The 57,671-nt window shown below is 57.6% G+C and carries 36 protein-coding genes (2 of these 36 cut by a window edge); 9 read left to right on the forward strand and 27 right to left on the reverse strand.

Annotated elements, in window-relative coordinates:
* From ACFQY0_RS16090 to ACFQY0_RS16140, 11 genes are all read right to left on the reverse strand, one after another.
* A protein-coding gene (locus ACFQY0_RS16090) for a hypothetical protein (protein ID WP_379714414.1) crosses the window boundary here: on the reverse strand, window positions 1–251 show its 5' portion. 400 nt of this gene lie to the left of the window's left edge; the window shows 251 of its 651 coding nt (coding positions 1–251); the start codon lies at window positions 249–251; the stop codon falls past the left edge of the window.
* Between the two features lie 68 nt (window positions 252–319).
* Entirely contained in the window at window positions 320–3,730 is a 3,411-nt protein-coding gene (locus tag ACFQY0_RS16095; RefSeq protein ID WP_379714416.1) for a hypothetical protein, read from the reverse strand.
* A gap of 654 nt (window positions 3,731–4,384) precedes the next feature.
* Window positions 4,385–6,874: a glycoside hydrolase family 95 protein gene (locus tag ACFQY0_RS16100; RefSeq protein WP_379714419.1), complete on the reverse strand. Its 2,490-nt coding sequence runs from the start codon at window positions 6,872–6,874 to the stop codon at window positions 4,385–4,387.
* Between the two features lie 61 nt (window positions 6,875–6,935).
* The gene (locus tag ACFQY0_RS16105; protein WP_379714422.1) at window positions 6,936–8,486 is read right to left on the reverse strand and encodes a sulfatase family protein; all 1,551 of its coding nucleotides are present in this window, start codon (window positions 8,484–8,486) and stop codon (window positions 6,936–6,938) included.
* A 28-nt stretch (window positions 8,487–8,514) separates the two neighbouring features.
* Window positions 8,515–9,963 (reverse strand): sulfatase-like hydrolase/transferase, encoded by a 1,449-nt coding sequence (locus tag ACFQY0_RS16110; protein WP_379714425.1) that lies wholly within the window; start codon window positions 9,961–9,963, stop codon window positions 8,515–8,517.
* Between the two features lie 73 nt (window positions 9,964–10,036).
* Window positions 10,037–11,500, reverse strand: a complete 1,464-nt coding sequence (locus tag ACFQY0_RS16115) for a sulfatase family protein (RefSeq protein WP_379714428.1) — start codon at window positions 11,498–11,500, stop codon at window positions 10,037–10,039.
* 31 nt (window positions 11,501–11,531) lie between these two features.
* Window positions 11,532–13,304 carry an arylsulfatase gene (locus ACFQY0_RS16120; protein ID WP_379714431.1) on the reverse strand — a complete coding sequence of 591 codons (1,773 nt, stop codon included), beginning with the start codon at window positions 13,302–13,304 and terminating at the stop codon, window positions 11,532–11,534.
* A 22-nt stretch (window positions 13,305–13,326) separates the two neighbouring features.
* The gene (locus tag ACFQY0_RS16125; RefSeq protein WP_379714434.1) at window positions 13,327–14,904 is read right to left on the reverse strand and encodes a hypothetical protein; all 1,578 of its coding nucleotides are present in this window, start codon (window positions 14,902–14,904) and stop codon (window positions 13,327–13,329) included.
* 156 nt (window positions 14,905–15,060) lie between these two features.
* On the reverse strand, window positions 15,061–16,662 hold the full coding sequence (locus ACFQY0_RS16130) for an alpha-L-fucosidase (RefSeq protein WP_379714437.1): 1,602 nt from the start codon (window positions 16,660–16,662) through the stop codon (window positions 15,061–15,063).
* Between the two features lie 116 nt (window positions 16,663–16,778).
* Window positions 16,779–17,501, reverse strand: coding sequence for a PEP-CTERM sorting domain-containing protein (locus ACFQY0_RS16135; RefSeq protein WP_379714440.1), 723 nt, complete (start codon window positions 17,499–17,501; stop codon window positions 16,779–16,781).
* Between the two features lie 122 nt (window positions 17,502–17,623).
* On the reverse strand, window positions 17,624–20,386 hold the full coding sequence (locus tag ACFQY0_RS16140; RefSeq protein WP_379714443.1) for a beta strand repeat-containing protein: 2,763 nt from the start codon (window positions 20,384–20,386) through the stop codon (window positions 17,624–17,626).
* A gap of 105 nt (window positions 20,387–20,491) precedes the next feature.
* On the opposite strand from ACFQY0_RS16140, the gene ACFQY0_RS16145 reads away from it, so the two are divergent.
* Together ACFQY0_RS16145 and ACFQY0_RS16150 are read left to right on the forward strand one after the other, a co-directional pair.
* Window positions 20,492–22,600 (forward strand): sensor histidine kinase, encoded by a 2,109-nt coding sequence (locus ACFQY0_RS16145; protein ID WP_379714446.1) that lies wholly within the window; start codon window positions 20,492–20,494, stop codon window positions 22,598–22,600.
* Window positions 22,597–23,262, forward strand: coding sequence for a response regulator (locus tag ACFQY0_RS16150; RefSeq protein WP_379714449.1), 666 nt, complete (start codon window positions 22,597–22,599; stop codon window positions 23,260–23,262). Before ACFQY0_RS16145 ends, ACFQY0_RS16150 begins: the two co-directional genes overlap by 4 nt.
* Before the next feature lie 133 nt (window positions 23,263–23,395).
* On the opposite strand, the gene ACFQY0_RS16155 is transcribed toward ACFQY0_RS16150, so the two are convergent.
* The 8 genes from ACFQY0_RS16155 to ACFQY0_RS16190 all read right to left on the reverse strand — a co-directional run bounded on the left by ACFQY0_RS16155 (window position 23,396) and on the right by ACFQY0_RS16190 (window position 35,918).
* A complete protein-coding gene (locus ACFQY0_RS16155; protein WP_379714452.1) occupies window positions 23,396–25,027 on the reverse strand; it encodes a hypothetical protein in 1,632 nt (543 codons plus the stop codon).
* Between the two features lie 149 nt (window positions 25,028–25,176).
* Window positions 25,177–25,944, reverse strand: coding sequence for a PEP-CTERM sorting domain-containing protein (locus ACFQY0_RS16160; RefSeq protein ID WP_379714455.1), 768 nt, complete (start codon window positions 25,942–25,944; stop codon window positions 25,177–25,179).
* Between the two features lie 250 nt (window positions 25,945–26,194).
* Complete coding sequence (locus ACFQY0_RS16165; RefSeq protein ID WP_379714458.1) at window positions 26,195–28,339, reverse strand: sulfatase-like hydrolase/transferase; 2,145 nt, start codon at window positions 28,337–28,339, stop codon at window positions 26,195–26,197.
* A 24-nt stretch (window positions 28,340–28,363) separates the two neighbouring features.
* Window positions 28,364–30,742, reverse strand: a complete 2,379-nt coding sequence (locus tag ACFQY0_RS16170) for a right-handed parallel beta-helix repeat-containing protein (RefSeq protein WP_379714461.1) — start codon at window positions 30,740–30,742, stop codon at window positions 28,364–28,366.
* A 99-nt stretch (window positions 30,743–30,841) separates the two neighbouring features.
* Window positions 30,842–32,332, reverse strand: coding sequence for an arylsulfatase (locus ACFQY0_RS16175; RefSeq protein WP_379714464.1), 1,491 nt, complete (start codon window positions 32,330–32,332; stop codon window positions 30,842–30,844).
* A gap of 11 nt (window positions 32,333–32,343) precedes the next feature.
* A complete protein-coding gene (locus ACFQY0_RS16180; RefSeq protein ID WP_379714467.1) occupies window positions 32,344–33,864 on the reverse strand; it encodes a sulfatase family protein in 1,521 nt (506 codons plus the stop codon).
* 3 nt (window positions 33,865–33,867) lie between these two features.
* Window positions 33,868–34,023 carry a hypothetical protein gene (locus ACFQY0_RS16185; RefSeq protein ID WP_379714470.1) on the reverse strand — a complete coding sequence of 52 codons (156 nt, stop codon included), beginning with the start codon at window positions 34,021–34,023 and terminating at the stop codon, window positions 33,868–33,870.
* Window positions 34,023–35,918 carry a right-handed parallel beta-helix repeat-containing protein gene (locus ACFQY0_RS16190; protein WP_379714473.1) on the reverse strand — a complete coding sequence of 632 codons (1,896 nt, stop codon included), beginning with the start codon at window positions 35,916–35,918 and terminating at the stop codon, window positions 34,023–34,025. Before ACFQY0_RS16190 ends, ACFQY0_RS16185 begins: the two co-directional genes overlap by 1 nt.
* A gap of 113 nt (window positions 35,919–36,031) precedes the next feature.
* On the opposite strand from ACFQY0_RS16190, the gene ACFQY0_RS16195 reads away from it, so the two are divergent.
* Window positions 36,032–37,432, forward strand: coding sequence for a hypothetical protein (locus tag ACFQY0_RS16195; protein WP_379714476.1), 1,401 nt, complete (start codon window positions 36,032–36,034; stop codon window positions 37,430–37,432).
* Here ACFQY0_RS16195 and ACFQY0_RS16200 read toward each other — a convergent pair.
* Window positions 37,394–38,263: an alpha/beta hydrolase gene (locus tag ACFQY0_RS16200; protein ID WP_379714479.1), complete on the reverse strand. Its 870-nt coding sequence runs from the start codon at window positions 38,261–38,263 to the stop codon at window positions 37,394–37,396. The genes ACFQY0_RS16195 and ACFQY0_RS16200 overlap by 39 nt on opposite strands.
* 242 nt (window positions 38,264–38,505) lie before the next feature.
* Here ACFQY0_RS16200 and ACFQY0_RS16205 point away from each other — a divergent pair, with 242 nt between their 5' ends.
* A complete protein-coding gene (locus ACFQY0_RS16205) occupies window positions 38,506–39,180 on the forward strand; it encodes a PEP-CTERM sorting domain-containing protein (protein ID WP_379714481.1) in 675 nt (224 codons plus the stop codon).
* A gap of 78 nt (window positions 39,181–39,258) precedes the next feature.
* Here ACFQY0_RS16205 and ACFQY0_RS16210 read toward each other — a convergent pair whose 3' ends face one another.
* The 7 genes from ACFQY0_RS16210 to ACFQY0_RS16240 form a co-directional block, all read right to left on the reverse strand.
* Window positions 39,259–39,486: a hypothetical protein gene (locus ACFQY0_RS16210; RefSeq protein ID WP_379714484.1), complete on the reverse strand. Its 228-nt coding sequence runs from the start codon at window positions 39,484–39,486 to the stop codon at window positions 39,259–39,261.
* 151 nt (window positions 39,487–39,637) lie between these two features.
* Entirely contained in the window at window positions 39,638–41,125 is a 1,488-nt protein-coding gene (locus ACFQY0_RS16215) for a sulfatase (RefSeq protein WP_379714486.1), read from the reverse strand.
* A 125-nt stretch (window positions 41,126–41,250) separates the two neighbouring features.
* Window positions 41,251–42,756 carry a sulfatase family protein gene (locus ACFQY0_RS16220; RefSeq protein ID WP_379714489.1) on the reverse strand — a complete coding sequence of 502 codons (1,506 nt, stop codon included), beginning with the start codon at window positions 42,754–42,756 and terminating at the stop codon, window positions 41,251–41,253.
* A 99-nt stretch (window positions 42,757–42,855) separates the two neighbouring features.
* A complete protein-coding gene (locus ACFQY0_RS16225; RefSeq protein ID WP_379714491.1) occupies window positions 42,856–44,361 on the reverse strand; it encodes a sulfatase family protein in 1,506 nt (501 codons plus the stop codon).
* Between the two features lie 9 nt (window positions 44,362–44,370).
* Complete coding sequence (locus tag ACFQY0_RS16230; protein WP_379714494.1) at window positions 44,371–45,816, reverse strand: alpha-L-fucosidase; 1,446 nt, start codon at window positions 45,814–45,816, stop codon at window positions 44,371–44,373.
* A gap of 34 nt (window positions 45,817–45,850) precedes the next feature.
* Window positions 45,851–47,359 carry a sulfatase gene (locus ACFQY0_RS16235; protein ID WP_379714497.1) on the reverse strand — a complete coding sequence of 503 codons (1,509 nt, stop codon included), beginning with the start codon at window positions 47,357–47,359 and terminating at the stop codon, window positions 45,851–45,853.
* Window positions 47,360–47,371: 12 nt separating this feature from the next.
* Window positions 47,372–48,748 carry a sulfatase-like hydrolase/transferase gene (locus tag ACFQY0_RS16240; protein WP_379714500.1) on the reverse strand — a complete coding sequence of 459 codons (1,377 nt, stop codon included), beginning with the start codon at window positions 48,746–48,748 and terminating at the stop codon, window positions 47,372–47,374.
* A gap of 531 nt (window positions 48,749–49,279) precedes the next feature.
* Between ACFQY0_RS16240 and ACFQY0_RS16245 the strand changes: the two genes are divergently transcribed.
* From ACFQY0_RS16245 to ACFQY0_RS16265, 5 genes are all read left to right on the forward strand, one after another.
* Complete coding sequence (locus ACFQY0_RS16245) at window positions 49,280–52,921, forward strand: beta strand repeat-containing protein (protein WP_379714502.1); 3,642 nt, start codon at window positions 49,280–49,282, stop codon at window positions 52,919–52,921.
* Window positions 52,922–52,964: 43 nt separating this feature from the next.
* A complete protein-coding gene (locus ACFQY0_RS16250) occupies window positions 52,965–53,768 on the forward strand; it encodes a PEP-CTERM sorting domain-containing protein (protein WP_379714504.1) in 804 nt (267 codons plus the stop codon).
* Between the two features lie 153 nt (window positions 53,769–53,921).
* Window positions 53,922–54,464 (forward strand): sigma-70 family RNA polymerase sigma factor, encoded by a 543-nt coding sequence (locus ACFQY0_RS16255; RefSeq protein WP_379714506.1) that lies wholly within the window; start codon window positions 53,922–53,924, stop codon window positions 54,462–54,464.
* Complete coding sequence (locus ACFQY0_RS16260; RefSeq protein WP_379714508.1) at window positions 54,461–56,023, forward strand: LamG-like jellyroll fold domain-containing protein; 1,563 nt, start codon at window positions 54,461–54,463, stop codon at window positions 56,021–56,023. Before ACFQY0_RS16255 ends, ACFQY0_RS16260 begins: the two co-directional genes overlap by 4 nt.
* Before the next feature lie 334 nt (window positions 56,024–56,357).
* A protein-coding gene (locus ACFQY0_RS16265) for a GH116 family glycosyl-hydrolase (protein WP_379714510.1) crosses the window boundary here: on the forward strand, window positions 56,358–57,671 show its 5' portion. 1,239 nt of this gene lie beyond the right edge of the window; the window shows 1,314 of its 2,553 coding nt (coding positions 1–1,314); the start codon lies at window positions 56,358–56,360; its stop codon lies beyond the right edge, outside the window.

Raw genomic sequence — 57,671 nt, forward strand, 5'->3', positions numbered from 1 at the left:
GCGACTGATGGGGCGTTCTTCGGTGGTTTGGCTCCTTCTTCCAGGGCACTTGGGAGAAAGCTCAGATTGAGGTTTCCGTCCGGAATTTCGAAGCTTTCCGAGAAGTTGTCCCGTGGCAGCTCCGTTTCAGCGAGCATCTTGCCGGCTCCGTAGACGGAAGCTTTCTTGGGAGCGTTCACCGGTGCATGGAAGTAGAGAATGCGAACGGGACGCTCGGCATGCAGTATTCCTGTAAGCAGGCTGATCATCATGGCGATGATCCAAGGGCGAGAAATGTGATGGATAGACATATGGGGTGAGTCGTGGTGGCGGAGGGCGTTCAGACTTCGTCGGGATGGAGCCAGCGGAAGCTGACGATTTCGAAGACCCTGCCGAAGCGTTGATTCGCGGAAGAGTTGAGGGTGCTTTCCGAAGGAAGGGTGTACTTGTCATCTCCTCCATTGGACGAGCTGTCGACGTATTCGGCCTTCCGCTGCACGACGGCTTCGCACCAGGCTCTGCTGATAATTTTATTCGAGCCCGGCTCGCGGGCATCCCCGTAGGCGCGGATGGTAAAGGTGTCATCCCGTGCGGAAAGAACTCCACTGATCGAGCGCAGGACATCGGCCTGACGGGTCCAGCCGGGAAATCCATAGGCCATGTTTCCCTTTGCCGCCTCAGGGAAAGGGTAGTCGAGAGAAGAGCCGATCACGTCGGTGGATGAGGCCTGGCTCGAGAAATTTGCCTGAAGTTCGCTATAGGGGTTCTCGCTGGATGAACCTTCCGAGAGACGAAGGAGCGCGGATTCGACCGCTCCAGCGCGGGCGAGTTCGATATCGTTCGATAGCTGGCGATTGAAGAATTCGGATAGCGAGAGGAAGGGGCCACGCTCCTTGATTTCGACGACGATTTCCCGGGCGAGAGCCTCGATTTCCTTGTCGGTGAAGTCGTGGGGCTGGGACAACAGGCTGCCACCACCCAGACCGCCGGCACTGGGGTCGGAACTGAGGGTGGTGCGCGGGAAGGGGCTGCCGCCGTAGGAATTCAAGCTGGCGCGCGCGGCGGAATTGCCGGGAGTCGAATCATCCAGCGTGAGCACGTTCGCATTGCCGGAACCAAAATGCCTTTTGAGGAGCATTTGCCAGGCAAGCTCGGAGGTGGAGTTGATGTTGAACATGCCCTCAACTTCCAGTTCCGCGGCGACTTTCTCCCAGGCGTCGGACTGTCGTATGAAATCAGAGGCCGCCGAGGATGCTTCGGATGAATCCAAGGGAGTCGCAGGTTTGTAGTAGTGATTGGGGAGGGGTTCCTGGCCGCTCAGGTGATCGGCGTAGACGTCCTCCATGCTGCGGTCTTCCCTGGCGGACCATTCCCGGGTCTCCGGGGCGACCGAGGAGACGAACCAGTCGTCCAACAGCACATGATTGATCGCATAACTATGGTCATGGCCGATCTCGGTGCCACCGCTGCCCGAGACGCGGATCCTGTCGCTTTCGATGAAGGGGCTGGGGCGGCTGTTTCCAAAGGCGTTGAGGGTGTAGGGGCCCGAGTCATCACAGGCGTTGACGTTGAAATGCTGCAAATCTCCAAGCGTGCGGAGGGGTCGGGTCGGCAGCTCCAACAAGACCAGATTGGAGAGTCCGTCACTGGAATTGAATCCGCTACCGAGATAGCCTTCCAGATCGTTGATGATTCCGCTGGGCATGCCCGGATCGCTTGGATCGTTCACGGCGAACAGCTGGATGTTATAGGGAAACACATCAAAGCGTCCCTTGAGGTCGGTGGCGCTGGTTCGGTCGGTCCCGTTGACCATGAAACCCACGGTGGGGTTCATGTTGTGAATTCCGTTGACCTCGATGTCGTTGCGATCCGGATTGCTGTCGCGTCCGAAGCGCAGGCCGCTGATGGCGCAGACAATCGGCTGGGGCGTGCTTGCCAGACTCGAGAGTGACGAGGAGGTCGTGGCGGTCAGTCTGATTTCTTCTCCCAGCATGTGCTTGGAGTCTTCCTTATCGAGCATGCACTGGACGTTGGTCGTGCTGTTGTTTGAACCTCCCCCCATTTTATGAGTGAAGTACAGGCCGACTCCCTCGACGTTCGGGCCTTCGAAGGTGGCGTCCAGAGTTGCCCGACCGACGGAGAACTGGGTGCTCGAGGGCTGGGATGCCAGGACCGGACGGATCTTGTTTTTCCCGCTGCCTTGCCAGGTGGTGGTGTCCCTGAGCCGATAGCGACGACCACTGTCGGGACGGTAGCCAGCTTTGAATGCGATGGGTCTTCCGACATCCAGGGTTTGCGCCCCGCCGCCCTCCGGCGAGTAGACCCTGACCTCGCCGGGCAGCCATAAGGGCGGGTCATTGACTGGAATATTTGCCTGCACGTTGTACTGGTTCCTCTCTCCGGACCCTGCCGCCAACATGGCAAGATCCTGAGTATAGGACTTCCCGCCGAGCCTGAATTCGAAATTGATCGGACAAGCAGCGTCGCTGAGCCTGAGGGGCATGTTGTCGCGATTACTCATGTCGAGGGCGACATTGTAAGGATTCCAGAGGGTGATGACGGGATTCACCTGGACACTGGGGAAGGACTTGCCTGCGGCGGTGGAATCGGGTTCGGCGGTGAGGGCAATGACCAGGTGGACCCGAGCGAGCACCGGGATCCTGCGGACCTGATCCGCCCAGTTTGGGTGGACGGCTTCCGTGGCATTCATGATCCGCGCAACCTCGCGGCCGGAGGTCGTGAGTTGCTTGTACTGGGTGGCGTAATCGACGAGGGCCGCCCAACTCACACAGTCGGGAAATGCCATCGATGGCGTCCAGTCATTAACCCAGGGATAGATCAGCGGGAGTTGTGAGCTGCGGGCGGTTGTATTGGACTTGCCGGCTTGGACGACCTTCCCGGGGCTCAGTGTGAAGGAGGAAAAGCCTTGGGGAACGCGGTTCCAATTCTCGGCGAGCAGGGAGAGGTCACGACGCCATCCGCCATTGGCGGTATTCGTCAGCAAGCCTCGGGAGAAGGTGCTGACATCGTGAAAATACTGGGAGGGCTTCTCGGACGGTTGTTTTGAGAAAAAATCCAAAGAGCTTCGGGAGATCGCTTTGTCGATTTCCGTAAGATCGTCGATGCTAAAGGCCGAGCCGTCCGGGCCGGGAGAGACGAGCATTTGCTCGCTGGTTTCAAAACTTCCGTTCGGTTCTACAATCGGCTTGAGACGGGCCTTGGTGTTGTCGCCTGAGATCCACCAGGCATAGGCCCCACCGCTTTCCATCTCCGTCGGCGTGACGTGGACTTCCAGATTCGGCTCGGTTCCGACGCTTCCTTCAGAGAGGAGTGCCACGGTATTCGCAACCTCCTTGAGATCGGCAGGAGAATCCGCTCCGGCTTCGCCCGCTTCTCCCGAAACAAGCCAGCCGAGAAACCTGCCACCACTGGTCGATGAGAGATCGCCCTCCTGGAGCTTCGCATCATAATCCGGGCTGATCGGCCGACCGGTTCTTTGATCATGATCGAGACCCTCCCAGGAGCGCCAGACGCCATGAAGTTGCCGGGGACCATTGACGCTGGCCACAGCCGAGGCAGGCGCCGTAACCCGGGCGTCGGGACCGGTCATGAGCTGCAATTGCGACAAGGCCATCTGAAGTGAGAGCCGCGCGTTCGCCTGGGCAATGGCTTGACTGTTCGACTTCGTGCCGCGGAGCGAGATGGAGCTGAGGCTCAGCAGGCCCAAGGCTAGCAGCACGAGGACTGTCATTAAGGAAATGGTGACAAGAAGCGCGAATCCGCGTGGTTGGCGGGCAGAGGACGAAGGCCGTCTCCTGGAGATGGTGGGTTTGTTTTGCATACTCACGTCGTGGCAAAGCCGTTGGTGATTTTCGTTGTTTGGGTTTGGAAAAATCCCTGACTGACGGGACCGGCGAAAACACCGGAACCCCCAGAAAAAGACTCATCATATGTAAATACGTCCGATTGATACGAAACGTTAACGAAAAACACGTTGCATGCCGGAGGAAGTCTCCAGGTCTTCCGAGCTATGAGCCCGCCGGGGGCAAGAACCGGGTGAGGCGGAGCGGGAAATCCGTTGAAACGAGGGGGCAGCAGGTCCCAGAGCGATCAAGCTCGGGAGAAAGCCGGTTCCATCTGAATCTTTTCGGACCAAGATGGATAGGATCCCCCGTCGCCAAGGCTATGGCGGGACAGGTGGGTAGGATTTTGAAATCATGGTCCTCGGTTCAGGCTAGAATTGAGGTTTAACCATGAGGATCATCAAGGTCGTCGAATCTCGTTGCCTTCATCCTAACGATCCCATCCCTCCTTGGACCCATTCCTTTCGTGGCTTGATCGCCCTGCAGCAGGTCCCCATCGCTCAGGAAAGGGCGGGGCTGATGCGGGTCAATTGCCACAGATCCTAGCGCTTCGCAGGCCAGGGGAGCGAGGCGCCCTTTTCGAGCTGAATCTCGTCGCTCAGCTCGCCCTCATGGTAGACGCGGAATTTGCTGTCGCGAGTCGCGCGGAAGAGCGCTTGGGTGAGCTTGCCCTCGTCCCAGGAAATATCAACTTCGAGACCGCCTCGAGCACGCAGGCCCATGACCTTGCCCTTCGCCCATTCCGAGGGCAAAGCGGGCAGTAGGTGAAGGATATAGGGCGCATCGACCAGCCTTTCATCCGGCACGACCGGAACGAAATGTTTCGGGTTCTGCGGGCTTTGCTTGTAAGCGACAAAGGCTGCCTTTCCGATCGTCTCGGCGGCGGGATCGACGCTCCGAAGATGGCTTTGGAGGAGCATCTCGCAGACCCCAGCGCCGCCGCCAAAGTTGCCATCGATCTGGAATGGTGGATGGAAATCGAAGAGGTTGGCGTAGGCCCGCTTCGAGGTGAGAAATTGGTAGATCTTGTGGGCCCGGTCGCCGTTGTGAAGCCGTGCCCAGAAATTGGTCTTCCAGCCCGTGCTCCAACCGGTCGATTCGTCGCCGCGGTGTGCCATCGTGATGAGTGCCGCGTCGTTGAGCGCCGGCGTCGTGAGCGGCGAGATGTCGCGCCCCGGGTGCAGGGCGATCAGATGGGAAATGTGGCGATGTTTGTTTTTCGGATCATCGCGGTCGTCGGGCCATTCCTGAAGCTGGCCGTGCTTGCCGATCTTTTGCGGGCTGAGTTTCGGGATCATTTCCTGAAGCTCCTTCCGGAATTCCTCATCCACGCCGAGGAGGTATGAGGCCTCAATGCAATCGGTGAAGAGTCCGAGGATCAACTGCTGGTCCCAGGCCGCACCCCAGGCTTGCTTGTTCAGCTTGCCCTTTCCGTAGTTGTTCTCCGGTGACCAGGTGGGAAACACAACCAGCGTGCCGTCTTTCCACGGTGCCAGATGGGCCACGAAGAATTCGGCCGCGCCCTTCATGATCGGGTAGGCTTCTTCAAGAAACTTCCGGTCACCACCAAAAGCGTAGTGCTCGAACAGGTGCTGGCTCAGCCAGTGTCCCGCCTGCTGCGCGCGACGGCCATGCTCGTTCTGCGCGGTGAAACCGAACACGTTTCCGTTGAGCCCCATGCTCCATCCCTGATCGATTCCGAAAGTCGTGCGGGCGGTGTGTCTTCCCGATTCCGAAATCACCTTCATGTAGTCGAAATACGGGCTGAAGGATTCCGGCAAGTTGGCCGTTTCCACCATCCAGTAGTTCATCGTCAGGTTGATGTCGGTGTGGTAGTCGCAGTTCCATGCCGGCTGGAGGCTGGCGTTCCAGAGCCCCTGCAGGTTCGAGGGAACCGGCGCGCCGCGCGAGCAGCTGATCTGAAGGTATCGGGAGAAGTTGAAATAAAGGTTCTCGAGCTCACGACTCGCTTTCTTGACGAGTTTGTCGGTCGTGACACCGGAGGGCTTGAAGTCGAGCTCGAGGCGGCAGCGTTCCATCAGCTCGGTGACGTCGGCGACATGCGCCTTTCTAACAGCATCATAGCCCAGGGTGGTGGCGGCGTTGATTGCCTTGTCGCAGTCGCCGCGATAGTCACGACCCTTGAAGGTCGGATAGTTGGGCAGATAGTCGGTATGGCCTGCGAGAAAGATCCGCACATCGCTGGCACCGGAGACCTTCACCGAACCATCGGGCTGGGCGCTCACTTCGCCATCCGCAGCCTCGATCTGGACGAGCTGCATGAACTCCATGTTGTCCTCGACCATGGAAGCCTCGCCCAGCAGGGAAATACGGCCGTTCTCGGCCGTCACTTTGCTGTCCTTGTGAAAGGTATTAGCGCTGATCGTCAGATCGAGCCGAGCTCCATCCGCGGTGTAGCGCATCGCCACGACATCGTGGGGGAAGCTGCAGAAATACTCGCGGGTGAAGTCGCCGCCATCCAGTGAGTAGCTGACGTTTCCCACGCCATTCCGGGCATCGAGTGAGCGCTTGTAGTTCTTTGCCTTGCTGGCGTCGTGCCCGGTCGAAATGACCAGGTTGGCAAAGGGCGCGTAGTTGCCCAGCGGCTCCTTCGAGCTGAGATATTTGGTGGAAATGCCCTCCATGCTCTCCGGGCCTGATCCCATTTTTTCCTGACGGTATGTCTCCCGCACTTTCTCGAAGTCTTCGGGACTTACCTTGCGCGCCGATGACTGGGCCGCCTCATCCTGACCCCGCTTGGTGTTCATCCAGAGCGTGATGTCGTTGAGCATCAGCTGCTCTTCCGCGATGCCGCCGGAAAACATCGCGCCGAGTCGACCATTTCCCAAGGGAAGGGCCGTCTTGATGAAATTGGGCTCCTTGTTCTTGCCGTCGGACTTGATCAAGTCATTGGCGGCCGGGCTGTCGTAGTGAAGCACGAAACGTTCGTCGGCTGCCACCGGTGCAATGGCATGCAGGGCAAACACCCCGAAGATGGAGATCACTAATGGCTTTTTCAGGAGCTGATTCATGGCAAGAAAAGAGGGATGAGGGCGGACGACGAAGTAGGACTCGATCCGACAAACAATAGCTTCAGTTTCCGCTCTTCCAGAGTTTGATGTTGTCGACGTCGTTTTTGGAGTCCTTGCCTTTGACGGAGGATCCGGCTTCGACGTATTCGGTCAGCTGGGCAAGCAATCGCTCGGCCGTTTCAGCGTTTGATGTGTAGAGGTTGTTCTGTTCGCCCGGGTCGGCGTCGAGGTCGTAAAGCTGAGCTTTCGGCAAGCCCTGTTTCTTTGCTTGAGCTTCCTTCGGTGCCATCCAGCCACCTGATCCGTAGGCCAGGATGAATTTATGCTTTCCTTCACGATAGGAAAAGTGGCCGCTGACGCTGTGGCTGACGATGCCCTTTCTTGAGAAGTCCGTCTCTTCTCCCTTGAAGATCGGCAGGATGCTCTCGCTATCCTCAGCGGCATTTTTCGGCAGCTCCTTGTCGAGGAGGTCGGCACAGGTTGCCATCAGGTCGACCTGGCAGACAAGGTCGTCGGACACGCTGCCCGGCTTGATCACTTTCGGCCATTTCACGAGGAAGGGCACGCGGTGACCACCCTCCCAGATGTCAGCCTTGGCACCGCGAAATTGGGCGCTGGCGAAGTGACCGTGGCTTTCCAGGTTCTTGAAGTTCCCGCGCGGCGAGCAGCCGTTGTCGCTGGTGACGATAACGATCGTGTTTTCGGAAATTCCCTTGCCATCGAGCGCCTTGACGACTTGGCCGACCACATCGTCGGTCTGCATCACGAAGTCCGCGTAATCACCCATGCCGCTTTTTCCCTGCCACTTCTTCGTCGGAACGATTGGCGTGTGCGGGGAGGGCAGGGGCATGTAGATGAAGAATGGCTTGTCGCTTTCGTATTCACCGATGAACTCAACGGTTTCTTCCGTAAGCTTGACGAGCACCTCGATGGCTTCAAAGTCCTCGCTTGCCGGGCCATCACGGTGGAATGCCTTCACGTGGGTGCCTTCCCCGATCCAGTTGCGTTTGCGGATCCAGACGTATGGAGGGAAGTCGAGTGAAGCGGTGATACCAAACCAGGATTCGAATCCCAGGTCAACCGGGCCACCCTTGATCTCGCCCTTCCAATCGATGTTGGAGAGTTCAGCCGGGGGAAAGGCGCCTTTGCCCTTCTTTGCTTTCAAGCCTGCGCCTGCCTTTGCCTTCTTCCCGTCGGTGGTCGCAATGCCAAGCCCCAGATGCCACTTTCCGATCATCGCGGTGGTGTAACCGTTGTCCTTGAGGAAGCTGGGGACGGTCATGCGGTCTGTCGGGATCAGCGGTTCCCCGTAACCGTCGAGCACGCTGCTTTGAAGCTTCGTTCGCCAGTTGTAGCGACCTGTTAGGATGCTGTAACGAGTAGGGGTGCACACGGAAGAGGTCGTATGGGCGTCGGTGAAGGTCATGCCTTGCGCGGCGACCTTGTCCATGTTTGGAGTCGCGATCTTGCCGCGCTCCGGGTTGAGGCACTGAACGTCGCCATAGCCGAGGTCGTCGGCGAGAATGAAGACGATGTTGGGCAAGGATTCCGCGCTGGCCTGCGCGAGGCTTCCAAGGACGAGGCTGAGGATGACATGTGAAAGTTTCTTCATGGGTTTTTGTCTATCTGAGTTTCGACTTTTAGGGAGTGGCCTCCGAGTGGAGCTCGGCGGTTTTTGCACGGAGCTTTCCTAACAATTCCGCGTATTCCGGATTTGAAACAAGGTTGTTCTGTTCGAGGGGATCCGCTTCCAAGTCATAGAGCTCCTCGATCACCGGATGGTGCTCGAAGTATTTGAAATACTTGTAGCGATCCGTGCGCACACCGCGGGAACGATACGAGCGATTGTTTGCAATGATCTCATCGTTCAGGGCCTTGGCCTTCTTCGGATTGTTCTGGACCTTGAAAATCTCCTGAATGAAGAAATTTTCCATAAGCACCGAGTCCCGCCACTTGCCGGTGTCCTGAGTGCCGTCCAACAGGCCCTTCAAATCCTGCCCCTTCATCGCTTTCGGCACCTCCACCCCGGCCAAAGAGAGCATGGTGGGGGCGAGGTCGGCGGACGAAACCATCGCATCGACGCGCCGGCCGCGGTCCTCCTTGCCGGATCTGCCGTCGAAGATGATCAGCGGTTCCTTCATGGCTTCATCGTAAAGAATCGCCTTGTCGTAGATCCCATGCGAGCCATGGAAGCGTCCGTTGTCGCTGGTGTAGATGATGATGGTGTTGTCCATCACGCCCATCTCTTCGAGCTTTTCGACCAGCCGGCCGACCTGCTGGTCGACGGTGTAAGCTTGCACGGCAAATCGACGCGCCAGCTTCTGATAGAGTTCGGGCGTCGAAGTCCGGTCCATGTGCAGGTAGGTGCCTCGGCAATGGTCCAGCACCTTGGGGAGCTGCGTGTTCTTCCCTTCAACCCAATTCCCGGGAACCCACATCTGCTTGTCCTCGAAAAGCTTCACGTGCGGGCCATACATGTCGCTGTCGCGATCGTTTTTCACCGCATCAAAGCTGACAGAAAGGCAGAATGGCTGAGTTTTCGGCTGGGTTTCGAGAAAGCGGATCATGGCATCGCCCTTGATCAGGGTGCGTTCCTTGGGATCGCGGTCTTTTCGATAAATCTTCTGAAGCTCCTCGTCGTCTTTCGGGAAGTGCGGTCCATGCTTGCTGGTGGTGGAGATGCCCGCAAAGAAATCGAAGTGCTCGGCGACGGTCTTCGACATGCTTTCCAATCGAATCCCGAACTTTCCGATGAAGCCGGTTCGATATCCCGCGTCTCTCAATCGGGCAGGGTAGCTGTCGGCAAACTCTTCCTTGGGGAGGGTGCGATTGTAGGGGTAGGTGAATCCCACCTTGTGGTCCGAAAAGTAGCGACCGGTAAACATCGTCGTGCGACTCGGCATGCAGATCGCCACGGCGTAATAAGCATTGTCGAACACCACCGCTTGCTCGGCGAGCTTGTCGATGTTCGGAGTCAGCACGTCGGTCCTCCCATAACATCCCAGCGTGTCCCATCGCTGGTCGTCGGTCATCAGGAACACGATGTTCGGCTTTTCCGGATCCGCATGGACGCCGGTGGCCGAAATCATCAAGAAGGCTATCGTCAGGATTTGTCTGATCGGCATCGGTAAGGTTGTTCGGGAGGTCGCTCGATTTGGCGTGTTACTTCTGCCCACTCTTCCAGAGCGTGATGTCTGTCACGTCGTTCTTTGCGGCGGGGCCTTCGGTGCTTCGTCCGCGTGTCACATCCTCTTCGAGTTGTGCGAGCAAGCGGGCGGACACTTCCGGTTGGGACTCGTAGAGGTTGGTGGTTTCTCCCGGGTCCGCTTCCATGTCGTAGAGTTGGGCGACCGGCGCACCCTGCTTCGTGGCCTCGTTTTCCTTCGGACTGGTCCAGCCACCGGAACCCCGAGCGAGCAGCAATTTCCATTTTCCCTGGCGGTAGCCGAAATGGCCGCTGATCGAATGATGAATCACGCCTTCGCGCGTGGAGACGATGGGTTGACCCGCCAATGCAGGCAGGAAACTCACACTGTCTTCCGCGGCCTTTTCCGGCAGCGTTTGCTCGAGGATGTCCGCACAGCTTGCAAAGAGGTCGGTGTGGCAGATCAGCTGCTTCGATGTCGATCCCGCCTTGATCTTCCCGGGCCATCTCACCAGGAAGGGGACGCGGTGACCGCCGTCCCACAGGTCGGCCTTGGAACCTCGTAGGTGGGCGCTGGGGTAGTGGCCCATTTTTTCGAGCTTTGGAATGTCAGCCACCTTCGAGCAACCATTGTCCGCCGTAAAAACCACCAGAGTATTTTCGGCAAAGCCATTGCGATCCAGGGCTTCGAGGATTTGGCGCACTCCGTCGTCGGTTTGCATCACGAAATCGGCGTAATCATTGAGGCCGCTGCGGCCCTTCCACTCCTGCGTCGGAACAATCGGTGAATGCGGGGATCCATAGGGGACGTAGAGAAAGAAGGGCTGGTCCTTCGCTTCGGCACGCCCATCGATGTACTCGACCGCCTTGCGGGTCAGCCGCGGCAACATGTGGATTTCGTCCTCATGGGCGATCACCTTGTCGTTCTCGATCACCCCCTTCATGTCGCCGGCGTGATGGAAGCCGTGAAAATAGTCGAAGCCACGGTTTACCGGGCCATCGGGAATCCTGCTCCCGACCGGTGCAAGCCCACCTTTCTTGCCTTTTCGCTTCAGGATCTCGCCACTCTCAGGGTCGGCATATTGAAAGTTCAGATGCCATTTGCCGATAATCGCGGTGTGGTAGCCCTGCTGCTTCAAAAAGCTGGCGACCGTCGGGCGGTCCTCAGCAATCAAACAGGGAGCAAAGCCCTGCACCACTCCCTTCTGCAGCTTCGTGCGCCAACTGTATCGGCCTGTTAGAAGGCCGTAGCGCGTGGGAGTGCAGACTGCCGACCCCGAATGCGCATCGGTGAACGACATGCCTTCGCGCCCAATGCGATCGATGCCTGGTGTGGGGATTTTTCCCCGATCCGGATTGAGGGACTGCACGTCGCCGTAACCCTGATCATCGGTCATGATGTAAACGATGTTAGGTTTCGCGGATGCAAAACCAAGGCTGGCCATGCCAGCGACCAGGATAGCGAGACTGAGACGATTCATAAACTTGTGAGGAAAAGGGGAGTCGTGGGTTTCAAGGTTGTGGGGCATCCTCCTGTTGCGCCGTGAGCAATTTTACGTCGGTGAAGTAAGCGCCGCCTGCCTTGCCTTGCTTGTCGAAAAGGTAGGTCACCAGTTCGGTCGATCCGGCGGGCAGATCCAACTCGAAGGACACGCCTTTGCTTCCCGGTTCGACCGATGTTTCCCTTTCCTGTCCGGCAATCTCAACTTTCGCGCGCACCGCGACGACGGGTTTGTCCGCCTCTTCCGGCCACTGGCGCAGGGTGATTCGGTAGCGCCCGGCTCTCTTCACATTCACCAACCACGGTCCCGTCACTTTCGGTAGCTTCCTGATGGCACCGAAATTCCATGGCGGGTTGCCCTTTTCCATTTGCCAGTCCTGAGAGCAGAGCACGGTGGGGTTCTGATCCGGGTTGCCGAGGTCGATGCGCACTGGCGTCAGACGTGGAGAAACCCGCTCCCAGAACGGATCGTAGAGCGCTCGCAAACGCTCAACTACTTCAGGGTGCTCGGACGCGACATCGTTTCGCTGGGCCGGATCGGCCTCGATATCGAAAAGATATTGTCCGTCCGAATTCACCAGCCGCCAGCGCTCAGTCATCACTGTCGAAAAGGCGAGGGGACCCGGTGGCATGGCCTTGCCATGAGCACCGCCGTGGTACTGCACCACATGATGCTTTCGCTCCAGCGGCTGTCCCTTGAGCAATGGCTTCAGGGAAACTCCGTCCAGATCATATCCCTCGGAAACCGGAACATCGCAGAGGTCTGCTAGAGTCGGCAGCACATCGATGTGCGCCGCAATGGTCCCGATGTCCTTGCCGCCACTCAAGCCGCCCTTTGGCCAGTGGATGAAAAACGGCACGCGATGACCACCGTCGTAGACCGAGGATTTCTTACCGCGCATCCCGGCGTTGTAACCGACCAGAGCCTCGGAATCCAATCCCTTGAACTTCCCGCCCGCAGAAGTGCCGTTGTCGGTCATGAAGATCAGGATCGTGTTCTCGGCCAGGTCGAGCTCGTCCAGTCGCCGACGCAGGATCCCCATGTTGTGATCGATGTTGGCGATCATTCCGTAAAAGTTCGGATTCGGAACCTGCTTGTTGCCTTGGTAGGGCTTCGCCCACTTCAGAGGAACGTGATAGGGGCCGTGCGGGGCGTTCAGCGCAAGGTAGAGGAAAAAGGGCCGATCCTTGTACGTTTCGACAAATCGAATGCTTTCGCGAAACCAGACATCGGTGCAGCAACCCTCGAATTTCTCGAAGACGCCCTGCTTGTTGTCAGACGTCGCCCGCTCGTAAGTGTCGTCGAAGTAGTCGTTTCCCCAGTAATCCGACGCCTGACCGATCCCGCCGCAACGGTGCCAAAGGACACTTTGGAAGCCGCGGTCCTGAGGTCGGTGCGGCGCGTTGTCGCCAAGGTGCCACTTGCCGACCATGCCAGTCACGTAGCCGGCGTCGGCAAACAGGTTGGCGATCGTTTTCTCATCGGGGTGCATCATCGTGCGCCCCGAGCTGGTGCGGTAGGCGCCCGTCACCCCCGGATGATTTCCCGTCATCAAGGCCGCCCGCGTCGGCGTGCAAAACGGGCTCACATGGAAGTCGGTGAAACGCACCGACTCGGCGTGAAGCTTGTCGAGCTCCGGCGTCTTCAAGATGGGATTCCCATGACAAGCGAGATCGCCATAACCCTGGTCGTCGGTCATCACCAGGATGATATTGGGTTTCTCCTGCCCGACGGCCATGACCGCCAAAGCACCGCTGAGAAGCAGGGTGATCGCTCTGTTCATCGTATTGGGTTCGTGAAGGCTCTTACTCGAAAATCATTTTGATTCCATCCAGTATCGGCTTGGACTCGTTCTCAGTGGTATCGGTGAGTTTGACCTCGAACCGAAACCCATAACCCTCAGGGAGTTCGCTGAGATCCATCGAAGCGGGAGTTTTCGCGACTTGTTTGGCGAAGCCCGGAATGTAGTCGTAGCTTTCCTTCACCTCCTGCCAGTCGCTCCACTGATCGACGGAGCCATCCTTGTCGGTATCCACGCCAACGCGCACTTCCACGCCATCGACCCATGGTCCGGAGCTCACGTAGTCGGTTTTCATTTGGGTCGCCAGATAGAACTGGCCTTCGGCAAACATGATGTCGGGGTCCGGGTGTCCCGAGCCGAGCTTGCCACAAAACTTGAAGGGCTCGTCGATACTGGGCGAAGTGAACCAAGCCACGCTCATCGCCTTCTTGTCTCCGTGGGCGGTGGAGGGATCGAAGTCACAGAAAAGGTAATGCTGGCCACCGATCGAGATCGCCGCCCAATCACCGAAGGCATCCTGAGCCGGCTCATGGATCTCATACTTGGCAAAGGCAGCCATCTTGCCCGGTTGGATGCCATGATAGGTCTTCTTGCCTTCGTAGACCTTGCCGGGGAAATTCTCCGGATCCTCCTTGTGCCAGTGCGGGTGAAGATACTCGGCAAACTTTCCGGTCGGTTCGGTGCGCTCGTCCACTGCGGGATCCACGATCTTGAAATCGCCCGTGCCGTCATCGCTCACCGCATGACCCGCCAGCGGCGAGTCCCAGGCATGACGACTCGCGTCGATCGGGCTCCAGTCTTCGTAGATCAGATGAAATTTTCCGTCGAGATCGCGAATGATCGCGCAATCCGATCCATCCGAGGGGTCCTTGAAGGCCATGCCCATCTTCTTCCCGACCTTTCCATCCGTTAGATCCTCATCGATGATCAGATGCGGGTCCTGGTCGTTCGGGAAGTCATAGTAGAAGTAGGCTTTCCCGTCCGCGACCTCGGCGGTGGTCAGCCATTTGCCCTGCGCATCGGAGACCGGCCCGTGGTGCACCCAGTTCTCCATGTCCCGGCTCTGCCAGGCGTGATAACCGCCCAGTGATTTTTCCAGACCTCCGGGGGCATCGAACTGCTTGGGATCCGAAGTCGTTTTCAGCGGGACATCAAAGCCCTCAAGCTCCGCCACCGCACCGACACCTTCTCCCTTCTTTACCGTGTTTCCATAGCGCCCGAACATCCAGTAGTTGTCCGGTCCCATTTGGAGAAAGACCGGGGCGTCTTTAAGGTTCGATGGCCCGATGTTTTTCACCGGCTGCCAGTTTAACCAAACGGGGGACTGACGGATCGTCACGGCCTTCGCGCGACGCTTCTCAGGAAAGGCTTTCAGACCACTCTTCAATGTCGCCGTCTTGCCGGTCGGCGAAGCCATTCCGTTCTCGATCTTCAGATCATCCTGATTCCCGACCTCCTCGGCCCACTGCTTCTGGGTATCGATGGTCCAAGCATCCGCTGCGATGGAGACTCCTTGCACAGCAAGAAGCAGAGTGGCGGATGCCGCGACAGTTGCTGAATGTCTGACTGATGGGGTGCTCATGAAATGTTCCTCTAAAGATGGTCGGGCGATCGTTTCGAATCGAGCGCGAGTGGTTCCGGAGTTCCCGGAGCGAAGCCTCGTGACTGGGTCCACCCACGCAGGGAAAGTCCTACGGAGCCCCACTGCAGAACTTTCGGAAATGGGCGTCAGCTTCCGCTATTTCCTCTTTCGCCTGGTGTCGCCGTCGTCGTTTCCGTCCAGATCCACCGCTTTGGTTCCGCTCAGCACCTGATCGACATTCTTTTCAACCACATTCGGATGATGCTGCTCTTCGTCGGTGATGATCTCAAACGACCAGGCATACTCGCTCTTTCCAAGATCCGATGGTGGGGAAATCTGAAGACCTTGAGGCGTCATCTCGGACGACACTGCCGCCGCAGACCCCAGCAGGCGTACGGACTTCACCGCTTCCGCCTTCCAGCCGGCTGTTCCGCTGATAAGGAACGCTGCGGTGGGTTTCCGAAGCTTGATGGCGTAGAGCTTGGTCCCCTTGGTGGTGAAGGCGAGATGCTCATCCGCCTGCCCGCTCTCTTTCCAGTATCGCGAGCCATAGATTGCCTCGCCATTGATCGTGAGCCAAGCACCCATCGCCTTCAGTCGCTCGAGCTGCGGTTCGGGAATCGTGCCGTCCGCCTTCGGGCCAATGTTGATCAGAAAGTTCCCATTGCGGCTGATCACCTCGATCATTTCACGAATGATGCTCTCGACGGACTTATACTTGTCGCCCTCCAGATAGCCAAAGGAGGTGCCGAACGTCGTGCAGCTCTGCCATTTTGGTCCGATCACCTTCAGCTTGAGGTTATCTTTTTCGAGGCAGCCGACACCATCCGGCCAGTTGCGGTTGGCACCCTTGTTATTGACGTAGACCTCCGCACCGCGGGCGGCCCCATCGTTCATGAAATCGGTCATCATCAGTCGAACCTGATCATCGAAATACTGAACCTCTGGCTTGGCTTTTCCTCCGCGCACCTTGTTCCCATCCCGCGTATAGATCGGAAAATCATCCATCCACAGGAAGTCCGGCTGATACTTCGTCTGGATCTCTTTCCAGCGCGCCACGTAGTCGTCGACGAACTCCTTGCTGGTGCCGAAGGGACCGTAGAGCGAGGCCGCCTCCGGGACCCGCTTGATTTCCTCGACAATGTCATCCTGGGGAACGGCATCGACGACATATTGCTTCTTCGCGAAAAACGACTGATGGCGCTCGCGATGGTAGGAAGGCGCGTATTTGAGCCCGCGTTTCTTCAACGCCTTGCCGAGATCCCCAACGAGGTCGCGTTTCGGTCCCATGTCTTTCGCGTTCCACGGTGTTAGATCCGAGTCCCAGTTCGCCCAACCGTCGTGGTGTTCCGCGGTCATCACCACATACTTCGCACCGACCTGCTCGAAGAGTTCCGCCCAGCCGTCCGGATCCCACTTCTCTGCCTGGAACTCCGGAATGATGTCCTTGTAACCGAACTCCGGCGGATTCGCGCCCCAGCGCTCCTTCATGTATGGGTAGTAGTGTTTGGGATCGGTGTAGAACATCTTCGGCACGTGCTCCGAATATCCGCGCCCCCCCTTGCGATAGCCAATCACGCTGTAAGGGCCCCAGTGGATGAAAATGCCGACCTTGCCGTCATCAAACCAGGCCGGCACCGGCATCTTCTGCAGCGACTCCCACGAGCCGTCATAGGGTTTCTGGTCCGTCTGCGCGGGAACCAGGGACGTCGAGGAGATGGCGAAGGTGGCAAGCCACGGAAGTAGGTTTCGCTTCATTTGATAGGTTTTGGGAAAGTCGGATTATCGCAACGCGACATAGCAATGTCCCCCCTGAAGTTCTTCACGGCGGGGTTTCGTGAAGAACCAAGGGGATGACCGCCCTAATGACTTGATTACTTACGACGGCGGATCATCAGAGCCACCGCACCAAGTCCGAACAGTGCTGTGCTGGAAGGTTCAGGAACGACGTCGCCAGTGATCACCAAATCGTCGAATCGCATCCGGTCGTTATTGTTATTCTGAGCGGTAAAGGTCAGGGTCCACACGACAGACTTGTCTGTGGAAAAGTCCGCGAAATCAAAGGCTGATCCCGAGTCATCAAGCGGGACACCCTGGACAGGGTCAAAGGTCCCAGCCGCAACCGCCGCCGCCCCGTCGATACTATAGGAGAGATCAATCCTGATATTACCGGAATTCTCCGAAAACTGTCCTGAAAAACTTTCGTAGCTGATCGTTTGGCCGGATGTCCCCGAGGTCGTGAATGACGAACTGTCCGCTATTGTCGTCGAAGTCCTGATGGGAGAGACGTGGTGCGCGCCCAGACTTCCGTTGTAATAGTTGCCTCCAGTAACGGAATTGTTATGGTAGATGAATCCGGTCAGACCGGTCACCTGAAAGCCGGTCAAGGTATCCGGGACGAAAGTGTCAGCGGTTGCGCCGGCTGTTCCTCCCTCAAAATCGAACGAGGCGAGAGTTGCCGCTTGGACGGCGACCGGGAACAGCGTGAGGGCGATGCCTGATAGCAGAGCGCATTTGGTGTGTTGTGGTATCATGGGTTTGTTGGGTTTATTGCCGGTGTTTTCCCGTGGATGGCTCGGCTCGAGCCATTTCAGCATGAGAAGCCTGACAGGTCGGAAGGGATTCCGCCATCCCCTGTTTGGTGGATGGTGGCAAGAGCCGGATGACTCCGGGGCGCATTCGCTGGATCCCGAAACGATTGGAGGCGGTATCGCGGCCATCAGGGAAGCGTCACGCTAACCCGCACAAAGAGTTTCGCGGGCACGGGCCCTGAGGTGACCGATGCGGTGACTTCCACCGATTCATACTCAGGGGTATGGCCATTCGCTGGAGTTCCGGTGTCGCCAGTTGCGAAGCTCACGGTGCTGGTGCCGTCGCTTTCACCGCTGTTGTAAAACGTGACCAGATCGGTGGACCATTGATAGGTGACCGTAAGCTCACTGATATCAACCGGCCGGTCATGGGAGAACACAAGGTCACCTGTGACGGCCCCGCTTGCGTCAACACCGCGTAGCTCGGAACCGAAGGCCTCGGCCACCAGAGGGTCGGAGTTCCAGAAGAAGTATTCGTAAAGGTTGCTTCCGTCTCCATCAGGGTCATCCGAGGGGCCGCTTTCCTTGCCGGGGCTGCCGTCGAGACCATTGGCCGCTGCCCACGAATCAAACGGGGATGTCACGACGATGGGGCCCACCGGCTGCCATCCGGCCGCATTCAGTGCGGCGACCAGGGATGAACCGGAATGACCGAAATCAGCAGAATTATTGTCAACGAAGGCCTGGTCGTAGAACGCACCGATCGCAGTGGGCCCGTCGAAACCACCTAGATTGGTGATTAGCAGGTTACCCACATCACTGCCCAATGCCACGGTTCCGCTAAAGTTGAAGTCAGCCCCTGTGAAATCGACCGCATTCGCAGCATTGGCTGCATCGCTTGCTCCGGAACCGTCATTGAAAAAGGCTAGGTTGGCAGCACCGGCAACAAGTGAGGTTCCAGTGAGGTTAATATTCCAGACTGAGTCCGCGAAAGTGGCTCCGGTGTAGGCAGTGCCTGTCACTGGATCATGGCGGAACATGTTGATTCGATGATCGCCGTCCCCATTTGAAGACGGAATCCAGTTGAAGGTCACTCCGGAAAAGTCGGCATCCACAATCGTGGCAAAGAGGAAGGGCTGATTGCCACCGCCACCGGTTCCTACGTTGATCGTACTGCCGCTAAAGTCCGCGCCAGTAAAGTCATCCCCCCGGAATGCGTTGTTCTGGTTCCCCAAGTCCAAAGTCAGTCCGCTGAAGTTGCTTCCAGAGAAGTTCCCGATCCCAGCACCCGTGAGCGATGAAGCTGAGAAATCAATCGCAGTGAGCTCGTTGAGTGAGGTGAAATCGATGCCGCTGAAGTCACTAGCGTCAATATTTGGATTGTAGCCGGTGGCAAAGTTCCAGGTGGCGAGGTTACCGGTATTTGAGAGTGAGTTCGCCGACTGATCAAATGGGGAGGTGGTAGGAGTTCCGATATCGTAAGTGATGAAGGATAGGACCAGAGTGCCGGTGGACTCTGAGAAGGTCCAGATCTCGTTTCCATTGCTTAGGGTCCATACATTCGGGTCTTCCAGGCTTTCCGCGAAGGCTCCGAGTGAGCTGTTCACGCTGAAGGTTGAACCATAGAGTTCGTTCAAGGTGCTGACATCGATCGGTGTCCAACGGTTTCCAGCGGAAATGTCGGCCCCACTCAAATCGAAGAAGATCTCACCATTGAGATCCACGAATCCGGCATCGGGATCACCATGGATTCGGTTGGTGGTTCCGTTTGCTGTCGGAGCGAAACTGACTCGTCCGCCGTCCTCAAGTGTCAGGTAGCCATCCACGACATTGGTATCGCCCGTGTGGGCGTGGGTGCCCGTGAAATTGGTGATACCTCCGCCCGTGAATGAGATGAGCGTGGCGGTCTTGATCCCATTGGCATCCGAGCTGTTCACCGTGTAGGTGACCTCGTCATTCGTGAATTCAATGGTATCGACGTCGACACCTCCAGCGGCGACGGTGATGTTACTGACCGTTACAGGTTTGGAACCGGAATCAAAATATTCGTCGGCGAACACTGCTTTTCCAGAGGTGGCAGTCGCGGAATCGAAATCAGTAACCGCAAGGGGGGAGGCCTCGAAATTCGTGCTGAAGTTTGCCGTGGTGCTCTGGTCCCAGGTGGCTCCGCCGGTGCCGGTCCAGTAGATCGTCGCGGGAAGTGGAACTCCGGGACCCACCAATTGCCACCCTGCAGCACTCAAGTCGATTTGCAGGCCCGCCGCAGTCGCGTAGTCAAACTCCGCAAAGTTGTTGTTGACGAATTCCGCATCAAAGAAGGCCCCAATGGGCGTCTCACCGTCGAATCCGCCGAGATTGGTCACGAAAATGGTCGCAATTTCGTTGGCCAGCGTGGCGGCGCCTACTCCGGTGAAATTGAAATCCGCCCCCGTGAAATCGACCGCACTCGTAGCGGTCGCCGCATCGGTCGCCCCGGATCCGTCATTGAAGAGCGCCACAGAGGAAGCGGCATCAAAACTTGTGCTATTGAGGGTGATGTTCCAAACCGAGTCTGCGAAGGTGGCGCCTGAGTATTGGGTTCCGGAGGGTTCTTGCTGACGGAATATGTTGACCCTCAGTCCATTTGACTGGTGAACGTAAGGTGCCCAGTCGAAGGTCACTCCGGAAAAGTCGGCATTCGCAACCTTGGCGTCGAGGAAGGGCTGATTCGCATTATTTGAACCGCTACCTATGCCAATGGTCAGGCCACTGAAGTTGGCGCCGGAAAAGTCGTCTGCGCGCGCCCAGTTGTTGGTGGTAGTGGTGAAGGGCTGAGGCCCGGTGAAAGTCTGACCGGAGAAATCCACCACCGCGACGTCGGCGTCGATAGCCGATAGTTCTGCGGCAAGCGATAGCCCTGATAGGGTAAAGGGGGCGCAAAGGGAGAAGAGAAGGGGTTTTGATGCTTTCATGGCGGGTTTTTCGAATTCGGGGCTCTTTAAGAGGCGGTTCGCCTCGATGGGTTTCGAGATCGAATATCGCAGAATTGGCGAACTATACCATCCACCATTCGGTGGATGTCCCGCTGTCCTACCTTTCTCCGACCGCTCCTACGCCTTGTGGAAGATGGGGATCCCGTTACTCTGGGCACCGTCGTGCGACGCATCTCAGCCATCGTCATTCTTCTGCTTCTGGCAGGCCTGCTTCCTGCGACCGGCGGTGTCGGGCACGCGCCCCCCAAGCTGGATCAACTCTCCTTGTCGGAATTGGAGGATTTGCAAACCGATATCGATTCCGAACTCGGACAACTCGCCAGCTACGCTCTGCGTGGCGGCACCGGATCGGTGGGATTTCACTCGAAGCCCCATCCCAAGGCCGAGACCCAGGAGGCATTTCGCATCGAACTGGGCGACGAGTTTTTCATCGATCAAGTCGTGCTCGTCCCGACGCTCTGGCGCGAACCGCACGCCGGCTTGGTGGCGGAAGGGTTTCCGATCGAATTCCGGATTCTGGCAGGGACGGACGATACGATTACGGAAGTGGCATCGTTCTCCGCCGATGACAAGCTGATGCCACGGATCGCCCCGCTGGCCGTGCCGATCGAGCCGGTCAGGGCATCCTGGGTCACGGTCGAAGCGACGGTTCTCTCGTCGAGGATTTTCGAGGACAGCTACCTCCTTCAACTGGCCGAGATCATGGTGTTCAGCGGATCTGCGAATGTGGCTGCTCAAAACAAGGTCGGCTCACGGGATTTCGTTGAAGCCAATTTTCATCCGAGCTTCCTCACCGATGGCTTCACCCCCTACCTGATGGATGCCCGAGATGAGGAAGGGAGCCAGGCAATGCTCATCAGAGTCAGCAGTTCGAATCCGCTGCCGACCCTGACGATCGACCTGAAGACACCTCAATCGGTCAATCAGGTCAATCTGCATACCTTCGACACACCGCCATCCATTCCGATGAAAAACTTCATCGGCTACGCCACACCACGGCACGTCGAGGTCACGGGAGCCACGCGTCCCGATTTTTCGGACGAAACCTTGCTGTGCGAGTACCAGTTGAATTCGATTGCCGATGACGGTCCCATCATCACGCGTAGCTTTCCGGAAACACGCTGCCGCTATGTCCGGGTCAACATTCTGGACCATCGCCCGGTCATTTCACGGAACCCGAACCGGAACGTCATCGCATTCTCGGAGATCGAAGTCCTTTCCGGTGACCGCAACGCCGCAGCAGGCGCGACGGTCTCCGCCAACCGCTCCCTCTCGGTTTCAAAAGAAGCCCTGTTCCGGATGACCGACGCCCACAATTACTACGGAGAAATTCTGTCGATACGGGAGTGGATGAACCAACTCTCGCGGCGTCATGACCTTGAGGCCTTGCGTCCCCTCGTTGCTGAGGAACTGGGGGTCCGCTACCTGCGCCAGAAGGCCAGGTTGCGCTGGACCGCCTCGCTGGTGGCTCTGCTCGTCGCCGGCATTGTATTCGTCATCGTGTTTGATCGTTTTCGGCACCTGCGAGAGATCACCCGGATCAAGGAGCGTTTTGCCGCCGACCTTCATGATCAATTGGGAGCCAACCTGCACACCATCGGGTTGCTGAGCGATCTGGCCGAGGAGTCACGTCAGGATGACGTTGAGTTTTCGGGCATCATGCGGCGAATTCGCGACGTTACCCGGCGTTCCGGCCTCTCAGTTCGCAACATGGCAGATCTTCTCGAGTCCCAGGAACTGTTCTCCGGACTGGAACCCGACATGCAACGGATCGCGGAAAGAATTTCGCCCCAACTGGATCACGAGCTCGTCATCGAAGGAAGGGAACACCTCCAACAACTCAGGCAGCGCACCAGCGTCGATCTTTTCCTGTTTTATAAGGAGTGCCTGGTTAATATCTGTCGACACTCCGGTGCAAGCCAACTTCGCACCCATCTCAAAGTGGATCCTCGTGAGATCCTCCTGACGATCAGCGATAACGGGGAAGGGCTCCCGGAATCCCTGAAGGATCAGATTCCTCACTCTCTCGAGCGCCGGGCGCGCCTGCTGAAGGCCAGGCTGAAGGTGGAGAGCTCGCCAGGAGAGGGCACCTGCATTACCCTGAGACTGCGCAGACGCTGGAGAATGCTACCATTTTCTCCCATCGGGTCGGGGCCATCCTGCGCTCCCACCACCCCTCAGAAAACCTCATGATACAACCCATTCGAGTCCTGCTTGTGGAAGACAGTCCCGACTACCGTCAGGTCGTCGAACTCGCTCTCGAAAGGGAGTCCGATATCGACTTGGTCGGCGTCTACGGTGCGGCCGAGGTCGCTTTGCGCGGTCTCCGTGATGCAAAGAGTCGCCCCGAACCGGATATCGTTCTTCTCGACCTTAATCTTCCGGGGATGTCAGGTCTGGAAGCGATTCCCTACCTGAGAAAGGAGGCGCCCGAGGCCAGAATTCTGATCCTCAGTCAATCTGATCGTGAGGCCGATGTGCTTCGTGCGATCTCTGAGGGAGCAGCTGGCTATCTGCTCAAGTCATCGACCGTCAAGCAGATCAAAAATGGAATTCGAACGGTGATGGAGGGCAAGTCGCTCCTTGATCAAGGCGTGGCAAACTTCATGGTGAATGCCATCAGGAACAAGTCCTCCGAACTGATTTTGGAGAAGCCGCTCACCGAACGGGAGATGGAGATTCTCACACTTCTGGGGGAAGGGCTCGTCAAAAAGGAGATCGGGAACCGACTCGGAATCGGATTCGCCACCGTCGCAACTCACATCCGTCACATCTACGACAAGCTTCGAGTGGAGAATGCCCCGGCTGCCATCAGCAAGGCGTATCGCAGCGGAATTCTCCCCCCAAAGGACTAGAGCCCATCCATGTGCAGGTCGGTGCAGGGGCAGTGGTCGGGCACCTATCGCCGCTTGGAGCGGTCTAACATCAGAGCTGAGCGCCAGCGCACCCCGCCGCCATTCCACCTGGGAAGCCAAGCGCTGAGTGAGCCTACCTGGAAACCCTGAAGAAAGCCGAGTCGGCCGGCAAATCTCCTTCTGCGACGGTAATGAGAGCTCCCTCGGTGGTCGCTTCAATGGGGCTGAATGAATCCGAACTCAGATCCGTGGAGACGGAGACCGTGCTGCCAGTGGCGTCCGAATCCAGCAGAATGAAGAAATCACCAGAAGGCGTGAAGCCTACATCAATGATCACAAGCTCTTCTGGTAGGCTCACGAGATTGTGAACAAAGACTCCCTCAGTGGTCGAGTTGTTGAGGGTGTCAGGAGAAATGTCGAAGCTCGTCAAATCACCAATGCCTCCAAAGTTGGTGGTGACGAGAATGCTCTCATTTCCGATTACTATTGGGGGCTCCGCGTCAGGGTCTCCAGGATGGAAATCGCCAAAGGAGTCGTAGGCAATGATCAGGGTGGGATCACCATTGGCATCTTCGCCGACCTCAACGAGACCCAAATTGAGGAATTCCCCCCCAACATTGAACAGGGTCGCAGTAATGCTGACGGTTCCGGTCCGGGGTGTCCCATTGTCGTCGATGGTGATGGGGCCCGAGGTGAAGGTGTAGTTCTGGTCAATCGCTGCGAATCCGGTCCTCACAAAGCCCGAGAAAGGTGCGATGCTGCCGCCATCCGGAACAAAGCCGGGGTCACCATTGAAAATGAAGCCGTTTTGATCGGCAGGTGTTGGTGGGACTGGAGGTTCCGCATCAGGATCACCCGGATCGAATGGCACTGACATGGATGGGCGGAGGAGGTCGATGGTGTATTCCCCATTGCTCTCTTGGTTAAGGGAATCTCCCCCGGAGATGGTCTGCCCACTGGAATCATAAAGAAGACCATCCTCGATGGGGCTTACCGTTCCTGATCCATCGACTGGACTGCTCGCCTTGAAGTCCTGGGAGTAGACAATGGATGAAAGGGTGGGGATTTCCGGAAACGCCTCGACAAGGGTGAACGTCAACACCTCGGCAAAACCATTGTTGGCTCCGATGCTGTTGGCTGCTTCGGCAGCGTCGAAAAAGTTATAAGCCGTCAGGTCTCCGCTGACTCCGAAATTCGTGGTGATGGTGGGGTTCTCGTTCCCGTCGAAATCTCCAAAGGCGTCATAGTCAATGATCAGCACCACCTCTCCGGTAGCATCATCCTCTTCGATCCTGATCAGGTTGAGACTCAAGTATTCGCCACCAACATTGAAGGCGTTCGCGTTGATTGAAACCGTGCCGGTGCGGGGAGTCCCTTGATCGTCGATGGTGATGATGCCAGAGGTGAAGACATAGTTCTGATCAATGCCTGCGAATCCTGCGCTTGGGAAAAAATCCTCGGTGCCGTTCTGTCCAACGGGCACATAGCTTGGGTCAGCATTGAAAATGTAACCGTCATCGGCGCCAGAAATTCGCCCCAAAGCGATGGCATAATCGCCATTGGTGGCCTGGGCTCCTGAATCCCCGCCGGTGATGCTCTGGCTCGAACTAGCATATAGGATGCCATCTTCGATCGTTGCGGGGATTCCTGAGCCATCAACAGGACTGCTGGCAGAGAAGTCCTGGGAATAGATGATGGTTTGCGCCTGGGAGAAATTTCCTCCTGCGAGGAGCGCTGCGAATGTCAGGACTGAATGGAGTTTCATGCGTCTCTATGGGAGCAAATGTTGGTGGAACTCAGCTGGGAAGCATCCTTCGATTTCTTGATGTGAACAGACGGCGCTCATCATCAAGGTGAGCACTCCCGAAAGGGTGCTCATCTGGAGGATCCCAGGCTGTGTCGATATGCGCAGTTTTACCGACGGCGGCGGCCCAGAAGAACGAGACCGGTAAGTCCGAGGAAGGCAACCGATGATGGCTCCGGCACTCCTTCGACCAGGGTGAAGCTCAACACCTCAGCAAAACCATTATTCGCTCCAATGCTGTTGGCGGCTTCAGCAGCATCGAAAAAGTTGTAGGCCGTCAGGTCGCCGCTGACTCCGAAATTCGTGGTGATGGTGGGGTTTTCATTCCCGTCAAAATCACCAAAGGCGTCATAGTCAATGATGAGGGTAACTTTTCCCGTCGCATCGTCCTCTTCGATCTGGATCAGGTTGAGGCTCAAAAATTCGCCACCAACATTGAAGGCGTTCGCGTTAATTGAGACCGTGCCGGTGCGAGAAGTCCCTTGATCGTCGATGGTGATGCTCCCCGTCGTGATCACATAGTTCTGATCAATCCCGGCGAATCCTGTGCCTGGAGCAAAGGTGCCACTCGCACCGCCATTCTGGCCTGCTGGCACATAGCTTGGGTCAGCATTGAAAATATAACCGTCATCAACGGCGGAATTTCGTCCCAGAGCGATGGTGTAATCTCCATTGGTAGCCTGGGCTTCAGAACTACCTCCGGTGATAGTTTGGCCCGAGCTGACGTAAAGGGTGTTATTCAGGATTTCTTCAGGGGTTCCCGAACCATCAATCGGGTTGCTGGCGGTGAAATCCTGAGAATAGATTGTGGCGCTGTGAGCCGCTGAAACACACAGCGATGCGGCCAGAGAGGAGAATAATTTGCGGCGGAGATTCATTGTTGGGCTTTTCTTAAACTTGCCGCGAACCTATGAGAGATCGATCCATCGGATAATCCCAAAAAATGAGGATAGTCGATCCGAACTCCTCAATTCACCGATTTCAAATTCATCGAATTGTAATGAATTTGTGTCTTCCAGCGTCATGCGCCAAAGTGATTGCCGCCAAACTGCAAACTCATATGGGTCTCCACCTGCTTCCCAGGTCTCAATTATCATGAGCTGGGTAGATCCGCCGAGCCGCCCGGCGCTATTGATCCGTCTCGACAGCAAACTCCTGGAAGGCGGTGTTCTCGCCACCACCGCTGGGAGTGACCGGCGAAACCGCCCAGACGATCCATCGGAAGGTTCCAAGGGATTTTCCTTCGATGGCACGCAGGGACGCGGCGGTGAATTCCGACTTGGCTCGGTCGGTCGTATCGATTGTGCCGAGGGCGGTGAACTTGCTCAGATCCCAGCCCGGATCGTTCGTTGCATTGCTTCCGTAGATGGCCAGCTTCTGTGCGCCCCGAGCGCCCTTGTAGTTGTGCGACCAGCTGGTGACAGCTCGCACGGCTTTCGCCGAGCCAAGGTCGATTCGGTAGGCACCGTTCCGCACGCCGTTTGGAAAGACCGGGCCGATGCCCTTGGTAAGTCGACCGTCGCCAAGCGACTTGAGCGGGTCGTTTGAGGTCTTCGGGTTGGCCGTGAAATCACCAGCGCTCTCCGTCGGCTTCAACTCGCGAAAGCCATCGGCCGTCTCAGCCGACTCAACAAGCAACGTAGCGCCTTTCATGACGAAGGGCTTCCAAGTCGGCACCTTCATGGCTGCTGGAGTCCGGTTCTGCGTGCCGCCTTTCGCTGAGGCCGGGGCAGGCGTCTCCGCAGTCGCCTCGGCGTGGTCGATGATGATCTCCTGATAGATCTCTTTCGTCCGCCCGCGCAATTTTTCCAGCACTTCCGCGTGTTCCGGGCTGTCGACGAGGTTGTTCATCTCGGAAGGATCCTTCTCCAGATCGTAGAGTTCCTCGATGACAGGACTATGTTCGTAGTAGATCAGATACTTGTATCGCGCATCGGTCACACCCCGCGATCGGTAGGACTGGTTCTCAGCAATCATTCGCTCGTTCACCTCCGCGACCTTCGGATTCCTGCGCTGTCCATGGAGCTTCGAGAGGAACAGGCTTTCGTTGTAAACTTCGCTCCTCCAATCCGCCATGTCCTCGGTCTGGTTGAGCACCCCGGAGTAGTCCCGGCCCTGCATGCGCTCGGGCACTTTGACACCGGCGAGCGAAAGAATCGTGGGGGCCGTATCGACCATCGAAATCAGAGCGGTTTCACGGCGGCCTCGCTTTTCCTGTGCCAAACGACCGTCGAAAACCACCAGCGGCGCCTTCATCGACTCGTCGTAGTGGATCGCCTTGTCGTAGAGTCCATGCGAGCCATGGAAACGGCCGTTGTCGGAGGTGTAGATGATCACGGTGTTGTCGAGTTGCCCCATCTCCTCGAGTTTCGCGACAAGGCGCCCGACCTGCTGGTCGACGCTGTAGCCCTGCGTCGCGAAGCGTCTCACCAATTTCTGATAGAGTGCCGGCGTGGAGGTCCGGGCCTTGTGCAGGCCGACGCCGCGCCAGTGATCGAGCACCTCAGGCAGCTTGGTGTTCTTTCCCTCCACCCAGTTTTCCGGCACGCTGAAGTCGACATCGGCGAACTCTTTGACGTGCGGAGGATACATGTCCTGGTCGCTGTCGTTCTTCACCGCGTAAAAGCTGACTGAAAGGCAGAACGGCTGGTCCTTCGGCTGGGTCTCGAGGAAACGGATCATCGCGTCGCCGGTCTTGAGCGTCCGCTCATTCTTCGGGCGCTTCGGGTCGAAGATTTCCTTCAACTTGTCGTCCTCCGGCCAGGTCGCGAAGTCACCTCTGAAGTGAACTCCGTTTCCCGCGAAGAAATCGAAGTAGGGGGACAGGTGCTCCTCGAGGTCGTAGCCTGTCACCTGATCTCTCGTGTGATAGGCCTCCTCGGTCACGGGAAAACCGAATTTCCCGACAAAGCCGGTGCGGTAGCCGGCACCCTTGAGCTTCGCCGGATAGGTGTCGTTGAAATCCTTCTTGGGAAAGGTCAGGTTGTTAGGATAGGTGAAGCCGACCCGGTGGTTTGAAAAGTAGCGCCCGGAGAAGATCGTGGCGCGACTCGGCATGCAGATGGCAACCGTGTGGTAAGCCTTGTCGAAGATCACCCCCTGATCGGCGAGCCGGTCGATGTTCGCCGTGCGGAACTCCGGCCTGCCATAGCAGCCGAAGCAGTCCCAGCGCTGGTCGTCCGTCATCAGGAAAACGATGTTTGGTCGGGACGAGTCCGCCGCCTGAACCGGCAGGCTCAGGCAGGCGAGGAATGCCATCAGGAAGGCTCTCATAAGATCAAGGGGTGGGGGAGAAACTCAGAGGGTGACTTCCACTTCGATCGCGGTCTGATCGCGAACGACCTTGAGCTTGACCGTTCCTTTCGCCCCTCGGATCACCCGGCCAAACTGCCGGACGTTCGGGGTTTTGCGGCCATCGACCGCTTGGATCAGATCGCCATCCTTCAGGCCGGCCTTGGCCGCCGCGGCATTCCCGGCAAGCTCCGAAAGAGCCACGCCGGCTTCCTCCTTGCTGACGCCGTAGGCGGAGAAATCCTCGCCCGACAAGTCGGTGAGAGTGGCGCCCAGCCACTTCATGCTCCTCGACGCCTTACCCTCGCCTCCGGAGGCCTTCAATGCGGGAATCTCAGGAGTGCGCGCAATCGCTTTCAGCGACGGCTTCTTCACACCGAACTGGTCCATTGGGAAATTCTTGAAGCCGATTTTCAGGGCAGGTGAGCCATCCTTGACTCGGAAATCACCCTTGGCGGGATCGACGAACATGGGGTCGCCGAAGACGGAGTTCGCATCCCAGCCCAACTTCTTGGAAATCTTCATCACGCTGGCTTCGTCCGCCGCGTAGAGGTTGCGGTCCACCATCGTGCCATCCTTGGTGAAAGGCGTGCTCATGCGTGCCGGCTTGTGCGGAGTCATGAAGATGTTGGAATAGACCTTGTCCTTGCTGCTGACATACCAGACGTGCGGGTGGAAGCCGTTGTTGACGGTGATGTTGTTCCATGCGTGGCGGCGGAAGCCTTCGCGCAGCTTCAGGCCGTTGTTCAGCATCAAGTTATTATAGATGTCGTAGTTCGACGAGCCGTCATCGAGGTCGATGTCCCAGCCGTGGTCGCAGCGCCAGCGGCTGTCGCGGATCACGGTGGTCTTCATGGCATCGAGGAAAGGAAGCTCCGGATCCTTGTCGATTTCCTTTTGGGAATAGCCACGGTCCTTGTGCCAGAAGCGGTCACGGCCCCAGGAGTTGAATGATCCGTGATCGTGGGTCTCCAGCACCGTGTCGAAGACATCGCAGCGCTCGATCAAGTGACCGCCCCAGGTGCCCTCGCTGATATTGATGCCTGCGCGGGCACAGTCGTAGATCGAGACGTCGCGCACCGTGATGCCCTGAGCCATCGAGATCTGCACACCGGCCGGCTGGCGCTCGACGCGTCCGATGCCGTGAATCAGGCAGTCCTCGACCGCGGATCCCGAAGGATAGTTGTTGGTCTTCGGGCCGACCGTGCGGTCGATCTTCGAAAGGTCGTTGGTTTCATGATACTCGAACAAGGGGTCGCGCACCGCATCCGGCTCGCCGACGAAGCACACGCCGCTGGCGCCCGCGTCGTGGATGTGACAGCCCTTCACCAAGGTGTTGCGATTGTAATTGTTGACGAAGACTGCGTTGCCGCCGACCTGGTCAAACTCGGTATCGAGAATTTGAATATCCTCGGTGCCTGTTAGGAAAATGGCGCCGCCCCGATAGATTGCCCAGTCCGAGCGCAGCAGCTGCTCCTTGGTATCCATGAACGTGCGGGCCGCGTGACGCACGACGAAGCCCTGCAGGGCGATGTGCTCGACTGGCTTTTCCTCCGAGCCCTTGAACTCGATCAGGTGACGCAGGCGCACCACCTCGACCTTGGCCGAATTCAGGTCGGTGCCAGCCACCGGCTTGTAGTAGAGCGTGTTCGTCTTGGCGTCGTGGAACCATTCGCCCTCGGCATCGAGCTCCTCGAAGATGTTCTCCACCATCCGGTAGTCCTTGTGCATCCCCATCTGACGGTTGTTCTGCCAACCGCCCTCGTAGGTGACTTCACCCTTCGCGTCCTTGCCGGTGATCCGGTAGTGGTAGCCACCCCAGCGCGACTTGTGCAGGGAATGGATGTAGCCGCCGGTCGGATCCGCCCAGTTCTTCGCGCGTTCCTTTGAGAAAGCATCCGCCGCAAAGCCCTGATACGGCTCAGCCTTCTTCTTCGGATCGTAGTTCGGATAGCGCGCCATTCGTTGGTTTCTGCCATCGATGAAGACCTGATCGATCACGAGACCCTCGGGAGTCGCGGCCTTGAAAATGCCACTCTTGTGAGCCTCCCACGTCAGCTTGAGCTCGGATCCACCACTCAGCACGGGGCCACCTTCGTTCACGGCCTTGTAAGTCACCGGGTGCGCCTCGCTGCCCGAGTCGTCGGGCGTGAAGACCAGGGTCTCCGGAAGATAGTAGATGCCATCGGCGAGGTGCACGGTGACGGACTCCTTGCCGGCGAATGTTCGGGCCTTCGTCTGGGCCGCGGCGAGCGAGGCCAGCGGTTGGGCTTTGTCGCCGGAATTCGAATCAGCCCCGGAAGGAGCCACGTAAATGTCCGCCGCCTGGGCGACGGAAAAGAGGCCGAACAGGATACTGGAAATCGGTGATGTTAGGGTTTTCATGAATTGATTGGTGGAATGGGTTATTGCCATTCGGATGGGGAGGGGGGCGTCAGGCCAGCTCGAATGAAAGCCCTCTACTCTCGGAAACACCCGAATTTTTCATTTTTTCCACAGAGGGATGCCGATGGTCTCCTTCTGCTTGTTGTAGTCCACGTGGAAGGGTTTCTCTTTCGCCAGAGGAACATCCTCGTTGATCATCAGCGGACGGGCGTCATCCCAGAATTTCTCGTAGGCCTTCTTCATTTCAGAGGCGACTTCGGGAAACTTGTCTGACACATCGACATTTTGACTCGGATCATTCTGCATGTCGAAGAGCGCGTCCTCGACCAGCCGGAAGCGCTGATTGCGCACTGAGTAATTCTTCCATTTCCATTTGTCTGGATCGTCGCGGAGGTCCCAGCGGGTGACGTGTTGGAAAAGAAAACGGTCCGTCCACGACGGGTCCTTCTCCAGCAAAAGGGGCTTCAAACTCCTGCCCTCGAAGTCCTGCTTGCCCTTGAGTTCAGCTCCGGCCAGGTCCGCCAGCGTCGGCAGGATGTCCAAGTAGCTCACCACCGTATCTACCGTGCGTCCTTCCTTGATCATCCCGTCCCAGCGGACGAAAAAGGGCACGCGCACGCCGCCTTCATCGACGGTACTCTTGAGCCCCTTCATGTCCGCGTTGTAGCTCATCATCGCGTCGCCGTTTTCATCCTCACCGAGCTTCACCTGGGGGCGTCCCTGTTTCTTCCTCATGCCGCATCCACCAGTCGTCATGCCGTTGTCGGAGGTGAAGATGACGATGGTGTTGTCCATCAAGTCCCACTTCTCGAGTTGCTCGAGCATCAGTCCGATATTGTCGTCGATGTTCTCGATCATCCCGTAGAAGGCGGCCACCTTCGGATTGAAACCCCGATCCTCGAAACGCTTCGAATACTTGGGAGGCGCGACAAAGGGGCTGTGCGGCGCATTGGTGCAGAGGTAGGCGAAGAACGGCCGGTCCTTCACTTTCTCGATCCAGGAAAGCGTCGCCTGAAACAGGATGTCGGTGCAGAAACCCTTGGTCTTCACAAAAGTGCCGTTGTGTTTGAAAACGGGGTCGAAGTAGCTGTTCCGCGGCACATCCGCGCAGGAACCCTTGTAGGCCTGACCGATCCCGCCGGCACCATGGATGAAGACTTCGTCGAAGCCTCGGTTCTCCGGCTGGTAAGGGGCTTCATCACCCAGATGCCATTTGCCGAAGACTCCCGAGACGTAGCCAGCCGGCTTCAGGACCTCGGGAATCGTCGTCGCTTCCAGATTGAGTCTCTCCCGCTCATAGATCGTGTGGGTCACTCCATTCCGGATCGAATGCACGCCCGCCATGATCCCCGCGCGGCTCGGTGCGCAGGTCGAGCCCATCATGAAGCGGTCGAAGCGAATGCCCTGATCATGCATCTCGTCCATGTGGGGCGTCTTGATCCACGGATGCCCGTGCGCCCCGACTACCGGGTAACCCTGGTCGTCGGTCATGATGAAGATGATGTTAGGCTTCTCGGTGGCCGCCATGGCCACACCGATCAGGCTCATGCCACCAGCCAGGATGGCTCTGAAAATAGAGGGTTTTCTCATGATTCGGGTCTTTAGTTTCTCTCGGGAGCGCAGCGTTCTCCCTCCGTGTAGCGCTTCAGGAGCTGACGCATGGCCGCGACCTTCTCAGGATGTTCCTGATAGAGATTCTTGGTCTGCCGCGGATCCTCCTTCAGGTTGAAGAGCAGGCCGGGATTGTCCTTCGGATAGCTTTCCAAACCGAAGTGCTCGAGGTAGGCCGCCGGCTCGCCGGAGTGGGAGCCCGAGGACGCATCGATCAGCACCCAATCGCCTTGGCGCAGCGCATACTTGCCCTTGTTCGTGTTCTGAACCGTGGCCACGCGCAGCGGACGCTTGTATTTCTCACCTTTGAGCACGGGCAGGATGTTGTAGCTGTCGATCGCCACTTTGTTATCGAGTTCGTATCCGATGATCTCGGCAAAGGTCGCCGCGAAGTCGACTTGGCTCACCACCTCATCCGAGCGCGACCCGGCGGCAATCTTGCCAGGCCAGCTGACGACGAAGGGCACCCGGTGGCCACCCTCGTAGAGGTCGCGTTTCAGTCCCCGCAGCTCTCCCGAACTCCATTGATCGAATTCTTCCAACCTCTGGAAGGCGTGCTTCTCCGTGCCGTTGTCGGCGGTGAAGATGACGATGGTATTCTCGGCAAAGCCTTTCTCCTCCAGAGCCGCCAGCACCTTGCCGACCATCGCATCGGTCTCGATGACGAAGTCGCCGTAGTAGCCGGCCTTGGACTTCCCTTGAAATGGCTTGTTAGGGACGATCGGATAATGCGGCGAGTTGAAGGCAAGATAGGCAAAGAAGGGTTTGTCTGCTTTCTGCTTCTTGATCCACTCGACGGTTTTCTCCGTGACCGTCGGCAGGATCTCGTAGGGGTTCCAGCCCTCGGCCATCGGACCGGGGCGGAAGCCGCCGCCCCCGGCAAGTGGCTTCGACTTGATCACCGGCCTGGTCGGAATGGTTGCGAAACGGTCATCTTCGATCCAGCAGTAGGGTGGGAAGTTGATCGTCCCGTCGCCGAAGTAGTGATCGAAGCCCTGGTCCACCGGTCCACCCGGGAAGCGCTTCGTCCAATCGTAGGACTCGGCCTTCGGCCATTCCTTCTTGGTCACTCCCGGCTTGCGAATCGCATCCCAGTCCCAGCCGAGATGCCATTTCCCGAAGCACGCAGTCGTGTAGCCCTGCTTGTGGAACATCCGTGCGATGGTGAACTCACCCGGTTTGAAGACTGACGGCTCGAAGGCATTGACGATGTCGTGGAAACTCCGCCAATGGTGCTGACCAGTGAGCAGCGCGTAGCGGCTCGGCGTGCAGATCCCCGAGGAACTGTGACCGTCGGAGAAAGTCATTCCCTGACTGGCCAGGCGATCAATGTTCGGAGTCTGGATCTTCGCCTCGCTGTCGCCGTAGGAAACATCGCCCACACCCATGTCGTCGGCGTAAAGGATCACCACATTCGGTCGCTCGGCAGCCAAGGAGCCAGCACTGATAATGGGTGCGGTCGCCAGCAAGACGAAGGCACGAACAAGTTTCTGCATCATGGAATTTTTCATGGATCAAAGCCGACGCCGAATCGCGTCTACGGGGTTTCTACCGACATTTGAGGGATAGCCAATGCCTTCTTTGGCGACACGGGTGACTTCACCGATCTCGTCCTCGAGTTGGGAGAGTTTGAGCTCATCGATGGAGGGTGGGGGATGCGTGTGGCTCATCACCTCGAACTTGCATTGCGGCCTCTTTCGGAAATCCAGCCCTTCTTCTCGTCCGGGAAATCCGGCACCTCCAGCTCGGCGCCAGCCTTCCATGCGGGCTTGCCGAACTCATAGGCACCCAGGTCCGGCGCATCCGCCCCATCCTCGCTGATGCCTGCCACCGGCGCTCCGGCATCAATGGCCGCAGCTCCCGGCTTCAACTGGTAATTCCGGCCGGCGGGATCGACGAACTCCTGCGGATCCGCGACTTGGTTGTGCGACTTGTCGATCCCGTAAAGAAAGGCATCGCTGCTGACCAGATTGTTCCGGGTGACAATCACCGCCCCGGGCTTCTCGTTTCCGCGAACCTCGATCGCTTTCGCGACGTCCATGATGGTGTTGTTTACGAAATAGTTCTGCGTTGCCGAGCGGGTGCGAAGCCCGTCGTGGGCTTTCCAGATCACGTTGTGGTGCACCTTGTAACCACTGCTCGAGTTGTCCAGATAGATTCCCACCGCCCCCTTGTGATCGCTCATGAAGTCATGAAGCACATTATAGGATATCTCGGTATTCGCCAAAGGAGAGGTCCCCTGGTTATTGGCATACAAGAGCCCGGAGTCGGGGACGAGATAACCGTGATGGTGGATGTGGTTGAACTGAACCAGCGCACGATGCGCCACCTTGATCCCGAGTCTTCCATTCCCCAACTCGACCCCATCGCGGCCGCCATACCTGCTGGTGTTCCGCAGAATCCTATTGTCGTCTCCGGGCGCCCAGATCGGCGAACACCGCTCTCCCTGCCAGTTGCATTGCTCGGCGATGGAGTTCTCGAGCAGGTTGTGATTGCCCCACAGGGATATGCCGTGGGTCCAGGTTCTTCCGACATAGCAGTCTCTAACAATATTGTGGTCGCCACCCACGAAAATGCAGGACGCTCCGTTCTCAAAGTCCGCCCAGGCTTCCCGTTGGCTCGTGCCACCCGCGAAGAAGGTCTCAAAGGGGCCGCCGTAGCGCACCGTACATTTGCGAATGGTGCAATGATCCGATTCGGGCAAATGAATGTCGGCCGCCTTGAAATGCAGTCCCTCCAGCGTGATGTGCTTCTTGTTCGTGAGATTGAATCCATGAGTGCGCGTCCTTCCCTCGATCAGGCTCGTTTCTCCTTCCGATGATTCGGGAGGATACAAATACAGGGTCTTCTCCTCCCAATGCCATTCTCCCGCCGTGTCCAAGGCGTTCAGGTGCCCGATGATGTATCCGGCGCCCTCGCCGGTGAACTGGAAGTTGGGATTCCTCCACATGGCACTCAACTCCGTGCACAAAATGGTCTTACCGCTTGAGGACTCGATTTTTCCCCGGTGGGCCGTCCACCAGTTCCGAGTCGTCGGCAGACCCATGAAATACGCGCCCTTCCAGTAGCCGTCGGGCTTGGACTCCATTCGGGAAAAAGTCACCAGCCCCGTGGGCTTCTCCGTCTGGATGTCCACGGGGGCCAGCTCGTCGGTGCTCAGCATATCTCCGTCCTCGTTCGGGTAACGGGCCCAGTGCATCCGTTGCCCGTCGACAAAGACCTGGCTGATCTTTCTTTCCGACCTCGCCTTCAGAATTTCTCCCTCGTAGGGCTCCCATCCCTCGATCACGTCCAATCCCGTGATCAGCACATACTCGTCAGCGTAGTTTTTGAAAGTCACCCCATCGACCGTCGGAACCACCGTCTCCCGGTAGACTCCGCTCCGAATATGGCAGATGTCGCCCTCGGCCATCGCCTCCGCCGCCTGCTGAATCCGCTTGAAGGGTTTCTCCAGAGTCCCGGGATTGGCCTCGTCGCCAAGCGCCGCGTCGACATAAACATCCTTTGCCGAAAGCAGGGAGAAGGGGGCCAGGAAAAAGGCGAGGAAAGTCAGTTTGGATTTCATGGTTTTTGTAGGGTTCCAATCCCTCCCCTACGAGGCCAGCAGCAGGATCGATTGGGACAGGGCGAGAGAATATTCCTGCCCATTCTCATGATACTGCCAGCCGACAGCGCTTCTTGCCACCAAAGTCTGCTTCATCCCCATTCTTCGCGCTCTTCGCGATTTTCTGTGGAGTTTTCCTTCCGCGGAGAACCGAAAGACAGATTTTACAGAAGGACGCGAAGGTCGCGAAGATCAGGAAGTGCCATTTCAATCCATCCTTCTTCGTTATCTTCGTTTCCTTCTGTGGAGCTCATCTTCAGAGTAAGACCGAAAGACAGTTTTTACAGAAGGGAACGAAGGCAACAAAGACCGGGAAGAGCCATTCCAGATCATCTTCCTTCGCGGTCTTCGCGATCTTCTGTGGGATTTTCCTTCCGCGGAGAACCGAAAGACAGATTTTACAGAAGGACGCAATGGACGCGAAGATTAGGAAGTGCCATTTCAATCCATCCTTCTTCGTTATCTTCGTTCCACTTCTGTGGAATTCATCTTCAGCGAAAAACCGAAAGGCGTTTTTTACAGAAGGGAACGAAGGCAACAAAGACCGGGAAGAGCCATTCCAGATCATCTTCCTTCGCGGTCTTCGCGATCTTCTGTGGAGTTTTCCTTCAGCGGAGAACCGAAAGCCAGATTTACAGAAGGACGCGAAGGTCGCGAAGATTAGGAAGTGCCATTTCAATCCATCCTTCTTCGTTATCTTCGTTTCCTTCTGTGGAGCTCATCTTCAGAGGAAAACCGAAAGGCAGTTTTTACAGAAGGGAACGAAGGCAACAAAGATCGGGAAGTGCCATTCCAAAACAGCCCCCTTCGCGTTCTTCGCGATCTTCTGTGGAGTTTTCCTTCCGCGGAGAATCGAAAGGGAGTTTTTACAGAAGGTCGCGAAGGACGCGAAGATTAGGAAGTGCCATTTCAATCCATCCTTCTTCGTTATCTTCGTTTCCTTCTGTGGAATTCATCTTCAGCGGAAAACCGAAAGGCAGTTTTTACAGAAGGGAACGAACGCAACAAAGACCGGGAAGAGCCATTCCAGATCATCTTCCTTCGCGGTCTTCGCGATCTTCTGTGGAGTTTTCCTTCCGCGGAGAATCGAAAGGGAGTTTTTACAGAAGGTCGCGAAGGACGCGAAGATTAGGAAGTGCCATTTCAATCCATCCTTCTTCGTTATCTTCGTTTCCTTCTGTGGAATTCATCTTCAGCGGAAAACCGAAAGGCAGTTTTTACAGAAGGACGCGAAGGACGCGAAGATTAGGAAGTGCCATTTCAAACCCTCCTCCTTCGTTATCTTCGTTTCCTTCTGTGGAATTTTCCTTCCGCGGAGAATTGAAAGGGAGTTTTTACAGAAGGTCGCGAAGGTCGCGAAGATTAGGAAATGCTATTTCAAACGGCTCGACTCTATTGAAGGCGAGTGGAAAGGACGGAGGCCTGAGAGGATGGTGTTACTTGTCTTCAGGGACCTCAAGGCCAACTTCTTTTAGCCACTTCCGGCATTTGGGGAACCAGTTCACTCCCTTCATCCCGTGCCCACCATGATCATAACTCATCATCCGAACTGAGACGTCCGCCGCTTTGAGGGATCTTGCATAAGCAAGTCCGCCCGGGTAGTGGTTGTGATCGTCTTTCGCGTAGACCAGCAAGGTGGGGGCGACAGGGTGCTTGTGATGAAACTCCTCAGCGAGTTCGGTTCCCGGGCTTTCGGTCGCGTAGTACGCGCCGGAGACGACGATGACGAACTGAGGCTGGCTGCTTTCCTGATCCGCCTCATCCAGTGCGGGGTAGGCGGATGTGGTGTAGTTCTGGCTGAGCCGGGATACCAGATGCCCGCCTGCCGAATTGCCAATGAGGCCGATTTGCTTGGGATCGATGTTCCACTTTGAAGCCTGATGACGCACCAGGCGGATCGCCCGCTGCCCATCCTTGAAAGCGGCCTCACGATCGTTCGGTACGGTGTAGTTCAGCGCAAAGACCGTGATGCCCATGCCATTCAGCCACTCGATGTAACTCTGCAGAACGGACACCTGTTTGTAAGCGCCTCCCGGGCAATAAATCACCGCCGGGGTCGGGCGATCGCTTTCGACCTGATAGACCGTCAGGTTGGGGTCTTTGATATTCCGGTAAGTTATCTTGCCGCCACCGCGGTCTTCGGAATCCTGCTTGAGGCGGTTTGCTTCGCCGCCGACCTGATCAATCGGCCACAGGCGAATCCGCTTCTTCCCGGATGCGTCGACCTGGGCACCGCTCTCCGCCACCTGAGCCGTCATCCCGCAAGCCAGCGCTCCCATCATGAGGATCCAAAGTATGCCTTTCATCGTGATTCCTTTGTTGAGGCGCTTAGCACGCGCAAGCTCTCTGAAATCGGCGCTTGAGGGAAGGGTCATTGTTGCAATGCACCAGCTAGAGGAGTCGCGGGGCTTGGAATAGGACATTGACTCCCCCCGCAATAAGATGTCATTAGTTTCCTAATGGCACCGCTGTGTGGCGCCCTAACAAGCGCGGAACGGATTCCCCTAGCGCATCGCTTTTGCCCTAAATAACCCAAAAAATACGAAGAATGAAGATCTCTCGATTAGCCCTGCACCGCTTGCCATTGGCAGCGACCGTTGTTGCCGTAGCAACGGCTATCCCGGCCACGAACGCCGCCATAACGGTCACCACCAACGTGGTCTCCGAGCCAGGATTCGGTGTCGTGAACTTGGATACCGTTGGTTCGGCGGATTGGTTTTGGGTTGAAGATGCTGGCAATAACTACGTTGAACGCGTCGGCGGGACGATCTTTGATACCAGTTCAATCGTCATTAGCCAATTCACCAACGCCGGAGCTAACAAATGGGACGGCCAGTCAGGAGCAGCGACGATTGGAGTGGACAATCATGTTCAAGGTCCAGGTGACGGGGGGCCAATCACTTTTAGTGTCACCCCGCAAACGGCTGGAGAACACACCCTCAATCTTTACGCGAGTTCGAATCCTGCGGGCAACCAGGTGACTGGCACTTTTGACGGTGCGAGCTCCAACACCTTTAGTAGCGGAAACCTTCAAGGCATGCTCTACACCGTTGTTTTTGACGTCGAAGCTGCCGATGTCGGCAATCCCATTGGGGTGGGTATTGGCAGGACAGGTAGTGGGCAGATTCGATTGCAGGGCGCAACGATGAGTGTCATCCCCGAACCGTCCAGTCTCGCCCTCTGTGGTCTTGGCGGGCTGGTCCTGCTCCGTCGTCGTAGGTAGGATAAGCATCCAATACCTCCACTTTCAAAGCAGCCCCGGTTCCTCCGGTGCTGCTTTTTTTCGTGAAAGCGAAGAAGGCTAGTAGGTCAGTAGTCCCCTGTTAGAACGGCGTAATACCAGCAAGCCTCGCATGAAGAGCAGAGCCGGTAGTCCTTTGGGATGATCCACTTCATTATCGGGTTCACGCACTTGTCGCAGGATCACCAGAAGGTGTGTTTCACCTCCTTGGTCATGACGGGTCTTGCTGAGGGGGCCGCCGGCCAGCGTCACGGTGACCGAGCCGGCGAGGAGGGCAAGAGTGCCCAAGAGAAAAGATTCCGCGATGCTACGCCGACAAATCGCCCGGTGGAAGCAAGGAGGGAGGGGAGGCGCAACGACGGCCGCCAATCTGGCGCCGAATGTCCCCTTGAACGGTCAGTTCTGATCGTGGAAGCACCTGCCCCGGCCCGGCCGAATCTCACTCGGATCCGTCCCGGTAGTGGGGGCTTCCCTTGAGCCAATCGTAGTCGGCGTACTGGATGTTCTTGTCGCCGGTCCACAGGGGAGGGGCCTTGTCTTTGTCCCACTCCAGCCAGCGCGCCTTCATCGCCTGCACCTTTTCTGGATACTCGGCGGCGAGGTTCTTCGTCTCTCCGAGATCCTCCTTCAGATTGTAGAGCTCGACGCTCTTCTTGCCGATGATCAGCTTGAAATCGCCATCGCGGATCACGCCCTCAGGAGCCGGACCGCGGGCGGTGTGCCAGTAGAGGGTTCTGTGGGGCGGCTCCTTGGTCTGCTCTGTTAGGTAGGGGCGGATGTCCTTGCCGTGAAGCTTGGCCGCCTGAGGATCGCCACCTGCCATGGCGATCGAAGTGGCGGTGATGTCGAGCGAGGTGACCGGATCTTCGAGCACTTTCCCGGGCTGAGCCTTGCCCGGCCAGCGGACAAACATCGGGACGCGGATCCCGCCTTCGTGGGGCGCGCCCTTGGTTCCCCGCAGCGGACGGTTGTCGCTGGTCTTCCTCATGCCGCCGTTGTCGCTCAGAAACCAGACCACCGTGTTCTCGCTGAGCTCCAATTCGTCGAGCTTCGCCAGCAGCTGCCCGATGCCTTGATCCATTTCCCAGACCATCGCGGCATAGACCGAGCGATCGGCCGGTTTCACTCCGGGGATTTTGCTCATCTTCTCTGGAGGGAATTTTGCGATCGTTTCCTCCGGTGCCTCCAGGTCGAGATGCGGGGCGTTGTAGGACATAAAGAGGAAGAAGGGTTCCTTCCGTTTCTTTTCGAGGAAACGGATACCCGCATCGGTCAGTTCGCGTGTGAGATACTGCTTCCACTCCACTGGCTCGCGATTGTGGATCACCGGCATGGTGTGCTGGAGATATTTCATGTTCAGCGGCCGCTTGATCGGCGCGAAGCGTCCCTTGTAGGACGGATGGTCGAGCGGGAAATACATCAGTCCGCCGCCGAGGAAGCCGAACCAGTCGTCGAAGCCCATGGCATTCGGATGCTGGTCATTTGTGGTGCCCATGTGCCACTTGCCCACGCCGCCGGTCACGTAGCCCTGCTTCTTCAGCAGGCTGGCAATCGTCTCGATCTTCGGCAGGCCCTGCTTGGGATCGAAGGGTGCCGAGACATTCTCGTAGTAGCCGAACTTCGACTGCTGCTTGCCTGTTAGAAAGCCCGCGCGCGAGGGTCCGCACATCGGCCAGGTGACGTAGCCGGAAGTAAAGCGCACGCCGTCGCTCGCCAGCTTGTCGAGATGGGGTGTCGGGATGTCCTTGCAGCCGTAGGATCCAAGGTCGTTGTAGCCGAGATCGTCCGCCATGATGACGATGATGTTCGGCTTGCTCGATGCTTCCGCCTGCGGCGGCGGATTCTGGGTTTCCGCCATGACGAAGTCCGTCATCAGGAGAAGGTGGAGGCTTATGGCGATGATGCTCTTCATTGATACGCTATCCATTTCTCGGGGGGAACTTCTTCAGGATAGCCGCAATGGATTTTGGTATATGTCCTCTTTTTTGTCAGGACGCGGCTTGATCGGGTGAGGGCGGGGATTTCCTGACACGAGTTCAGTCTCGTCCACCTTCACTTGCCGCTCTTCCAAAGCTGAATCTCCGCAACGTCGTTTTTCGCCTCCGACCCCTTTGTGCTGCGGCCGCTGGTGACATCAGCCTCTAACTGAGCCAGCAGGCGGGCGGCGACTTCAGGATGGGAGTCGTAGAGGTTGTTCGTCTCGCCGGGATCCTTTTCCAGATCGTACAGCTGCGCCACGGGGGCGTCCTTGGCGGCCTGCTTTTCGGTGGGGGAAGTCCAGCCACCCGAACCTTTCGCCAGCAGCAGTTTCCATTTTCCCTGACGGTAGGCAAAGTGACCGCTGATCGAGTGATGGATCACACCCTGACGGCTGGAAGCAATCGGCTCGCCCTTGAGCGCCGGGGCGAAACTCACGCTGTCCTCGCCGGCACCATCCGGGACGGTCGTGCCACTGAGCTCGGCACAAGTGGCCATCAGGTCGGTCAGGCAGATTGTCTGCTCACTGGTCGAGCCGGGCTTCACGCCTTTCGGCCAGCGGACGATGAAGGGGACGCGGTGGCCACCATCCCAGAGGTCGGCCTTCGATCCGCGGAACTGCGCGCTGGGGAAATGACCCTGTGCTTCCAAGCGGTCGATCTTGGCCGCCTTCGAGCAGCCATTGTCGGCCGTGACGATGACCAGCGTGTTGTCGGCGAATGGCGAAGCGTCCACGGCTTTCATGATCTCGCCGATCACGTGGTCAGTCTGCATCTGGAAATCACCGTAACTGCCCAGGCCACTCTTTCCCTTCCATTCCTCGGTCGGGACGATCGGAGTGTGCGGTGATGTTAGAGGGACGTAGACGAAGAAGGGTTGTGAAGCGTCCTGCTTGCGGATGTATTCCACGGTCTTGCGTCCGATCTCCGGGAGGACCTGGGCCTTGACAAATCCCGGCGCGGGTTGGGGCGGCTTGCTGTTGTCGGCCTCTCCGACGAAGCGATCGTTTTCGATCCAGATGTAGGGGGCCATGTCGAGCGAGGCCGAGATGCCGTAGAGGTAATCGAAGCCACGATCCACGGGGCCGTTCTTGATCTCGCCCTTCCAATCGATGTGCGTCTGCCTGGGTTTCCGCGAGTCCGGCGGGCCGTCCATGATCGGCTTTCCCTCAAGTACCGGGAGGTCCATCCCAAGATGCCACTTGCCGACCATCGCCGTCTTGTAGCCCTGCTTTTTCAGCAAGGCGGGGACGGTCAGGCGGTCTGCTTCGATCAAGGGGGCACTGTAGCCCCAGAGAACTCCCTGTTGAAGTTGGGTGCGCCAGTTGTAGCGGCCTGTTAGAATCCCGTAGCGGGTCGGCGTGCAGACCGAGGAGCTGGAATGGGCGTCCGTGAAGATCATTCCTTCCTCCGCCAGGCGATCGATGTGTGGCGTGGCGATCTTGCCGCGCTCGGGATTGAGGCAGCGCACGTCGCCATAGCCCATGTCATCGGCGAGGATGTAGACGATGTTGGGTTTCGGCGCGGCTTCGAGTGCGACGATTGTGGCAAACAGGGCGATGAGGAATGGCGGGGTTGTCATGGTAGGTTCTCGCTTGGTTACGGATGAAATCACTCGGGGTTTCGCGGTGTTGTCGGGACTTGTCAGCACTTTGGCGCTCTGGAGGCTCCGAGCGCCGCCTCACCGTCTCTTGAATCCCTTCGCGAAGTTCACATTGCGGTCGTTATCCTGGTCAGGCCCTGCGGTGCTGCGACCGCGCTTCACATCTGATTGCAGGTGGGCGAGTAGGCGATCGACGACTTCAGGATGGGACTTGTAAAGGTTCTTCGTTTCGCCGGGATCGTCTACCATGTCGTAGAGTTGGGCAGGGGAGTCATCAGAAATCTTTTCCTTCGTCCAGCCTCCCGAGCCTTTTGTGAGAAGCAGTTTCCATTTTCCTTCGCGATAGGCGAAGCGACCACCAATGGAATGGTGGACGACGCCCTTGCGTGTCGATTCGATGGTCTTTCCTTTCAGGGCCGGGGCGAAACTGACGCTGTCTTCTCCGGCGGTTTCGGGCAACCGGGTCCCTGTCAACTCGGCGACGGTCGCCATCAGATCGGTAAGGCAGACGATTTCATCGCTGGTCGATGACGCTTTCACGGCTGCCGGCCAGCGTACTATGAAAGGAACGCGGTGGCCGCCGTCCCACAAGTCGGACTTGTAGCCACGGAACTGCGCGCTGGGAAAGTGCCCGGCTTTCTCCAGTTCGTCCGCTTTGGCGGGCTTCGCGGAGCAGCCGTTGTCACTGGTCACGATGATCATGGTGTTTTCCGCGAATTCAGACGTGTCAACAGCAGCCATGATCTGGCCAATCACGGCGTCAGTCTGCATGACGAAATCGCCGTAAGCTCCGAGCTTGCTCTTCCCTTGCCACTCCTTCGAAGGATCGATCGGTGTGTGGGGGGAGGTCAGCGCGATGTAAATGAAGAACGGTTTGTCGCTCTTTTGCTTCTCAAGATATCCCACCGACCGCTTTGCAATTTCCGGAAGCACATCGACTCCTTCGAGATCCGGGTGCGCCGGGCCCCGGCGGTTGGGATGGAATTCCTTGGTCGCCGTGGCTTCGCCAACGAACCGGTCGTTCTCAATATAAATGTAGGGAGGCATGTCGAGTGAAGCCGAGATGCCATGATAGTAGTCGAATCCCAGATCGACCGGTCCGCCGGTGATCTTTCCCTTCCAGTCGATGTTCTGAGCGGCCTTGCCACGGGTGGGCTTGCCGTCAGTGGTGGGCATTCCCATGCCAAGATGCCATTTGCCGATGCAGGCAGTGTTGTAACCCTGCTTCTTGAGGAAGCCTGCCACGGTCAGGCGGTCAGGTTCTATCAGAGCCTGGTCGAAACCGTAGATGACCCCGCTTTGCAGGCGGGTTCGCCAGTTGTAGCGGCCTGTTAGAATCCCATAACGGGTCGGCGTGCAGACCGATGAGCTGCTGTGCGCATCGGTGAAAACCATGCCTTCCTTAGCCAGGCGATCCATCTCCGGCGTTGGAATCCTGCCGTGCTCGGGGTTGAGTGCCTGGACGTCGCCATACCCGAGGTCATCGGCGAGAATATAGATGATGTTTGGCTTGCTCGAGGCGGACACGCCGGCGCTAGCCAGGCAGATGAGCGCCAGGACGGCGGATTTGAATGAAGCGTGCATGACTCGTGCTTATCGGGCGGCTTTGACTGCTCCCGGGAGCTTGTGCTGGCCCGCATTCTTGCTGTTCCTGATCTCCGTGTGGCGTTTGGCGCGGGTGGTGTACCAGTAATACTTGCCCTTTGCTGACGGATCAGCTTTTACGCCGTCCTCATACTCGACGGCGATCACTGTATTACGGGCGTCCGGAGCGTCCTCAGGGACTTCGATCTTTGTGACATGTCCCTTCGGGTCATAGCTCATCGGCAGGGGCGCCTTTTCTGAATCGGCGAGGAAATAAGCCTTGGCTGGCTTGCCGATCAGACCATTGAACTCGATGCCTTCCGGCTTCCATTCGAGAACATGCAGGTAGACCGTCTCGTCCTTCTGGGTCATGGCACCCCACCAGAAATCGAAGTCTACGGGGGACGCGGTCGTGCCATAAATCGACTCGCCATTGGCGGCCATCCACTTTCCGGCGGCCTTGAGTCGCTCGGCTTCCTCGGGCAGGATGTTGCCCTTCGGATCAGGGCCGACGTTGAGAAGGAGATTCACTCCCCGTGCGGCACAGAGCGCAAGGAATTCGACGATGTCCTTCTCGCTTTTCCAAGCATCGTCAGTGTGGTCATAACCCCAGTTGTGACGCATCGTCATGCAGGTCTCGGTGTCCTCGGTCATCCGTTCCGAGGGAAGCATGCGGTCGGGCAGGGAGTTGAAGTCGGCATACTTTTGTTTCTCCACCGGCACCTTGCGGCTGTAGAGCCGGCTGCAGATCACGGAGTTCGGCTGCAACTCGCGGACCCGAGCGCCCTGGGCATCGGCTTCGACCACATCATTGCCACCCACGTCGAACCACAGCACGGACATCTCACCATAATTCGAGAGCAATTCATCGAGGTTCTTTTCCACCAGCTTAAGGTATTCCTCGTTGCTGAGTGTCCCGGGATTTCCTCTTCCCCGGCTGCGGTGATACCAGTCCTTGAACTGGGAATAGTAGACACCGAACTTGATGTCCTGCCGGGCGCACTCCTCCGATAGCTCCTTGATGATGTCGCGTTTGAATGGTGTTGCATCCATCACGTTGTAGTCGGTGGCATCGGTGTCGAAGAGACAGAAACCATCATGGTGCTTGGAAGTGATCACCATGTATTTCATGCCTGCCTCCTTGGCGAGGGAGACCCATTCTTTGGCGTTGAAGTCGGTTGGATTGAACTGGGGCGTGAGAGTGTCGCGATACTCCTTCCCCGGAATCTTGGCGCTATTCATCAGCCACTCGGCGCTGGCGCCGCCCTGTTCCTTTCCGTAGTCCTTCCCTTGCCACTCGCCACCGGCGATCGAGTAGAGTCCCCAGTGAATGAACATGCCGTAGCGGGCGTCACGCCACCACTCCATATGGGCGTCGTCTGCGGTCTGAGCATGGATCAGGGGATTGGCCACCAGCAGGGAGGTGATGACGGTTGCAAGGGTTCGGAATCTCATGTTGTCGTGATGGGTTATGGGAGAATGGGGGCATTCAATGATTTAATGGCGAGCTGGGGGGGAGGGGAACCTTGTTCTCTTTCCGCCAGGACTCAAGTTGCTTGAGGAGCTCCTGAGCCATCTCGGGCTGGTGCTTGGAGAGGTCCTTGCTCTCCTTCGGATCCTGGTCGGTGTTGTAGAGTTCAGTGCTGCCGTCTTTTAGAAACTGGATGAGCTTCCACTGGTTTTTGCGGATAATCGAGCAAGGTGGGTTCTTGTAGGTGCTGGAGATCTGCCAGTAGAGGTAGCGATCTGCGAAAGGCTGACCTTTCATCAGGGGGAGCAGGCTGTTGCCATCCAGCGGGCCTTGGTAGTCGTCCATCCCGGCGAGATCGAGAAAGGTGGGAAAGAGGTCGAGACCATGGATGGGCGTCTCGTCCCGTCGAGCCTTCACCACGCCTGGCCAGTTGATGAGTGCCGGCACGCGCAGGCCGCCGTCGTAGATGTGGCCCTTCGCTCCGCGCAAGTTCCCGTTCACGCTCTGCCTTCCATTGAAGCCATTGTCCGAACTGAAGATGATCACTGTATTCTCGCGCAGGGCGGCTTGGTCGAGGTAGTCCAGAAGACGTCGTAGGTTGTCGTCGATCGATTTGACCATCGTTGCGTAAGCGGCGATGGACTCGCGAGATTTTCCTTTGGCCTGACCTTGCCCGGTGGAGGAGTCGGCCGGCTTCGTCATGAAGTGCCTCATGGAGCCCTCACTCCTCGGCACCGAGGGCATGTGCGGGGCGTAGTAGTGGAGGTTCACGAAGAAGGGACCGTTCTTGTGTCGATCGATGAAGTCGATGGCGTCTGAAGTCAGACGATCGGTCAGCCATTCATCGTTTTCCTTTTCCTCGATGAAGGGGTTTTTGAAGGGCGCGACGTAGCCGCCGCCCGGGGCGTTGTAGCCTTTCTGATAGCCTCGCGAGGGATCTCCCCACCAGGTGCCGCCGATGTTCTCATCGAAGCCGCGTCCGTTTGGATAGTATTTCTGAATCTCCGGCGAACGGTGCGCGGGCAGCCAGCTCAGGTCACCGTTTGCCGGCTGCTTAAGGGCTTTCTGCAGAGGGAATTCGGTGGCGGATTCTTGATCAGGATGGGGGCCGACGATGTGCCACTTTCCGAGGTGGATCTGCTTGTAGCCGGCCTCGCGGAGTGGCTGTGAGTAGACGGGGTGCTCCGTGCCGACCGTCCATCGGGAAAAGATGTTGTCCTCAGCGTTTCCCTTTTCCAGCACCGGCACGGTGTAGCAACCGGTGCGGAACGATTGCTGCCCTGTCAGGATCGCCGCACGTGACGGCGAGCAGGTCGGATACATGAACGCGTTTTCAAACACGAGGCTGTCCTCCGCCAGTTCATCCAGTACGGGGGTCTCGAAATACTTGCTGCCCATGAATCCTACATCCTGCACGCCAAGGTCGTCAGCCAGGATGAAGATAATGTTAGGCTTCGATGCTTCCGCTTTCAGAACAGAAAGCGCGAAGGCGATAGCGAGGAACGGAAGTGAACGAAAGGGACTCATGGAAATCTCTGATCAGTAGCTGATCTTTCCACCTTTCGAGGGTTTCTGTCGCTCGTTCTCCCACCATTCGTTGGGACCTTCCTCGACGATGCCATCCCAGAGTTTGATGAGCTTGTCTTTCATCTCGCCGGTCTTCTCGGGCATCTTCGCGGCAAGATCGTTTTTCTCCTGCTGGTCATCGGCAATGTTGTAGAGCTGGAACTTCGTGAGGGTTTCATCGCCGACGATTTTCCAATCGCCGATGCGCATCGCGACGCGGTCCTGTGGCGATGAAACATGAGTGCGCCAGAAAAGCGGAACCTTGCGATCGATGGGCTTGCCTTCGAGCCCGGGACGCATGTCGGCACCGTCGATCGTGCGGTCCGCAGGCAGGGGGATGCCGACGATGTCGAGGATCGTGGTGAAGACGTCCGTGCCGATGACCGGCACGTCACTGATGGTGCCAGGATTCACGTGACCAGGCCAGCGGACAATTCCAGGCACGCGGATGCCGCCTTCGAACTCGCTGCGCTTGTTCCCGCGCAGGCCACCGCTGGAGCCGCCGTAGCCGGGCACGGGACCGTTGTCGGAGGTGAAGAAAACGAAGGTGTTGTCGCTGACTCCCTGAGCGTCGAGCGCCTTCATCACCGTGCCGAGCGCATCGTCGAGCTGAGTGATGTTTCCCATGTATTTGGCATTCTCGTGACCTTTGTAGAGAGCTTGGAATTTCGAGTCCGTGGCGATCGGCGAGTGCGGCTCGTGGACCCAGACGGTCATCGCAAAGGGCTTGGAAGAGTCACGGATTTCCTCGAGCCATCGTGATGCCTCCGCCGCCACCAATTGGGCCGAGTAGCCCTCCATTTCACCCACAGGCTCGCCATTGCGGACGAAGTTGTCCGGGTTCTTGTGGCTTGGCGACGCGTTGTTCTGGGTAGTCATCCAGTAATCGTAGCCGTGGGCGTCAGGGTGGGGGAACTCGGCCTTGCCGAACTGCTGTCTCGAAAGCAGGTGCCACTTGCCGACGTGGCAGGTTTCGTAACCGGCCTTCTTCAGGAGTTCGGGGAAGGTGATCTCACTGGTTCGGAGGTGCGCCTCGTGATTGCCGGAGAGGTGGCGGTAGACGCCATTTCGATAGGGCGTGCGGCCTGTCAGGATGGCGGAGCGAGAAGGCGAGCAGACACCGCAGGCGGAGTAGCACTGGGTCAATTTGACGCCCTGTTCCGCCAGCTTGTTCATGTTAGGTGTCTTGATGAGCTCGTTGCCAAAGGTCTCGGAATCTCCCCAGCCCATGTCGTCGGCCACGAAGATCACGAAGTTGGGGGATTTCTTGTCAGGGCTTTCCTCGGCAAGGCCGATGGTCCCACCCAAGCCGGTGATCAGCAGGGTGAGAAGCATGGTGGTTCGTTTCATCGTGGTGGGTTGTTTGGCATGGCTCGCTGAGCGGAGAAGGGCTTTTTAACAGGCGAATCCATCAGTTCAATACGGCAGCGGGTCGGGTAGGTTTCAGAAAGTTTCCGGTATTCTGGAAAGGCAGTTTTTCCCTGCGCAAGAGCCATTGCCTGCATCAGCATCCGGCAGTCATGACAGCACGTCCCCCCTCTTTTTGGAGGGTGCTGTCGCGGAGGCGATCAGTCTGTCGGATCCATCATCCTTCCTTCCCATTCGCCCGGAGGGGCGTTCGATCCAGGCCCCCGTTTCCCTAACGGAATACCTGCTGGCTGAGGAAATGGCACGCAGTTGTCGAATCTCGAGGAATTCTCGTTAACGTTTGATTGGGTAGGGGAGTATTACCATTGGAGCAGTGCAGATTATTGAAGAAATCCATCAATTCCGGAGTCCCGGTGTGACTCAGGAAGACGTGATGACTGGAAGGATCATCCATCTCTGCCGGCTCCATCCATAACCCACGATTCGACCCAAAATCCAGATCAACCCATTGAAATGAAATCCAATAAACCCTTGAATAATCCCATGCTGACGCTGGGGGCTGTGCTGCTCGGCGGACTGTCCTCCGCCAATGCCGACATCCTCGCCGGCTATGATTTCGGCAGCGCCGGCAGCGGCACAAACACCCTGAGCGCGACAACGGTTGCCTCGGGAGCCAGTGCGTCGGCCGTCAGCGGTGCCGGAGCTGCAAGCGATTTCATTCTCCAGACGACCCTTGGAGACAACACCGGATTCGCGGCCAGCGGAACGGCATTCGGGGCGACGGATGCAGGCAATTTCAGCGGAACGGCGAACGATGCCACCGGAGAGGACCTTGCCACTGCAATTGCCGATGGTGACTACGTGACTGTCACCGTCACCGCAGATGTTCCCGGAACGCTCAACGTCAGTGGATTCTCGATCGCCGCGGCGATCGCCAATCTCACCAATGGCAGACCGGCTGAATTCTTCAATGTCGTGGCTCAAGTCAACGGCGGAAACACCTGGGAGGCATCCGGCGCGTTGTTCCCCGCCGACCAGGAAATCACCGTGGTGCAAGGTTTGGGGGACTGGGATGACTTCTACGTCGATCTTTCCAGCAACAGCGCGCTTCAGGGTGTCGATTCCGTTGAGTTCCGCGTCTACTTCTGGGGTGGCAGCAGTGATTCATCTTCTTCTCGGACAAATTACGATCAGATCGTGGTCGAAGGAAGCATTGGAACGCCATCAACTCCGTTTTGGCAGGTCGACGGTAATGGCAATTGGACGACGCCTGCCAACTGGATTCCATCAGTGCCAAACGGTGCTGGCGCCATCGCACGGTTCTCCGACAGCCTGCCGCTTACCGGCCCCATCAGTGTCGCTCTTGATGCTCCCGTGACCGTGGGAGATTTGATTCTGGATAGTGCCCAGCCGATCACGCTTGCCGGGCCCTCGGCGTTGACTTTGGATGGCTCTGGGCAGACGAATGTCTCGTCATCCGCCGGCTCTCATGAACTAACAGCTGCCGTCAGTCTGTCGGATCCCCTGCAAGTGGATCTGGCCGGTGTCAGCATGTTGGATATCAGCGGAGCACTTTCGGGTGGAGCCCCGGTGACCGTGGCCGGAGGTGGCCGATTGAGGCTTTCCGGTGATCTCTCGGGATTCAGCGGGGGATTGATCGCCGACGGAGGCACCCTTGAGGTGAGTAGCAGTGGCATCAATGCGGATATTTCCATTAACACCGGGAGCACTCTTGCTGGAGAGGGCAGCCACACCGGCACTCTCAACCTGGCGGACGGAAGTTTCCTGAGTATCAACCCAGTGTCCGCCGAAGCCTTCACCACAGGCACGCTCTCACCTGCAGGGACAACCAGCGTTGTCTTCGATTCCTTTCCCAGCACTGCCGGGGTCTTCACGGTGATCAACTACGGGAACTATGGAGGCACGGTGAATACGGACTTTGTTCTCGAGAATTCCGCAAACTATCGGACCCCGAACTTCGTCAATGATTCGGCCAATGGCCGGATCACCTATGATGCCGCTTTCGAAACCCACAGTTGGACCGGGGAGGACGCCACGAATCCGACCTATTGGGACGTCGGAATTTCGGAGAACTGGAGTTCCTCGGACAAGAAGTATTTTGATTTCGACCATGTGGTCTTCGGCGATGACGGTGCGGGTTACCTGGACGTTCAATCAAACGTGTCACCAGGCACGGTTTCCTTTGCCAACGATTTCTACGACTACTTCGTCGAGGACCTGGTGGCGAATGAGCAGAGCATCCGTGCCGCCGAAGGCGGTATCAATGTGACTGGTGAGGGGTATGTGGATCTTAACGTGAAGATCACCGGCGAAACCGACATCACCCACTCCGGTTATGGAACGCTGACACTTGGCGGTGGCGAGGTGGACAACGACTTCGTGGGCACGGTCACTGTCGATGGCGAGGGCATTCTCAAGAACGCGAGATTCCAAGCTGATATCAACTCCCTTGGCGACTTCGGAAATACCTTCAGTTTCAGCAACGGTAGTGTTTTTGACATCAATCCTGCGTCTGGAACGGGAGCAACCGACAACGGCTACAAGAGCTATGCTAAGGGAAGTTTTGTCTTCGGAGACGGAACCACGCTCACGAACTCTTCGGCGATCACCGCAAGGAATGCGTTTGACGATGAACTGGTGTTTGGCGGCGACGTGACGATCGATGGTTATGGCCGACTGGACATCGACGGTGACATCGAAGTTACCGGCACGGACATTGTCATCACGGCGAACAACACCACGGGCTCCGTTCTGGGAACCAGCAATGCCGGCAAGTCGATTGCCGAGTGGGTTGTCAACGCGGGTATTCTTTTCGCCAGTCATGACGCTTCCTTCGGGGAGGCTGTTGTGACAATCAATTCAGGGGGGGCGATTACCGGGAATATTGGAAGTGCCGGAGGCGGTATCACCAACATTGCCAATGCGATCACCTTGAACGGTGGTGAACTCAGGGCGAACCAGAACGATACGACCAGCCACTACTCGGGAACTGTCACGGTTACCGACTACAGCCGGATTGATCCCAACAGGGATAACCGCACGGTGATTCTGAGCGGGGTTCTTGCGGAGTCTGGATTTGGTGGCGATTTGGGCATTGGAGATGGAACGACGGTGATTGCATCCACGCTCGATGCCAGTGGCTTCACCGGCGACTTCATCCTCGACGAAACCGGAACTCTCGAATTGGGAGATACGGTCAATCTCGTTCAGGACGTCGTGATCGACAACTTCGGTGGAAATAAGGTTATCCAGCTCTCTGCCGGGAACTCCGCAGAGATCTCCGGAGATATCTCCGTTCTTGATGCGGACGCCGAACAGTTTGATCTCTTCGTCGCCGAGGCTCTCGACACCCTGACAATCTCCGGAGTTGTCTCCGGCAGCGGTGCAGCCGGGGTTACCAAGACCGGTGCTGGCACCGTCATGCTTACCAATGTCAACAGCTACATCGGCGACACCACGGTCTATGCAGGTGTGCTCTCGCTCGGTGACGGAACCAACGCCACGGAACTGGAGGACACGGCCGATGTGCGCCTGATGGGGGCGGCCACATTGGACCTCAACTTCACCGGAACCGACCAGATCGACATGTTGTTCATCAATGGTGTCGGTCAGGCCAGCGGAACGTGGGGCGCCATCGGATCCGGGGCGGATCACGAATCCGGGTTCATCACCGGAACAGGCATGATTGAAGTCCTCACAGAGGGATCGATTTACGACCTCTGGGTTGGCAGCTTCGCGGGACTAACGGACTCCGATCCGAATGTTGACTCTGATGGTGGTGGCTTTGAAACCGCTTTCGAATACGTATGGGGTGGTGATCCTACGAACCCTGAAGATGACCGCGAACTTGCTCCGACCAGTGTGCTGGACGAGGCGGGAAGCCTGGTTTTCACGGGTCGTCTATCAGACCTGGCGGCTGGCGATCCGAACACCAGCATTGTGATTGAGTATGGCTCGGATCTGACGGGCTGGACGGAAGCGACCGACGGCGTCGACGGAGTGACCATCACCATTGTTCCTGACGTCTACGAGCCCGGGATCGCACAGGTCACGGTCAGCCTCCCTGCAAGCCTCGCGGTGGAGGGGAAACTCTTCGTTCGTATGGAAGCCACTATCGTCATGCCAACCCCATGATTAGCCGAACTCTCCCGACTCACCAAAACCCAAAAATGAAACCATGAGAGCAAATCAATTCGTTCTAACCTTCATTGGTGCCCTTGCACTGATACCGGCTGCCAACGCCGCACTAATCCTGGGTGATACCATCGGTATCGATTTCCAGCCTACTCAGGCGCGTGCCGACGCCGTCGGCGGCACATTAGCAACCGGCACCAATTTTAACGTGTTCGACATCGATACCGACGACGATGGTCTGTCGATCGCGGTTGACGGTGACGATCTGGATTCGACGGCGACGATTGCGGCCGGCACCTTGATCAACACTAGCGGCGCCACCGTTTCTGGCGTCAGCTTCAGTCTGACTAACAACACCACTCAGGATACCTTGCGGGCCACCTTTGCCAACCAGGGAACCGACGGGGCGCTTCCTCCGTCGTTACTGAATGAAATGGCGGTTTGGCAGGACGGCTATATTTCGAATAACCAGGGTGGTAGCTTGGGGATTCCCAGCGGGGGGAACTTCGTGCTGACCTTTAGCGGCTTGGACGACTCCTTAACTTACGTGTTGGAGGGAGGCTGGGATAACGACAATGGCAGCGGCAATTTCAACATGAATTGGGCGGCCGATGGAAAGGACTTTACGACCGATATCGCGGGCGCAGCTGGTGCGGGCTACGGCAAGCTCAGCGGCTTGTCCACCGACGGTGCAGGAAATCTGGTCATTACCGTGACTGAAGCGAATGACCCTGATCATGTCGTCATTGGGGGCCTGACCCTGACTGCGGTCCCTGAGCCATCAGCGGCCATTCTGGCGGGTGCCGGCGGCTTCTTCCTGCTGCTCCGCAGAAATCGGCGCTCTTGATACCAGAGGTCTGCGGACCCGACGAACAAGCCTCCGGGTCACCCCGGAGGCTTTTTTGATGCCGGCATTCGTCTCAACCGATCGGAGAGGAAAATTGGGCTTGGGGCGGGATTTTGTTAACGGTCGGCCCCGATCTGGCTTATTCCCAAGTGGATGGCAGCAAGCGCAAGTGACACCCAGGAGTTTATCCGTCTTCTGACGGATCATCAGGAAATTCTGCGTTCGTATATTTATTCTCAAATGCCGAGCTGCCCGGATGTGCGGGACATTCTTCAGGAGGTGAATGTCGTTCTATGGGAGAAAATGAGCGATTTCGAGCTCGGCACCAATTTCGGAGCTTGGTCTTGCACCGTGGCCTACTACGTGATCCTGAATCATCGCAAGAAAATGAGACGGGATGGCTTTCTGATTTTCAACGAAGAGCTCTGCCAATCGCTGGCCACCGAATCGGCAAAGCGGGAGCCGGCAATACTTGAGTCGAAGCGGCTCGCCTTGCAGACCTGCCTCGGCAAGTTGACTCCTGAGAATCGTGAGTTGCTTGAAATTCGCTACGAGAACCAGCGGGGCGGAATGAGTCGGCTTGCCGAAGAAACGGGCCGCTCGCGCGCTTCCCTGAGGGTGACGCTGTCGCGCCTCCGGGCGAGCCTGCGCCAATGCATCCGCAGCACCATGATGGTGGAAAGGGGGGCCCGATGACTGAAGGGGAGTTTGAGGCAAAGGTATCCCGCTATCTCGACGGTGAGCTTTCGCCGAGGGATTTCGCCGAACTCGAGAAATATCTCGAAAGTTCCGAGGAAGCGCGCGCGAGCTATCTGGACCAGATCGACCTTCACAATGTCCTCGACCTCGAGCTTTCCACACCAGCCATGGTCTATCCTGGCGTTTCCAATGTCGTCCCGATCGAGCGGATGATGAAGCGCCAGAAGCGCCGTGCGTTTATTCAGTCGGCCATGGTGGCTGCCGCGATGCTGGTCCTGTTAGGCATCCTGTTTCAGCTGGTGGTGGTCCCGAAAAAGGAGCCACCACTCGTATTTCGGGCGTCTCGGGATTCCATTGTCAGCGTCACACACCCCGCAGCTTATGAGGATGGCAGGGAGCCTGAAGCGGACACGTTGGTGGAAGGATCCCGACTTGAACTCCGGCAGGGAGTCGTCGAACTCAATCTTTCCAGCGGAGTCATGGCGATCGTCCGGGCGCCGGCGGATCTAACACTGCTTGGAAAAAACCGGATGTCCGTCCGGGAAGGCGTGGCTTGGTTCCATGTGCCTGAGGAGGCGATCGGCTTCAGAGTGTCGACGCCGCGCATGGATGTCACCGACCTGGGGACCGAGTTCGGCGTGATCTGTGCCCCGGAAACTCTCGATGAAGTGCATCTTCTGAAAGGAAAGATCGAAGTAAGGCACCGCCATGGCGTGAAGAATGTCGAGGCGCTTGAAGTGCCGACAGGCCTCATCGCCGATCCTGCGGGGCGCTTCAGATCGATACCCGCCCGGGCGGAAGATTTCCTCACTTACCTACCGCCAAGCCTGCCATACCTTCATCTCTCGTTCGATTCGATCGATGACGGTCGGCTGGATGTGACCGGCACTCATCCGAGCGTTCCGGATATCAAGGCACGTCTTTTGAAGCCGGCGGGTGATCCTCCCCTGACTCCCGGGGTGCACGGTCAGGCACTCCGCCTCTATGGGCGCGGTGATTTTGTCCGGACGAACTGGCCGGGGATCTCCGGCAATCGTCCGAGAACGGTGGCTTTATGGGTTCGCATGGACGGAAGCGAGGCCTACAATCCTGCCGTTCCACTCGTCGGTTGGGGTTCCCTGCTGAACAATGGTAAGTGGAAGATCCATGCGGTGGACGATGTTGAAGCGGGTGGTCGAGTCGCACGGATCTCGCTTGGGAAGTCCTGGTATTCCACCAACAACATCCGCATCGATGATGGCCAGTGGCATCATCTTGTCGCCGTTTCCTATGGAGAGAGTCTGGAAAACGGTCGACCTGCTCTGGCGATCTTTGTCGATGGCCAGCGAAGGGAACTCATCCACCACGGCGGGAGTCAGGGAAATGACCGCTTCAGCGACCTGTATACCCTGACCGATGCGAAGGATTCAGTTCCACTTCTTGTGGGCAAGGGCATCCTGGCAGGAAATCAGAGCTTCAAAGGTGAACTCGATGAGCTGACGGTCTATGAGGGTGCCCTGTCCGATGAATCAATCAGACACCTTGCAGCGGGCGAATTGCCAGATTCGGGGAAATGAGCTGGGAGCTTGCTTGCATCCAGTCATTTCGGGAGATGGTTCCAATCGATGCGGAAAGCAGGTTGATCATCGGCCAGTTTTGAGGAGAATTTGGAGAACCCACCAGTATGAAAAGACAGTTGATGACAAAAGACCCCATGATCCGTTTGAGGGATCGTGGTTCGAAACAGGAATCGAAGAGTTGGGTCAGGCTCTCTAACAGGCCCTCGGGCAATCATTTCCAGTCGTGAATAACGCGACCAAGGAGGACTGCCGTTCACCGCAATGCTGTGGAATCGGGACAGAGACCCTGGGACGTCGAGGTTTCATCAGGTCAAGCACTCTGACCGCCGCCATGCTGATGGCGGGACGGATCAAGGTGATGGCCGGGCCGTTCGAGGGGAAGGATTTCGACAAGGTCATCCCGGCCGACAAGAAGCTCAGCAAGGAGTGGATCGACAGCCTCTACGCACGCGGCAAGCCGACGACGGTGAAGGCGGGCAAGGTCGACTACATCGGCATGCCGATCAACGGACTCGGAACCGGGCAGGTTTATCTGAGCGGCGATGGCGAACTCTGGTATTGGAATCTAACAGCCCAGAAGCGTAAGAAGAACAATCCGAAAGGCCCGGCGTACATGAGCCCCGACAAGGCCATGGGGCCTGCCGGGCAGGGCTTCGCACTGCAAGTCGATGGCAGGACGCGTCCCTTGAATGCCGAGGGATTTCGCGATGTAACCTTTACGAATCAGTACCCGATGGCGCGGGTTGATTACGCCGATGCGGATTTCCCGGTGGAGGTGCAACTCGAAGCCTACACGCCTTTCATTCCGCTCGATCGCGATGAATCGAGCTATCCGGTCATCGTGATGCGCTACACCGTGACAAACAGCACATCGGAGACTTGCGAAGTCGCCCTGGCCGGTTGGATCCAGAACCTCGTGGCCGCCAAGAAGGGTCCAAAAGTCAGCGAGTATCGGGAGTTGGAAAACATCGCGACCGTCGAGTGCTCCGGGGGAACTCCTGACAGCAACGGCATGGCGCTCGGCGTGTTCGGTGGCGGGACCCCGGAGTTGGTGGATGTTGAGAAAACAAATCCCGGTGCCGACGGAGTCTTTGAAAAGGCCAGGGACCGCACCAAGGGGAACTCGGACGCCGCGTCCATTGGCCGCAGGTTCAGCCTCAAAGCCGGTGAGTCGAAGACCCTGTCCTTCGCCGTTTCGTGGCGCGTCCCGGTGGTGAAATACGGCACCGGTTTTGGTTACAAGACTTCATCCGGACGCTATCACTACGCGACCCAGTGGCCGAGCGCGACTGAAGCGGCGGCTCAGGTGGCGGATCGCGAAAGCGAACTCTACGGCACGACCAGGGAATGGGTTGATACTTGGTACGGTTCCACCTTGCCCTATTGGTTCCTCGAGCGGGCCTTCATTCCGATCAACTGCATGCAGACCCAGATGGTGCAGCGGGTCTACCCTCAGGGGAAGAACCTCGACATTTACAACATGGAGGAAGGCGTCCGTTGTTGTCCGGGAAACTGCACCCACGTGTGGAACTACGCGCAGGGCCTGGCACGGATCTTTCCCGTGATCGAGCGCGAGTGCCGCGACCGGATTGAATACGGACTTGGTTTCGACACGTCGAATGGCGAGATCAGTTTCCGCTACAAT

The sequence above is a fragment of the Haloferula chungangensis genome (genome assembly GCF_042664875.1).
GTDB classification, from domain to species: Bacteria; Verrucomicrobiota; Verrucomicrobiia; order Verrucomicrobiales; family Akkermansiaceae; genus Haloferula; species Haloferula chungangensis.

Excerpts from the sequence above, each read along its gene's own strand:
- ACFQY0_RS16105 (WP_379714422.1), bottom strand. The coding sequence starts at position 8,486 with ATGAAGAAACTTTCACATGTCATCCTCAGCCTCGTCCTTGGAAGCCTC.
- ACFQY0_RS16115 (WP_379714428.1), bottom strand. The coding sequence starts at position 11,500 with ATGAATCGTCTCAGTCTCGCTATCCTGGTCGCTGGCATGGCCAGCCTT.
- ACFQY0_RS16100 (WP_379714419.1), bottom strand. The coding sequence starts at position 6,874 with ATGAATCAGCTCCTGAAAAAGCCATTAGTGATCTCCATCTTCGGGGTG.
- ACFQY0_RS16155 (WP_379714452.1), bottom strand. The coding sequence starts at position 25,027 with ATGAAACTCCATTCAGTCCTGACATTCGCAGCGCTCCTCGCAGGAGGA.
- ACFQY0_RS16160 (WP_379714455.1), bottom strand. The coding sequence starts at position 25,944 with ATGAATCTCCGCCGCAAATTATTCTCCTCTCTGGCCGCATCGCTGTGT.
- ACFQY0_RS16125 (WP_379714434.1), bottom strand. The coding sequence starts at position 14,904 with ATGAGCACCCCATCAGTCAGACATTCAGCAACTGTCGCGGCATCCGCC.
- ACFQY0_RS16145 (WP_379714446.1), top strand. The coding sequence starts at position 20,492 with ATGTCCCGCTGTCCTACCTTTCTCCGACCGCTCCTACGCCTTGTGGAA.
- ACFQY0_RS16205 (WP_379714481.1), top strand. The coding sequence starts at position 38,506 with ATGAAGATCTCTCGATTAGCCCTGCACCGCTTGCCATTGGCAGCGACC.
- ACFQY0_RS16190 (WP_379714473.1), bottom strand. The coding sequence starts at position 35,918 with ATGAAATCCAAACTGACTTTCCTCGCCTTTTTCCTGGCCCCCTTCTCC.
- ACFQY0_RS16150 (WP_379714449.1), top strand. The coding sequence starts at position 22,597 with ATGATACAACCCATTCGAGTCCTGCTTGTGGAAGACAGTCCCGACTAC.
- ACFQY0_RS16165 (WP_379714458.1), bottom strand. The coding sequence starts at position 28,339 with ATGAGAGCCTTCCTGATGGCATTCCTCGCCTGCCTGAGCCTGCCGGTT.
- ACFQY0_RS16215 (WP_379714486.1), bottom strand. The coding sequence starts at position 41,125 with ATGGATAGCGTATCAATGAAGAGCATCATCGCCATAAGCCTCCACCTT.
- ACFQY0_RS16240 (WP_379714500.1), bottom strand. The coding sequence starts at position 48,748 with ATGAAACGAACCACCATGCTTCTCACCCTGCTGATCACCGGCTTGGGT.
- ACFQY0_RS16095 (WP_379714416.1), bottom strand. The coding sequence starts at position 3,730 with ATGACAGTCCTCGTGCTGCTAGCCTTGGGCCTGCTGAGCCTCAGCTCC.
- ACFQY0_RS16235 (WP_379714497.1), bottom strand. The coding sequence starts at position 47,359 with ATGAGTCCCTTTCGTTCACTTCCGTTCCTCGCTATCGCCTTCGCGCTT.
- ACFQY0_RS16200 (WP_379714479.1), bottom strand. The coding sequence starts at position 38,263 with ATGAAAGGCATACTTTGGATCCTCATGATGGGAGCGCTGGCTTGCGGG.
- ACFQY0_RS16250 (WP_379714504.1), top strand. The coding sequence starts at position 52,965 with ATGAGAGCAAATCAATTCGTTCTAACCTTCATTGGTGCCCTTGCACTG.
- ACFQY0_RS16230 (WP_379714494.1), bottom strand. The coding sequence starts at position 45,816 with ATGAGATTCCGAACCCTTGCAACCGTCATCACCTCCCTGCTGGTGGCC.
- ACFQY0_RS16225 (WP_379714491.1), bottom strand. The coding sequence starts at position 44,361 with ATGCACGCTTCATTCAAATCCGCCGTCCTGGCGCTCATCTGCCTGGCT.
- ACFQY0_RS16140 (WP_379714443.1), bottom strand. The coding sequence starts at position 20,386 with ATGAAAGCATCAAAACCCCTTCTCTTCTCCCTTTGCGCCCCCTTTACC.
- ACFQY0_RS16110 (WP_379714425.1), bottom strand. The coding sequence starts at position 9,963 with ATGATTTCGGCCACCGGCGTCCATGCGGATCCGGAAAAGCCGAACATC.
- ACFQY0_RS16185 (WP_379714470.1), bottom strand. The coding sequence starts at position 34,023 with ATGAGCCACACGCATCCCCCACCCTCCATCGATGAGCTCAAACTCTCC.
- ACFQY0_RS16175 (WP_379714464.1), bottom strand. The coding sequence starts at position 32,332 with ATGAGAAAACCCTCTATTTTCAGAGCCATCCTGGCTGGTGGCATGAGC.
- ACFQY0_RS16260 (WP_379714508.1), top strand. The coding sequence starts at position 54,461 with ATGACTGAAGGGGAGTTTGAGGCAAAGGTATCCCGCTATCTCGACGGT.
- ACFQY0_RS16120 (WP_379714431.1), bottom strand. The coding sequence starts at position 13,304 with ATGAACAGAGCGATCACCCTGCTTCTCAGCGGTGCTTTGGCGGTCATG.
- ACFQY0_RS16245 (WP_379714502.1), top strand. The coding sequence starts at position 49,280 with ATGAAATCCAATAAACCCTTGAATAATCCCATGCTGACGCTGGGGGCT.
- ACFQY0_RS16180 (WP_379714467.1), bottom strand. The coding sequence starts at position 33,864 with ATGAAAAATTCCATGATGCAGAAACTTGTTCGTGCCTTCGTCTTGCTG.
- ACFQY0_RS16255 (WP_379714506.1), top strand. The coding sequence starts at position 53,922 with ATGGCAGCAAGCGCAAGTGACACCCAGGAGTTTATCCGTCTTCTGACG.
- ACFQY0_RS16220 (WP_379714489.1), bottom strand. The coding sequence starts at position 42,756 with ATGACAACCCCGCCATTCCTCATCGCCCTGTTTGCCACAATCGTCGCA.
- ACFQY0_RS16130 (WP_379714437.1), bottom strand. The coding sequence starts at position 16,662 with ATGAAGCGAAACCTACTTCCGTGGCTTGCCACCTTCGCCATCTCCTCG.
- ACFQY0_RS16135 (WP_379714440.1), bottom strand. The coding sequence starts at position 17,501 with ATGCTGAAATGGCTCGAGCCGAGCCATCCACGGGAAAACACCGGCAAT.
- ACFQY0_RS16170 (WP_379714461.1), bottom strand. The coding sequence starts at position 30,742 with ATGAAAACCCTAACATCACCGATTTCCAGTATCCTGTTCGGCCTCTTT.